Origin of the sequence: Rossellomorea sp. NRS-1567 (assembly GCF_050467885.1) — a bacterium.
Taxonomy (GTDB): domain Bacteria; phylum Bacillota; class Bacilli; order Bacillales; family Bacillaceae_B; genus Rossellomorea; species Rossellomorea aquimaris_C.
The window spans coordinates 286536-344206 of record NZ_JBITPL010000024.1 but is presented as its reverse complement, the minus strand read 5'-3'; the positions used below and the strand labels follow the sequence as shown (position 1 = coordinate 344206).

Annotated in this window: 53 protein-coding genes (2 of these 53 cut by a window edge); 43 read left to right on the top strand and 10 right to left on the bottom strand. The window is 43.4% G+C overall.

Annotated elements, in window-relative coordinates; genetic code table 11:
- The 7 genes from purL to purD all read left to right on the top strand — a co-directional run.
- Window positions 1-666: the final stretch of a phosphoribosylformylglycinamidine synthase subunit PurL gene (gene purL / locus ACIFOD_RS18055; RefSeq protein WP_430315754.1), read on the top strand. It extends 1569 nt beyond the left edge of the window; only the last 666 of its 2235 coding nucleotides appear in the window; its start codon lies beyond the left edge, outside the window; the stop codon is at window positions 664-666.
- Window positions 642-2063 carry an amidophosphoribosyltransferase gene (gene purF, locus ACIFOD_RS18050; protein WP_430315753.1) on the top strand — a complete coding sequence of 474 codons (1422 nt, stop codon included), beginning with the start codon at window positions 642-644 and terminating at the stop codon, window positions 2061-2063. The genes purL and purF overlap by 25 nt, the downstream gene beginning before the upstream one ends.
- An 11-nt stretch (window positions 2064-2074) precedes the next feature.
- Entirely contained in the window at window positions 2075-3103 is a 1029-nt protein-coding gene (gene purM, locus ACIFOD_RS18045) for a phosphoribosylformylglycinamidine cyclo-ligase (RefSeq protein ID WP_430315752.1), read from the top strand.
- 36 nt (window positions 3104-3139) lie between these two features.
- Window positions 3140-3715, top strand: a complete 576-nt coding sequence (gene purN, locus ACIFOD_RS18040; RefSeq protein WP_113968768.1) for a phosphoribosylglycinamide formyltransferase — start codon at window positions 3140-3142, stop codon at window positions 3713-3715.
- Between the two features lie 83 nt (window positions 3716-3798).
- Window positions 3799-3951, top strand: a complete 153-nt coding sequence (locus ACIFOD_RS18035; protein ID WP_430315751.1) for a hypothetical protein — start codon at window positions 3799-3801, stop codon at window positions 3949-3951.
- Between the two features lie 147 nt (window positions 3952-4098).
- Complete coding sequence (purH, locus tag ACIFOD_RS18030) at window positions 4099-5634, top strand: bifunctional phosphoribosylaminoimidazolecarboxamide formyltransferase/IMP cyclohydrolase (protein ID WP_430315750.1); 1536 nt, start codon at window positions 4099-4101, stop codon at window positions 5632-5634.
- A gap of 247 nt (window positions 5635-5881) precedes the next feature.
- Window positions 5882-7156, top strand: a complete 1275-nt coding sequence (purD, locus tag ACIFOD_RS18025; protein WP_430315749.1) for a phosphoribosylamine--glycine ligase — start codon at window positions 5882-5884, stop codon at window positions 7154-7156.
- Here purD and ACIFOD_RS18020 read toward each other — a convergent pair.
- On the bottom strand, window positions 7134-7223 hold the full coding sequence (locus ACIFOD_RS18020) for an EYxxD motif small membrane protein (protein WP_348774862.1): 90 nt from the start codon (window positions 7221-7223) through the stop codon (window positions 7134-7136). The two genes, purD and ACIFOD_RS18020, sit on opposite strands and share 23 nt — an antisense overlap.
- A 193-nt stretch (window positions 7224-7416) precedes the next feature.
- A complete protein-coding gene (locus ACIFOD_RS18015) occupies window positions 7417-7860 on the bottom strand; it encodes a YgaP family membrane protein (RefSeq protein WP_113968490.1) in 444 nt (147 codons plus the stop codon).
- Between the two features lie 125 nt (window positions 7861-7985).
- On the opposite strand from ACIFOD_RS18015, the gene ACIFOD_RS18010 reads away from it, so the two are divergent.
- The 18 genes from ACIFOD_RS18010 to ACIFOD_RS17925 all read left to right on the top strand — a co-directional run bounded on the left by ACIFOD_RS18010 (window position 7986) and on the right by ACIFOD_RS17925 (window position 33562).
- Window positions 7986-9725 carry an adenine deaminase C-terminal domain-containing protein gene (locus ACIFOD_RS18010; RefSeq protein WP_430315748.1) on the top strand — a complete coding sequence of 580 codons (1740 nt, stop codon included), beginning with the start codon at window positions 7986-7988 and terminating at the stop codon, window positions 9723-9725.
- 52 nt (window positions 9726-9777) lie between these two features.
- A complete protein-coding gene (locus ACIFOD_RS18005; protein WP_430315747.1) occupies window positions 9778-10806 on the top strand; it encodes a DUF3048 domain-containing protein in 1029 nt (342 codons plus the stop codon).
- 21 nt (window positions 10807-10827) lie between these two features.
- Window positions 10828-11127 (top strand): YerC/YecD family TrpR-related protein, encoded by a 300-nt coding sequence (locus ACIFOD_RS18000; protein WP_113968493.1) that lies wholly within the window; start codon window positions 10828-10830, stop codon window positions 11125-11127.
- A gap of 160 nt (window positions 11128-11287) precedes the next feature.
- Entirely contained in the window at window positions 11288-11974 is a 687-nt protein-coding gene (locus ACIFOD_RS17995; RefSeq protein WP_397553143.1) for a heptaprenylglyceryl phosphate synthase, read from the top strand.
- Between the two features lie 84 nt (window positions 11975-12058).
- Window positions 12059-14284: a DNA helicase PcrA gene (gene pcrA / locus ACIFOD_RS17990; protein ID WP_397553142.1), complete on the top strand. Its 2226-nt coding sequence runs from the start codon at window positions 12059-12061 to the stop codon at window positions 14282-14284.
- Between the two features lie 79 nt (window positions 14285-14363).
- Window positions 14364-16370: an NAD-dependent DNA ligase LigA gene (ligA, locus tag ACIFOD_RS17985; RefSeq protein WP_430315746.1), complete on the top strand. Its 2007-nt coding sequence runs from the start codon at window positions 14364-14366 to the stop codon at window positions 16368-16370.
- Window positions 16371-16385: 15 nt separating this feature from the next.
- Complete coding sequence (locus ACIFOD_RS17980; RefSeq protein WP_430315745.1) at window positions 16386-17537, top strand: CamS family sex pheromone protein; 1152 nt, start codon at window positions 16386-16388, stop codon at window positions 17535-17537.
- 991 nt (window positions 17538-18528) lie between these two features.
- Window positions 18529-20037 carry a sodium/proline symporter PutP gene (gene putP, locus ACIFOD_RS17975; RefSeq protein ID WP_397553139.1) on the top strand — a complete coding sequence of 503 codons (1509 nt, stop codon included), beginning with the start codon at window positions 18529-18531 and terminating at the stop codon, window positions 20035-20037.
- 262 nt (window positions 20038-20299) lie between these two features.
- A complete protein-coding gene (gene aceB / locus ACIFOD_RS17970; protein ID WP_430315744.1) occupies window positions 20300-21892 on the top strand; it encodes a malate synthase A in 1593 nt (530 codons plus the stop codon).
- 206 nt (window positions 21893-22098) lie between these two features.
- The gene (gene aceA, locus ACIFOD_RS17965) at window positions 22099-23379 is read left to right on the top strand and encodes an isocitrate lyase (protein WP_113968500.1); all 1281 of its coding nucleotides are present in this window, start codon (window positions 22099-22101) and stop codon (window positions 23377-23379) included.
- A gap of 221 nt (window positions 23380-23600) precedes the next feature.
- On the top strand, window positions 23601-24635 hold the full coding sequence (gene argC, locus ACIFOD_RS17960; RefSeq protein ID WP_430315743.1) for an N-acetyl-gamma-glutamyl-phosphate reductase: 1035 nt from the start codon (window positions 23601-23603) through the stop codon (window positions 24633-24635).
- A 14-nt stretch (window positions 24636-24649) separates the two neighbouring features.
- The gene (gene argJ, locus ACIFOD_RS17955; protein ID WP_430315742.1) at window positions 24650-25879 is read left to right on the top strand and encodes a bifunctional ornithine acetyltransferase/N-acetylglutamate synthase; all 1230 of its coding nucleotides are present in this window, start codon (window positions 24650-24652) and stop codon (window positions 25877-25879) included.
- Window positions 25860-26648, top strand: coding sequence for an acetylglutamate kinase (argB, locus tag ACIFOD_RS17950; protein WP_430315741.1), 789 nt, complete (start codon window positions 25860-25862; stop codon window positions 26646-26648). Before argJ ends, argB begins: the two co-directional genes overlap by 20 nt.
- Complete coding sequence (locus tag ACIFOD_RS17945) at window positions 26645-27805, top strand: acetylornithine transaminase (protein ID WP_430315740.1); 1161 nt, start codon at window positions 26645-26647, stop codon at window positions 27803-27805. The genes argB and ACIFOD_RS17945 overlap by 4 nt, the downstream gene beginning before the upstream one ends.
- 72 nt (window positions 27806-27877) lie before the next feature.
- Window positions 27878-28942, top strand: coding sequence for a carbamoyl phosphate synthase small subunit (locus ACIFOD_RS17940; RefSeq protein WP_430315739.1), 1065 nt, complete (start codon window positions 27878-27880; stop codon window positions 28940-28942).
- Complete coding sequence (locus tag ACIFOD_RS17935) at window positions 28935-32012, top strand: carbamoyl phosphate synthase large subunit (RefSeq protein ID WP_430315738.1); 3078 nt, start codon at window positions 28935-28937, stop codon at window positions 32010-32012. The genes ACIFOD_RS17940 and ACIFOD_RS17935 overlap by 8 nt, the downstream gene beginning before the upstream one ends.
- Window positions 32012-32962, top strand: coding sequence for an ornithine carbamoyltransferase (gene argF / locus ACIFOD_RS17930; RefSeq protein WP_430315770.1), 951 nt, complete (start codon window positions 32012-32014; stop codon window positions 32960-32962). Before ACIFOD_RS17935 ends, argF begins: the two co-directional genes overlap by 1 nt.
- Before the next feature lie 150 nt (window positions 32963-33112).
- Window positions 33113-33562: a YueI family protein gene (locus ACIFOD_RS17925; protein ID WP_430315737.1), complete on the top strand. Its 450-nt coding sequence runs from the start codon at window positions 33113-33115 to the stop codon at window positions 33560-33562.
- Here the strand turns inward: ACIFOD_RS17925 and ACIFOD_RS17920 are convergent.
- Window positions 33559-34626 (bottom strand): AbrB family transcriptional regulator, encoded by a 1068-nt coding sequence (locus ACIFOD_RS17920; protein ID WP_430315736.1) that lies wholly within the window; start codon window positions 34624-34626, stop codon window positions 33559-33561. The two genes, ACIFOD_RS17925 and ACIFOD_RS17920, sit on opposite strands and share 4 nt — an antisense overlap.
- A gap of 290 nt (window positions 34627-34916) precedes the next feature.
- Here ACIFOD_RS17920 and gatC point away from each other — a divergent pair, with 290 nt between their 5' ends.
- The 4 genes from gatC to ACIFOD_RS17900 all read left to right on the top strand — a co-directional run bounded on the left by gatC (window position 34917) and on the right by ACIFOD_RS17900 (window position 40075).
- A complete protein-coding gene (gatC, locus tag ACIFOD_RS17915; protein ID WP_113968770.1) occupies window positions 34917-35207 on the top strand; it encodes an Asp-tRNA(Asn)/Glu-tRNA(Gln) amidotransferase subunit GatC in 291 nt (96 codons plus the stop codon).
- A gap of 12 nt (window positions 35208-35219) precedes the next feature.
- Window positions 35220-36680: an Asp-tRNA(Asn)/Glu-tRNA(Gln) amidotransferase subunit GatA gene (gene gatA, locus ACIFOD_RS17910; RefSeq protein WP_430315735.1), complete on the top strand. Its 1461-nt coding sequence runs from the start codon at window positions 35220-35222 to the stop codon at window positions 36678-36680.
- Between the two features lie 12 nt (window positions 36681-36692).
- On the top strand, window positions 36693-38123 hold the full coding sequence (gene gatB / locus ACIFOD_RS17905; RefSeq protein ID WP_397553127.1) for an Asp-tRNA(Asn)/Glu-tRNA(Gln) amidotransferase subunit GatB: 1431 nt from the start codon (window positions 36693-36695) through the stop codon (window positions 38121-38123).
- A 317-nt stretch (window positions 38124-38440) separates the two neighbouring features.
- Window positions 38441-40075 (top strand): M4 family metallopeptidase, encoded by a 1635-nt coding sequence (locus ACIFOD_RS17900; RefSeq protein WP_430315769.1) that lies wholly within the window; start codon window positions 38441-38443, stop codon window positions 40073-40075.
- A gap of 128 nt (window positions 40076-40203) precedes the next feature.
- Here ACIFOD_RS17900 and ACIFOD_RS17895 read toward each other — a convergent pair whose 3' ends face one another.
- A complete protein-coding gene (locus ACIFOD_RS17895; RefSeq protein WP_181778054.1) occupies window positions 40204-40359 on the bottom strand; it encodes a hypothetical protein in 156 nt (51 codons plus the stop codon).
- Between the two features lie 101 nt (window positions 40360-40460).
- On the opposite strand from ACIFOD_RS17895, the gene ACIFOD_RS17890 reads away from it, so the two are divergent.
- From ACIFOD_RS17890 to ACIFOD_RS17865, 6 genes are all read left to right on the top strand, one after another.
- On the top strand, window positions 40461-40889 hold the full coding sequence (locus ACIFOD_RS17890) for a DUF4257 domain-containing protein (protein WP_113968513.1): 429 nt from the start codon (window positions 40461-40463) through the stop codon (window positions 40887-40889).
- On the top strand, window positions 40855-41019 hold the full coding sequence (locus tag ACIFOD_RS17885) for a hypothetical protein (protein WP_181778055.1): 165 nt from the start codon (window positions 40855-40857) through the stop codon (window positions 41017-41019). Before ACIFOD_RS17890 ends, ACIFOD_RS17885 begins: the two co-directional genes overlap by 35 nt.
- A 427-nt stretch (window positions 41020-41446) precedes the next feature.
- Window positions 41447-42013, top strand: a complete 567-nt coding sequence (locus ACIFOD_RS17880) for a thioredoxin family protein (RefSeq protein ID WP_430315734.1) — start codon at window positions 41447-41449, stop codon at window positions 42011-42013.
- A gap of 181 nt (window positions 42014-42194) precedes the next feature.
- The gene (locus ACIFOD_RS17875; RefSeq protein ID WP_324746472.1) at window positions 42195-42575 is read left to right on the top strand and encodes a helix-turn-helix domain-containing protein; all 381 of its coding nucleotides are present in this window, start codon (window positions 42195-42197) and stop codon (window positions 42573-42575) included.
- A 346-nt stretch (window positions 42576-42921) separates the two neighbouring features.
- Window positions 42922-43689 (top strand): class I SAM-dependent methyltransferase, encoded by a 768-nt coding sequence (locus ACIFOD_RS17870; RefSeq protein ID WP_430315733.1) that lies wholly within the window; start codon window positions 42922-42924, stop codon window positions 43687-43689.
- Window positions 43690-43703: 14 nt separating this feature from the next.
- Window positions 43704-44501, top strand: coding sequence for an arylamine N-acetyltransferase (locus ACIFOD_RS17865; RefSeq protein ID WP_430315732.1), 798 nt, complete (start codon window positions 43704-43706; stop codon window positions 44499-44501).
- A gap of 76 nt (window positions 44502-44577) precedes the next feature.
- Here the strand turns inward: ACIFOD_RS17865 and ACIFOD_RS17860 are convergent, their stop codons facing one another.
- Window positions 44578-45033, bottom strand: coding sequence for a DUF2269 family protein (locus ACIFOD_RS17860; protein ID WP_430315731.1), 456 nt, complete (start codon window positions 45031-45033; stop codon window positions 44578-44580).
- Between the two features lie 277 nt (window positions 45034-45310).
- Here ACIFOD_RS17860 and ACIFOD_RS17855 point away from each other — a divergent pair, with 277 nt between their 5' ends.
- The gene (locus ACIFOD_RS17855) at window positions 45311-46225 is read left to right on the top strand and encodes a diacylglycerol kinase (RefSeq protein ID WP_113968518.1); all 915 of its coding nucleotides are present in this window, start codon (window positions 45311-45313) and stop codon (window positions 46223-46225) included.
- Between the two features lie 46 nt (window positions 46226-46271).
- Here ACIFOD_RS17855 and ACIFOD_RS17850 read toward each other — a convergent pair whose 3' ends face one another.
- Entirely contained in the window at window positions 46272-46622 is a 351-nt protein-coding gene (locus ACIFOD_RS17850; protein ID WP_113968519.1) for a hypothetical protein, read from the bottom strand.
- A 239-nt stretch (window positions 46623-46861) separates the two neighbouring features.
- On the opposite strand from ACIFOD_RS17850, the gene ACIFOD_RS17845 reads away from it, so the two are divergent.
- From ACIFOD_RS17845 to ACIFOD_RS17825, 5 genes are all read left to right on the top strand, one after another.
- The gene (locus ACIFOD_RS17845; protein ID WP_397553121.1) at window positions 46862-47167 is read left to right on the top strand and encodes an antibiotic biosynthesis monooxygenase family protein; all 306 of its coding nucleotides are present in this window, start codon (window positions 46862-46864) and stop codon (window positions 47165-47167) included.
- Window positions 47167-47538 (top strand): hypothetical protein, encoded by a 372-nt coding sequence (locus tag ACIFOD_RS17840; RefSeq protein ID WP_430315730.1) that lies wholly within the window; start codon window positions 47167-47169, stop codon window positions 47536-47538. The genes ACIFOD_RS17845 and ACIFOD_RS17840 overlap by 1 nt, the downstream gene beginning before the upstream one ends.
- 135 nt (window positions 47539-47673) lie before the next feature.
- A complete protein-coding gene (rlmD, locus tag ACIFOD_RS17835) occupies window positions 47674-49050 on the top strand; it encodes a 23S rRNA (uracil(1939)-C(5))-methyltransferase RlmD (RefSeq protein ID WP_430315729.1) in 1377 nt (458 codons plus the stop codon).
- A 16-nt stretch (window positions 49051-49066) separates the two neighbouring features.
- Window positions 49067-49297, top strand: coding sequence for an excisionase family DNA-binding protein (locus tag ACIFOD_RS17830; RefSeq protein ID WP_430315728.1), 231 nt, complete (start codon window positions 49067-49069; stop codon window positions 49295-49297).
- Between the two features lie 36 nt (window positions 49298-49333).
- Window positions 49334-49528: a YwbE family protein gene (locus tag ACIFOD_RS17825; protein ID WP_044339059.1), complete on the top strand. Its 195-nt coding sequence runs from the start codon at window positions 49334-49336 to the stop codon at window positions 49526-49528.
- A 171-nt stretch (window positions 49529-49699) separates the two neighbouring features.
- Here ACIFOD_RS17825 and ACIFOD_RS17820 read toward each other — a convergent pair whose 3' ends face one another.
- The 3 genes from ACIFOD_RS17820 to pxpB are packed head-to-tail and all read right to left on the bottom strand — an operon-like array spanning window position 49700 to window position 52648.
- Window positions 49700-50890 carry an NRAMP family divalent metal transporter gene (locus tag ACIFOD_RS17820; RefSeq protein WP_397553118.1) on the bottom strand — a complete coding sequence of 397 codons (1191 nt, stop codon included), beginning with the start codon at window positions 50888-50890 and terminating at the stop codon, window positions 49700-49702.
- A 37-nt stretch (window positions 50891-50927) separates the two neighbouring features.
- Window positions 50928-51932: a biotin-dependent carboxyltransferase family protein gene (locus tag ACIFOD_RS17815; RefSeq protein ID WP_430315727.1), complete on the bottom strand. Its 1005-nt coding sequence runs from the start codon at window positions 51930-51932 to the stop codon at window positions 50928-50930.
- Entirely contained in the window at window positions 51929-52648 is a 720-nt protein-coding gene (gene pxpB, locus ACIFOD_RS17810) for a 5-oxoprolinase subunit PxpB (RefSeq protein ID WP_430315726.1), read from the bottom strand. Before pxpB ends, ACIFOD_RS17815 begins: the two co-directional genes overlap by 4 nt.
- A gap of 482 nt (window positions 52649-53130) precedes the next feature.
- On the opposite strand from pxpB, the gene ACIFOD_RS17805 reads away from it, so the two are divergent.
- Window positions 53131-54324 (top strand): MFS transporter, encoded by a 1194-nt coding sequence (locus ACIFOD_RS17805; RefSeq protein WP_430315725.1) that lies wholly within the window; start codon window positions 53131-53133, stop codon window positions 54322-54324.
- Window positions 54325-54571: 247 nt separating this feature from the next.
- On the top strand, window positions 54572-57316 hold the full coding sequence (locus ACIFOD_RS17800) for a GTP-binding protein (protein ID WP_430315724.1): 2745 nt from the start codon (window positions 54572-54574) through the stop codon (window positions 57314-57316).
- 68 nt (window positions 57317-57384) lie between these two features.
- Here the strand turns inward: ACIFOD_RS17800 and ACIFOD_RS17795 are convergent, their stop codons facing one another.
- Window positions 57385-57671, bottom strand: the 3' end of a protein-coding gene (locus ACIFOD_RS17795) for an STAS domain-containing protein (protein ID WP_430315723.1). Its footprint extends 577 nt past the window's final position; 287 of the gene's 864 nt are visible here — the last part of the coding sequence; its start codon lies off the right edge, out of view; it ends in the stop codon at window positions 57385-57387.

Below are 57671 nucleotides of genomic sequence, written 5' to 3'. Positions count from 1 at the left end.
AGTGAAGCATGTCGTGAGCTGTCCACTCCAGTCATCGGTGGAAATGTGTCCCTATATAACGAATCAATGGGTACTGCCGTTTATCCAACACCAGTCGTTGGAATGGTTGGATTGATCGAGGATGTCGATCATATTACAACTCAAAGCTTCAAGGAAGCCGGAGACTATATCTTTGTCATTGGTGAAACCCATGAAGAGTTTGGTGGAAGTGAGCTTCAAAAGCTGACAGAAGGAAAAATCTTCGGTCAGGCACCGAAAATTGACTTAAAAACGGAGCTTCGCCGTCAAATGCAGCTTTTAGAAGCGATCCAAAAAGGTCTTGTGGCATCGGCTCATGATATCGCTGAAGGTGGTTTCGCCGTCGCTCTTGCAGAATCCACGTTTGGAACAAAAGGATTGGGAGCAAACGTTCAGGTTTCCGGAGAAAACAATGTGGCAGATCTGTTCAGTGAAACGCAATCCCGTTTCGTCGTTTCAGTCAAACCTGAAAACAAAGACGAGTTTGAGAAACTTGTTCCTGATGCCAAAGTAGTAGGAAACGTAGCGGATCATGGAGCAATCAACGTGTCATCAGAAAATGGAGAAGTCATCTTACATGCATCCGTGAAGGAATTAGAGTCAGCTTGGAAAGGAGCGATCCCATGCCTGCTGAAATCAAAGGCTTAAACGAAGAATGTGGAGTATTTGGTATTTGGGGACACCCCAATGCTGCACAAATTACGTATTATGGACTTCATAGTTTACAACATAGAGGGCAAGAAGGCACTGGAATTATCGTTTCGGATGGTGAGAAGTTACGTTGCTTAAAAGGGGAAGGCCTCGTAACGGAAGTGTTTCAAGAAGGAACCATCGAGAAGCTTGAAGGGAATTCAGCCATTGGTCATGTCCGTTATGCTACTGCGGGAGGTGGAGGCTACGAGAATGTTCAGCCTCTCCTTTTCAACTCGCAGAATGGGGGACTGGCTCTTGCTCACAACGGGAATCTCGTCAATGCGAACGCCTTAAAGCACCAGCTTGAAGGGCAAGGGAGTATTTTTCAAACAAGTTCTGATACAGAAGTGCTGGCGCATTTGATCAAAAGAAGCGGTTATTTTCAATTGAAAGACCGCGTTAAAAATGCGCTGACCATGCTAAAAGGGGCATATGCGTTTCTTGTCATGACGGAAACGGAGATGATGGTGGCACTGGATCCGCACGGTCTTCGTCCACTATCACTTGGTAAGCTTGGGGATGCTTACTGTGTTGCGTCTGAAACATGTGCCTTTGATATCGTAGGAGCTGAATTTGTCCGTGATATCGAGCCGGGGGAGCTTGTGATCATCAATGATGAGGGAATGACCTCAGAACGGTTTAGTTTTTCAGGTGGAAATGCGATGTGTACGATGGAATACGTATACTTCTCAAGACCAGACAGCAACATTCAAGGAATCAACGTTCATTCCGCCAGAAAAAGAATGGGAATGGAACTTGCGAAAGAAGCACCGATTGAAGCGGACGTTGTAACGGGTGTACCTGATTCCAGTATTTCAAGTGCGATCGGCTATGCAGAAGCATCAGGAATTCCGTACGAATTGGGTCTTATTAAGAACCGTTATGTAGGCCGCACGTTTATACAGCCTTCTCAATCTCTTCGTGAGCAAGGTGTGAAGATGAAGCTTTCACCAGTCAGAGGAGTGGTAGAAGGGAAACGCGTGGTAATGGTAGACGATTCGATCGTTCGCGGAACAACAAGTAGACGAATCGTCAGCATGTTGAAAGAAGCGGGAGCCAAGGAAGTTCATGTGTGCATCAGTTCGCCGCCAATCAAGAACCCTTGCTTCTACGGCATTGATACATCGACTCATGAAGAGCTGATCGCTTCTTCCAATTCAGTGGAGGAAATGCGCCGGATCATCGGAGCCGACTCTCTGACCTTCTTGAGTACAGATGGTGTGTTAAAAGCGATCGACCGAAATGATTCGTCAGAAAATCGCGGTCAATGCTTGGCTTGCTTTACAGGGAAGTATCCAACCGAAATCTACCCGGATACACTTCATCCACATGAAAAAGAGTTAGTGAAATAGGGGGAATCATGATGGCAAATGCGTATCGTCAAGCAGGAGTAGATATTGAAGCGGGATACGAGTCAGTCGACCGCATCAAAAAGCATGTGAAAAGAACCGCTCGAGAAGGGGTTCTTGGTCAATTAGGCAGTTTTGGCGGAATGTTCGATTTATCTTCTTTGAATTTAAAAGAGCCTGTTCTTGTATCAGGTACAGACGGAGTCGGTACGAAGCTGAAGCTTGCGTTCATGGCAGACAAACACGATACGATCGGGATTGATTGTGTGGCCATGTGTGTGAATGACATTGTCGTTCAAGGTGCGGAACCACTGTATTTCTTAGATTATATAGCGACTGGAAAAGCACTTCCAGAGAAGATAGAAGGTATTGTAAAAGGTATTGCGGACGGATGTGAAATGGCGGGCTGCGCTTTGATCGGAGGCGAAACCGCTGAAATGCCGGGTATGTATTCCGAGGAAGAATATGATATCGCCGGCTTTGCAGTAGGGGCTTGTGAAAAAAAAGAGATCATCACAGGCGAAAAAATTTCTAAAGGAAATGTGTTAGTCGGACTGGGTTCCAGTGGTATACACAGTAATGGGTACTCTTTAGTGCGAAAAGTATTCTTCGAAAATCAGTCGTTCTCTTTGGAAGAATCATTACCGGAAGTCGGGACCACACTAAAAGAAGCGTTACTTACACCAACCAAGATTTACGTGAAACCAGTATTAGCGGCACTGAAACAATTCTCCATCAAGGGAATGTCCCATATTACAGGTGGTGGATTCATTGAAAATATTCCGCGTATGCTGCCGGATCATTTGCAAGCAGACATTACAGAAGGCAGCTGGGATATTCCAAGCATTTTCACTGCCCTTGAACACTATGGAGAAATTCCCCGCAGCGAAATGTACAACATTTTCAACATGGGAATTGGATTTGTGTTAGCGGTTGAAGAAAAGGAAGCAGCAGACATTCTTCAATTTTTCAACGAACAGGGAGAAGAAGCCTTTATCATTGGACGTGTGACCACTGGAAATGGAGTACGTTTCGTTCGTTGAAATGAAGGGTGAGCAAGTCAATAACGGGGGCGAGTCATGAGACAGATTGCCATTTTTGCATCAGGAAGCGGAAGTAATTTTCAAGCATTGGTAGATGCTGTTCAAAGTGGAACACTGAAAGCGAATATCAGACTTCTTGTATGTGACCAACCGGGAGCGTTCGTGATTCACCGCGCCCAATCAGCAGGGATCCCTACTTTCGTTTTTCGGGCTAAAGATTATGAAAGCAAGCAGGCATTTGAACAGGAAATCCTAAATGAGCTGGCTCATTTGGGTGTTGATTTTATTGTATTAGCAGGGTATATGAGATTGATTGGTCCTACCTTACTGGAAAGCTTCGGAGGACGGATCGTGAATATCCACCCTTCTCTTCTCCCATCCTTTCCAGGAAAAGATGCCATCGGGCAAGCCATCGATGGTGGAGTGAAGATCACCGGCGTCACCATCCACTATGTAGACGCCGGCATGGATACAGGCGAAATCATCGCACAGGAAATCGTCCGGGTCACAACAGGCGAAACCAAACAATCACTCCAGGACAAAATCCAACACGTCGAACACCACTTGTATCCAACCACCCTCAACCACCTCTTTCTTACCACAGGCTACTAAAGCCGGGAAAAGGTGGTTGCTTTATCATGGTAGTGTGGTAAAGTGGTGAGGGACGGACCTTGGGTTTGGTTTCATTTAAAGTAATGGGGAGAGCAGTGGGGCGTGGGCATACGGTAAAGGCTGGGTTCGGTGTTCACAATTTGGCACAACAAACGCTGAAAGTGGCACGTGTTTGCTCAAAAGTGGCACAACAAACGCTGAAAGTGGTACAACACTCATCTAAACGGGTGCAATGAGTAAACAAAACAGCCCAGATACACTGTTTCATAAACCACACTCTGCCTTTCCACCCAGAAATTTTATGAAAACCCTCAAATCCATCTCAAATTCAACCAAATAATGAAATAAAATCAGCAATACAGCAGGCAGAGGAGGATCATACTTTGAAAAAGAGAGCATTAATCAGTGTTTCAGATAAGAGCGGAGTAATCGAATTTGCTAAAGAATTAAAGTCACTTGGGTACGAAATCATTTCGACAGGTGGAACAAAGAAGCTTCTTCTGGAAAGTGACGTTGAAGTGATGGGAGTAGAGGAAGTAACAGGTTTCCCGGAAATATTAGAGGGCCGCGTTAAAACACTTCACCCCAATATCCACGGTGGACTCCTCGCAAAACGCGGTGAAGAAAGCCATCGCCAGCAACTTCAGGAACAAGGAATCGAAGGAATCGACCTGGTATGTGTCAACCTTTATCCATTTCAACAAACCATCGCTAAACCGAATGTCGGCGTAGAGGAAGCGATTGAGAATATCGATATCGGCGGTCCAACGATGCTGCGAGCGGCAGCGAAAAATCATCAATATGTAACGGTGGTAGTGGATGCGCTAGACTATGATGAAGTCATTGCGGAGTTGAAGGTTCAAGGAGAATTATCATTAGAAAAACGTCGTAAGCTGGCGGCTAAAGTGTTCCGTCATACGGCTGCTTACGATGCGTTCATTGCTGAGTACATGACAGACATTTCAGGTGAAGAAAACCCAGAGCGTTTTACAAGAACGTACGAGTTAAAACAAACACTGCGCTACGGAGAAAATCCTCATCAGCAGGCTTCTTTCTACCGTGCGCCACTTGGCTCTGAATTCTCTGTAGCCATGGCAAGACAGCTTCATGGAAAAGAGCTTTCCTATAATAATATCAATGATGCGAATGCTGCACTTCAAATCGTGAAAGAGTTTACGGAACCGGCCGCTGTTGCAGTGAAGCATATGAATCCGTGTGGAGTCGGCGTTGGCTCGACCATCAATGAAGCCTTCTCGAAAGCGTATGAAGCGGATTCTACATCCATCTTTGGAGGGATTGTCGCTCTGAACCGCATCGTGGATGAAGAAACAGCCAAGCAGCTTCATGAAATTTTCCTGGAGATCGTCATCGCTCCTGCTTTTAGCGATGAAGCATTTGAGATTCTTTCAAGCAAGAAGAATATCCGCTTATTGACGGTTCCCTTTGAATCCACAAACAACATCGAGCGTAAATTAACGACGGTTGAAGGTGGATTGCTGGTTCAGGCGGATGACACATTTTCCCTTGATGATGCGGATCTGAGAGTGGTAACAAAACGTCAGCCAACAGAAGAAGAGTGGGCAAGCATGAAATTAGGTTGGAAAGTTGTGAAGCACGTGAAATCCAACGCAATCGTTGTAACGGATGCTTATATGACGGTTGGAGTAGGGGCAGGACAAATGAACCGAGTAGGTGCTGCAAACATAGCCCTCGGACAAGCCGGGGAAAAAGCCAAAGGGGCAGCGATGGCATCTGACGCATTCTTCCCAATGGACGACACCGTAGAAGCAGCTGCCAATGCAGGCGTAACAGCCATCATCCAGCCAGGAGGCTCCATCAGGGACGAAGACTCCATCAAAAAAGCCGACCAACACGGCATCACCATGGTCTTCACAGGAATCCGCCACTTCAAACATTAATTTGAGGGACGGACCTCCAATCATAGAAAGAAGTTTTTGTGAAATTAACATATAAACCACGTGGGGGAACGACTTGTTGGGAACTGGGTGATTAGTCAGAGTGGGGGTTGAGGGACGGACCTCAGCCAAGCTCATACCCACTTCCATATCCTCTAACCCCGCCTAACCATAGATCCATTCCACATAAAACCTCTCCCCATCTTCAACTCAGGTAGGAGAGGTTTTCTTAAAAAGGGGGCTTTTCAAGATGAAAGTACTTGTTATCGGTCGCGGTGGTCGCGAGCATGCCATATGTAAGAAGTTAGCGGGAAGTGAAAGTGTGACAGAAGTGTTCTGTGCACCCGGGAATGCAGGTATTGCAAGCGTTGCGACGAATCTTCCATACAGTGAATCCGATGTGAATGATCTCATTGCTTTTGCCAAAAAAGAGCATATCGCTTATACCTTTGTAGGTCCTGAAAACCCATTATTGGATGGTATCGTAAATCGTTTTCAGAAAGAGGATCTGCACATATTTGGACCGACCAAAGAAGCGGCCATCATAGAAGGAAGCAAATCGTTCTCTAAAGAATTAATGAAAAAGTATAATATTCCAACGGCTAAATATGAAGTGTTCACAAGGGTTGAGAAAGCAATCGAATATGTAAGAGAAGTTGGCGCTCCGATTGTCGTGAAGGCGGATGGATTGGCTGCAGGAAAGGGCGTCGTGGTTGCTGAAACAGAAGAAGAAGCAATCAGTGCATTGGAAGAAATGCTCCTTGATGAAAAGTTTGGTGATGCTTCTTCTAAAGTGGTAGTGGAAGAGTGTCTGTTTGGGGAAGAGTTTTCTTTGATGGCCTTTGTACATGGTGAATCCGTTTATCCGATGGTGATTGCACAGGACCATAAGCGTGCTTTCGATGGAGATCAGGGACCGAATACAGGCGGAATGGGGGCGTATTCCCCGGTACCTCATATTTTGGACGATGTCGTGCAAGAATCGATTTCAACTGTTCTGTATCCGACGGCTCAAGCGATGGTAAAGGAGAATCGCTCGTTTACCGGCATTCTTTACGCAGGCCTGATGCTCACAAGTGAAGGTCCAAAGGTCATCGAGTTCAATGCGCGATTTGGCGATCCGGAAACCCAGGTCGTACTGCCGCGTTTGACTTCTGACTTTGGCCTTGTTGTGAAGAACATGATTGAAGGGAAGCCTGTGCAATTAGAATGGTCTCAAGATGCTGTTCTTGGAGTTGTAATAGCGGCTGATGGCTATCCAGGTGATTATGCAAAAGGAATAGCCCTTCCGAATCTTGAAGAGTCAATGGATGAAGAAACCCTCGTATACCATGCTGGAACCGAGCAGAATGCTGAAGCTGCCCTTGTTTCAAATGGTGGGAGAGTGTTACTTGTAGCTTCTTCTGCAGCTTCTGTGGAAAAAGCGCAGGCAAAAGTGTATAAAGAATTAGATAAGGTGGATTGGAATGGGTTGTTCTACAGAAGAGATATCGGGAAGAAAGCTATCGAACACGTCTCTTCCTAGTTCTGCGAACATAAACAAAAGCAATGGCAATAATGCCGCCAATCAGGGAAAACAACACATAAGACATATCCGTTAAATATTCCCAAAACATAAATGAGCAACTCCTTTATTTATAAAAATATTAAACATGAGTGCCAGGTCTAACCCATTTGAGGGACGGACCTTGGCACTCTTGCTATTAGCGGGGGTTAAATCAGGTGAAAATGCCTTTAAATAGGGAGACAGAAGGGAATTTATGCACCCATACACTCATGATGTCCCTAAGAAAGAAGGTCCGTCCCTTTATCACCATTTAATGCTGCCTGGACATCTTTGTTGGTGAGTTCTTCGGGATTGAAGTTGGATTCTTTTTTGGTATTGTCCAGGGGGTCTTGTTTGTGTTCGTTTGTTGGGTGGTGATCTTTGTGATCTGTTGATTTGTCGGATTTCAGCATGTCTTTAAAGTTCATCATATCCTTTGCTTTGAAACCGCCAAATCCACCGCTTCCGCCATTTCCCTCTGCGCTTTTTTCAAATAAGGCTGTAACAGGGCAGTAGCGAAGAATTCCTTCCCCTACTTTCATGGCTCCGATCACAGCCATCACGAGATAAGAGTCCCGCCAAGGGCGTCTCGCAAGCTTTGATGTACTCCAGGCCAAAATTGTGAAACCAACGGTGATGCGGATAAGGGCATTGATAATCCCGATGTTTGATGATACTTTCATTTGTAAACTCCTCCTTAATAGAAAATTCACATAATTGTTGTAAACCGTTAATGCGTTAAATAGTAAAATATGTTAACATAAAATGAAACTTAAACTAATACCATTCCACTAGAGGAGTGTTCACATTGGAACAGCGCTACAGATGGAAGAACAAACAACTAAGAGAACATGTACAAGTACTGAACGGAGAAATATCTCCGAGCATTCTTTTAAAGAATGCAACGTACCTTCACTCGACTCTAAAGAAATGGGTGCAGGGACACATTTGGGTTTACCATGATCGAATTGTTTATACAGGCGATCAGCTCCCGGAAAACCTTGAGAAATGCGAAATAGTGGACTGTGACTCACAGTACCTCGTTCCAGGATATATCGAACCGCATGTACATCCGTTTCAGCTTTATAATCCCCAATCTTTTTCCAAGTATGCATCCCAAACCGGTACAACGACATTCGTAAATGATAACCTGATGATGTTTTTGCAATTGGAAAAAAAGAAAGCGTTTTCTTTATTGGGAGAGTTTAATAAAATGCCCGTCACGATGTATTGGTGGACAAGATTCGATTCTCAAACGGAGATGGAGAATGAAGAGGTAACCTTTTCGAATGGAGAAGTGAAATCATGGCTGGAACATGACTCCGTACTTCAGGGAGGAGAACTGACCGCCTGGCCGAGACTGCTTCAGGGAGATGATCTGATTCTTCACTGGATGCAGGAAGCGAAAAGAATGGGCAAGGTCATTGAAGGACATCTGCCGGGATCCTCTGATAAAACGATTGCCAAGCTCCGTTTGTTAGGAATCGATGGTGATCATGAAGCTATGACGGGTGAGGATGTATACAAGCGCCTTATTCAAGGACTAACCGTCACATTGCGTCATTCATCCATCCGACCGGATTTACCGGTGCTTTTAGACGGGTTAAAAGAAAAAGGCATCGATTCGTATGATTCCTTACTGTTTACAACAGACGGATCCACACCAGGCTTCTATGAACAAGGTGTACTGGATTTCATGATAAAAATGGCGATTGATAAGGGCGTACCACCAATCGAAGCATATAATATGGCTAGCTACAACGTCGCCAATTACTATCACCTCACTCATTTGCATGGGATGATCGCTACAGGCAGAGTGGCAAATATTAACTTCCTCTCGTCAATTGATGACCCAACCCCGAAGTCCGTTCTCTCAAAAGGGGAGTGGGTACAGAGAGACGGAGAGCAAATAGAAGATTCCACAGAAATAAATTGGGCGACAAACGGATTTAAACCATTATCCCTGAATTGGGAAGTGGACTACGATGACCTCCAGTTTTCCATGCCCTTTGGAATTGAAATGGTGAATGATGTCATCACCAAGCCTTATTCCATATCCATCAATCCATCTATGGAGGAGCTGAATCTTGATCATGATCAATCGTTCCTCATGCTTCTGGATCGAAAGGGAGAATGGAGAATCAGCACTATGATCAAAGGATTCTCAACGGGTGTCATGGGCTTTGCTTCTTCCTATTCGAATACAGGGGACATCATCTTAATTGGTAAGAACAAGTCAGATATGATTGCTGCCTTTAAACGAATGAAAGAAATCGGAGGCGGAATTGTTTTGACGGAGAAGGGTGAAGTCCTTCACGAAATACCACTTCCATTAAGCGGCCTGCTCTCTCATAAAGAGATGCCGGACCTTATCGAGGAAGAAAAAATACTTAAAGGTTTGTTAAAAGAAAGAGGATATCGCTTCTCGGATCCCATTTATACACTGCTATTCCTTCAGTCCACTCATCTGCCTTATATACGGATGACACAAAAGGGAATCTATGATGTAATGAAGAAAACGGTACTCTTTCCAACGATAATGCGTTAAAATAGTAAAGTATAGGGAAAAGGATTTCTATAAAATAGGGGTGTCAAAAAACATGCTGAAAAGAGCTTTGATCATTGCTTTAAGCTCGTTTACACTTGTCGCATGTAGTTCAGACGAAGAGATAAAGAAAGAATCTGATAAAGAAGCTGCAACTCCGGTTGAGACAGGCGTAGAAACGGAAGAGAAAAACCAATCACCGTTAACAGGTGAGGTACAAGAGAAAGAATCCACGGCGCGAGCGGTTGCTGTCATGGTGAATAATCACCCGAAGGCGCGTCCCCAATCAGGCCTTTCAAAAGCAGATATTGTGTATGAAGTCCTGGCAGAAGGGGATGTCACTCGATTCCTGGCGATATATCAAAGCCAAAAGCCTGAAGAAATCGGTCCTGTACGAAGTGCCAGAGATTACTATGTAGAGCTTGCCAAAGGATATGATAGTCTATATGTTGCCCATGGATATAGTCCAGAAGCACAGGGAATGCTGACTAGCGGCTTCATTGACAATTTAAACGGCATGAAATATGATGGAACGCTGTTCAAGCGTGCAAGCTTCCGTAAGGCTCCTCATAACTCCTATATCTCCTTTGAGCATATCGAAGAGGGAGCGGAGCAGAACGACTTTGATATGGAACGTCCGCCGGAAGCATTAAACTTTAGTGATAAAGGTCCGGTAAGCGGAGAAGGATCTCAATCTGTCATGATATCATATAACAATAATCCGCTGTTTAACGTAGTGTATGATTTCAACGAAGAAGAGGGCAAATACGAGCGTTACTCAAATGGCGAACAAACCATTGACTACGATTCCGAAGACCCTGTTTTAGTAGAAAATCTCTTTATAGTGGAAGCGTCTCATAAAATAGTCGACGATGCTGGCAGACGAAACATTGATTTTGAATCCGGCGGGAATGCGTACTTGATTCAAGAAGGAAAGCTCCGGGAAGTTCAGTGGAAGAACGTAGATGGCAGAATTCTACCTTTCGAAAATAATAAACCTGTCAGTTTGCGAAAAGGATCTACGTGGATCAATATCATTCCAAGTTCTCCAGGCTTGGCGGGGTCGGTATCATATCAAGAATAGATGGAAAAAGGAGTCTTTTTAATGCAAATAAATAAATTAAGAGGCAAAGAGCTGGATCAGTTATTCAATGCTGTTCTATCTCTACAAGATCTTGAAGAGTGTTATCGTTTCTTCGATGACCTTTGCACAATCAATGAAATTCAATCTCTTGCACAGCGCCTTGAAGTAGCTCGTATGCTGCAGGATGGGAAAACCTATCATAAGATTGAAACCGAAACAGGTGCAAGCACCGCAACCATTTCCCGTGTGAAACGTTGCTTAAACTACGGAAATGATGCCTACGAGCTGGTATTGGATCGGGTGCATCAGGAAGAAAAATAATAGAAGGGACCGCTGTCGTCATGAGAGCGGTCTTTATTTTTTTGTGGCGGGGGTTCAGCGCCCTCAGCTCATACAAAGTTTAACAACTGAACAGTTAATGCGACTCTTTTCCACAAATGATATAATACGTGAGATGGATGTATGAATGGAGGAACAAAGCATGTATGATGTCCAAAAGTGGAGCCATGTATTTAAACTAGATCCGAATAAGACAATCGATGATGGAGATTTAGAATCTGTATGTGAATCAGGAACAGACGCCATTATTGTAGGGGGAACGGACGGTGTAACCCTTGAAAAGGTTCTTGATTTGATGGCACGAGTGAGACGATATACTGTTCCTTGTATTCTGGAGGTATCTAATTTGGAGTCGATCACTCCGGGCTTCGATTTATATTTCATTCCGATGGTGATGAACAGTTCGAACATGAACTGGGTGACAGGTTTGCATCACCAGGCTGTAAAGGAATATGGGGAAATCATGAATTGGGATGAAATCCTTGTAGAAGGATATTGTATATTAAACAAAGACTGTAAGGCGGCACAGGTTACGGAGGCCGATACAGATATTTCAAGTGAAGACGCGGCAGCATATGCCATGATGGCAGAAAGAATGTTCAACCTGCCAATCTTTTACCTGGAGTACAGTGGTACATATGGCGATGTTGAAACGGTGAAAGAGGTCAGAGATTCCCTGGAAAACACAACATTATTCTACGGTGGCGGCATTAGAACCGTCCAGCAGGCGAAGGAAATGGCTGCAGTATCAGATGTTGTCGTAGTAGGAAATGCTGTATATGACAATTTGAAAGAAGCGTTAAAGACGGTAAAAGCAGTTAAAGGATAAGGATTGAACTGGAGGTCCGTCCCTAAATAGGATATAATAGAAATACAAATATAGAACGTACGTTCGTTATGGTGGTGTGAGAGTATGCAATTTTTGACTGATCGATTGTTGAATGGAATGAATCCTGAGCAGGCAGAAGCTGTGAAGGCGACAGAAGGGCCGTTACTGATCATGGCAGGGGCAGGCTCCGGTAAGACAAGAGTATTGACGCATCGAATTGCGTATCTGATGGTGGAAAAAGGAGTCAATCCTTATAATATTTTGGCGATTACCTTTACAAATAAAGCAGCGAGAGAGATGAAGGACCGTATTGAAAACATTCTGGGCGGGGCTTCCGATAACATTTGGATCTCAACCTTCCACAGCATGTGTGTGAGAATCCTTCGCCGTGATATTGATCGCATCGGGATGAACCGTAATTTTACGATTCTTGATTCTACCGATCAGCAGTCGGTGATCAAAGCGATTTTAAAAGAAAAGAATATTGATCCGAAAAAATTTGATCCCCGTTCGCTCTTGGGATCCATCAGCTCTGCGAAGAATGAGCTGACGACTCCCGAAGAATTATCCAAACAGGTAGGGGGATATTACGATCAAGTTGTCTCTGATGTGTACACAGAATATCAGAAGCGTTTACGTAAGAATCAGGCGTTGGATTTTGATGATCTCATCATGACGACGATTCAACTGTTTCAACGTGTACCGGAAGTCCTGGAGTTCTATCAAAGGAAGTTCCAATACATCCACGTCGACGAGTATCAGGATACAAACAGAGCTCAATATATGCTCGTGAAACTGCTGGCTTCCCGCTTTCAGAACTTGTGTGTAGTCGGGGATTCGGATCAATCGATTTATCGCTGGCGCGGTGCGGACATTGCCAATATCCTTTCTTTTGAAAAGGATTATCCAAGAGCAACCGTTATTTTCCTTGAACAAAACTATCGTTCAACGAAGAGAATCCTGCAGGCGGCGAATGAAGTGATCCAAAAGAACTCCAATCGTAAACCGAAGAATCTATGGACAGAAAATCATGACGGCGAAAAGATCTCGTATTTCAGAGCGGATACCGAGCAGACCGAAGCTCAATTTGTGACAGGTAAAATCAAAGAAATGACGGAAAGCGGTAAGAGGAAATATTCCGATTTCGCCATTCTTTATCGAACAAACGCTCAGTCCCGTGTGATGGAGGAAGTTCTTTTAAAATCAAATATTGAATACTCCATCGTCGGCGGCATCAAGTTCTATGACCGGAAAGAGATCAAGGACATTTTGGCTTACCTGAGACTCATCTCGAATCCGGATGATGACATCAGCCTTATGCGTGTCATCAACGTTCCAAAGCGGGGGGTAGGAGCAACCTCAATAGATAAAATTGCCCGTTATGCACAGGATCACGATATTTCCATGTTCAGTGCCTTGGAAGAAGCGGATTTTATCGGCCTAAGTCCGAAAATCACGAAAGCCGTCATTGAATTCAAGGAAATGGTGAAAGGTTATACAGGCATGCAGGAATATCTGTCTGTAACAGAACTTGTAGAAGAAATACTGGAGAAATCCGGTTACATCGATATGTTAAAAGCAGAAAAGTCGATCGAGTCTCAAAGCCGCTTGGAGAACTTGGACGAGTTCCTGTCTGTAACGAAAAGCTTCGAACAGTCCAACGATGACAAGAGTCTTGTCGCATTTTTAACGGATCTGGCATTAGTGGCGGATATCGATAAGCTTGATGAAGATGATCAGCCAAAAGACTCGGTTATTCTGATGACTCTTCATGCTGCAAAAGGTCTTGAGTTCCCTATCGTATTCCTGATGGGAATGGAGGAAGGGGTCTTCCCACACAGTCGTTCCCTTATGGAAGAAGATGAGATGGAAGAAGAACGCCGCCTGGCTTATGTAGGGATCACCCGTGCAGAAGAACAGCTCTATTTAACAAATGCACAAATGAGAACACTCTACGGGCAGACGAAGATGAACCCTGTGTCCCGGTTCATTCAGGAAATTCCAGCTGAACTGTTGGATGACGTGATGGCAGAGAAGAAGAGTGCCTTCACACCTTTCGGGAAATCAGCGGCGAAAGCACCAACGCGTCCTGCCCCGCGTAAGCCCGTTTCACGACCGGTTCAAACGACTACCGGTGGAGAATCAGTTGCATGGCAAGTAGGGGACAAAGCCCAGCATAAGAAATGGGGTACAGGTACGGTTGTCAGTGTGAAAGGATCCGGAGACAGTGTAGAGCTCGATATTGCGTTCCCGAGTCCAATGGGAATCAAGCGTCTTCTTGCCAAATTCGCACCTATAGAAAAAGCGTAACAATCTAAAGTCGGGAGGGAAGTCCACTCCCGGCTTAACTCAATCATTCTGAACACTTTAGCAGGAAAGGGTTGTGGAAATGGATCGACAATCAGCCGAAAACCGTATTAACGAACTACATGAATTATTAAATCAGTATAACTATGAATATCATGTTCTTGATAAGCCATCTGTTTCCGATTCTGAGTATGATCAGCTACTGAGAGAACTCATCGACTTGGAAGGTCAATTTCCTGATTTGAAAACATCCGATTCACCTTCTCAGCGTGTCGGTGGAGCGATATTGGATGCCTTTGAAAAAGTCGAACATCGAACGCCGATGCTCAGCTTGGGGAATGCTTTCAACGAAGAGGATTTGCGTGACTTTGATCGTCGCGTCCGTCAAGCCGTAGGAGATGACTTTTCTTATGTATGTGAGCTGAAAATCGATGGGTTGGCTGTTTCCCTTCGTTATGTAGATGGCGTCTTCGCTCAAGGGGCGACAAGGGGAGACGGATCGATAGGAGAAGATATTACATCAAACCTTAAGACCATCCGTTCCATTCCCTTGAAGATTTCTGAAAAGATTTCCTTTGAAGTTCGTGGGGAAGCCTTTATGCCTAAAGGTTCCTTTGAAGCGTTAAATAAAATCAAAGATGAAAAAGGGGAAGAGCCTTTTGCCAACCCCCGCAATGCAGCTGCAGGTTCCCTCCGTCAGCTCGATCCTAAAATCGCAGCATCACGAAATCTCGATCTCTTCTTATATGCATTAGCGGATATTGGAGATACGGGGATTGACTCTCACAGTGAAGGGTTAGATAAATTAGACAGTCTCGGATTTAAAACGAATCCTGAACGGAAGCAGTGTGCGACAATTGAAGAAGTCATTGATTTTGTCGGCAAATGGACCGATCAACGTCCGAATCTGTCGTATGACATTGACGGGATCGTGATTAAAGTCAATTCACTGGAGCAGCAGGAACAGCTCGGAACGACAGCGAAAAGTCCACGCTGGGCAATTGCCTTCAAGTTCCCTGCTGAAGAAGTGGTAACCGTTCTAAAAGAGATTGAACTGAGTGTTGGCCGTACCGGCGTGGTGACACCAACGGCGATACTTGCGCCTGTACGTGTCGCTGGTACAACCGTTCAACGTGCGTCCCTTCATAATGAAGATCTTATTAGAGAAAAAGATATTAAAATCGGCGATCATGTCGTCATTAAAAAAGCCGGAGACATCATCCCTGAAGTGGTCAACGTATTAGAAGACAAGAGGACGGGTGACGAACAGGAATTTCATATGCCTACTCATTGTCCTGAATGCGAAAGTGAGCTGGTCCGACTTGAAGGGGAAGTAGCCCTTCGCTGTATAAACCCTAAATGTCCAGCACAGATCCGGGAAGGTCTGATTCATTTTGTATCCAGAAATGCCATGAACATCGATGGTTTGGGAGAAAAGGTGATCAGTCAGTTATTCAGGGAGAAATTGATTGAAGATGTGGCAGACTTATACCGATTAGAACGTGATCAACTTCTTCAACTGGAGCGCATGGGTGAAAAATCCGCGGATAACCTATTGGATGCCATTCAAGCCTCAAAAGCCAATTCTCTGGAGAAATTGCTCTTTGGACTTGGAATCCGTCATGTTGGAGCAAAAGCGGCGAAAACATTGGCTCAAGAGTTCGGATCAATGGATAAGTTAATGAACCTGGGCAAAGAAGAGCTGACCAATGTAAACGAAATCGGCGATAAAATGGCTGATGCCATTGTGGCCTATTTTGAAAATGATGAAGTGAAAGAACTGATCCAGGAACTGAAGGATGCCGGTGTGAATCTTGAATACAAAGGACCGAAGCCGGTAGCTGCAAGTGAAGTCGACTCTTATTTTGCAGGGAAAACCATTGTATTAACCGGAAAAATTGAGCGATTAAGCAGAAATGAAGCAAAAGAAAAGATAGAGATGCTCGGTGGAAAAGTCACTGGCAGTGTCAGCAAGAAAACCGATCTTGTCATCGCAGGGGAAGAAGCAGGATCAAAGCTTGCGAAAGCCAATGAGTTGAACATTGAAGTATGGGATGAGGACAAGCTGATGGAAGAACTTAACCGATAAGAGGTGTAACGAGTAATGAAAAAAGGGATTTCGGTCGCTCTCTCCGCACTATTGTTACTAGGGGGCTGTGCTCCGACATTTGAAAAGCAGGATCAGGTCGTTCAGGAAAATCAAGATAGCGAAGCAAAAAAAGCGATCATTCCAAGCTTCCAGATATCCAAGGAATACTATAAGACGATGCTTCCATATGAAACGAGTAAAACCCGAGGAGTCGTCGTCAATGATTTAGGATCAAGATATGATATCAATGAAATCGAAACGGGCTTATTGAGGGTGGCCCAAAATCGTTTCTCAACGGATGAATATTTTTTCAAAGAGGGACAATTCCTCACAAAGAAAACAGTTGATAGCTGGCTTCAACGAAAATATACAAGTGAACAGCTGAAAGAAAAAGGACTTCAAGAATCTGAGAATGTGGGGCTGAATCCTGTCCAGACGGAAGGTGAGAATACACCGATCTACTTAGCCCATGTGATTGAACATAATTACTTGATGAAAAAAGAAGACAACAAGGTTCATCTGGGTGGAGTAGCCATCTCTCTATCATTGAATTCGGTTCAATACGAAACCAATCTCTCATCTGGAACAAGAACAGTCAAAAACATTAGCAATGAAGTCTTAAAGGAACAAGGAGCGAGAATTGCCGACGAAGTCCTCAATCGTCTTCGTCAGAAAAAAGAACTTCAAAACGTTCCGATCATGATCTCACTTTATAAACAGGCTCCAAAAGAACAGGTCGTCCCTGGTCACTTCTTCGCCTACACAACCGTTGAAGCAAACGAAAGCAGCATCCAAAACTGGGAAGGGATTAATGAAGAATTCTACTTATTCCCTTCTCCGGAAGCCCAGGATAATCATCCAAACGATTACAAAGTATTTAATGAGCTGAAAACGGATATCGAAAAATACTTTCCTGTTTACACGGGTCTGACGGGACAAGCACTCTATCAGAACCAGAAACTGTCCAATATGAAATTCGAGGTAGCCCTGTCCTTTCAAGGAAAAGCAGAAACCATCGGATTTGCCCAGCATCTTTCCGACATGGTCAGCAAGCAGACGCCGGACACCTGGGACGTGGAACTCCTCGTGTCATCATCCTATGGACCGGAAGCACTGATCGTGAAGAAGCCTGGCAGTAAAGAAACGTATTTGCACATTTATGAATAGAAGAGGAGAAGGACTAACCTTATTGGTTAGTTCTTTTTTTGTTGAGGGATAGGACTGTAGAGGTGTCACAGAAATTAGTCGAATCATGTAGAACGGTCGGTAAAATGAAAATAAGGTTGGTATATTGAAAGTACGGTCGATAAATCTTTTTAACGGTTGATAAAACTGAATAAAGGTTGATAAATCTTAATAACGGTCGATAAACCTGATCCTCCCATCGCCATGTACTTCACGATATTTACAAAAAACGAAACCGAATGTGACGGATATCCGTAATACATATATAGATTGAAGACAGGAAAGGGGAAAAGGCTGATGGAAATAATCGCATTTGTTTTAGCCGGAGGGGCTTTCTCGATCGTCATGATCCTTCTTGAACAAAACAAGAAATTAGAAAAGAGAGTGAAGAAATTAGAGGACAAAATGTAATCGGTAAAAAGCTTGGGGAATCTCAGGCTTTTTTGTTTGGCTTTTACAGACGAATAACATAAACTGCATACCCGTTTCAAGAACCCATCCAGAAAATTTTCTATTCCCCCTCTTCTCTTCATGTATATGAATGTATCATTTGTTGCAAAATAATGATGCTAACGTTAGTGAAAACAGATAAATGAAACAGATTTGTGAACAAAAAGTAACTTAATTTTATAAATTTTTATGAATAGATATAGCTAAAAAAGCGCTTTCATAAAAATATATGCAAATTATATGAATAATTATTCATATAGGTAAATGTATTTAGAAAATTCTGTGTGTTAACGTTGTGAATGTATGTTAGTATTAATAACGTTGTGAACTTGTTACGGAACGTCGCTTCGCAGAATAAACTTTTTCAAACATTATTGAGTGAATAAGTTTACAACCCGTATGCATGGGGTAAAGAACTGTTGGATTTACAATTTGAGATGTCTTTTAGCATGGTTCGAAAGTTAGATTAAGCACCTAACGAAAAGCAATACAATTTTATTGAAAGGAGAATGCTAACTACACAATGGATATAGCTACTTTAGTCACCTTTATCGTATATTTAGTTGGAATGCTCGCAATCGGTATTATTTCTTACAAATTAACAAGTAATTTATCGGATTACGTTCTTGGAGGACGTAGTTTAGGACCGGGGGTAGCAGCATTAAGTGCTGGTGCTTCAGATATGAGTTCATGGTTATTACTGGGACTTCCTGGCCTTGCTTATGCAATTGGTTTAGGTTCGATCTGGTTAAGTATTGGGTTAGTAATTGGTGCTTATTTAAACTGGAGATTCGTCGCTTCAAGACTACGTGCTTACACGGAGGTTGCAAACGATTCTATTACGGTTCCGGACTTCTTTGAAAATCGTTTTAGAGATGGTTCCCGTCTCCTTCGTGTCATTTCAGCAGTTATCATTTTGGTATTCTTTACCTTCTACACATCTTCAGGTCTTGTAGGCGGAGCGTTATTATTCCAGGAAACGTTTGGGATGTCTTACAATCAATCACTTTGGATTGGTGCCACTGTAATCATTTCTTACACATTCCTTGGAGGATTCTTAGCAGTAAGTTGGACTGACTTCGTACAAGGTATTCTCATGTTCCTTGCGCTAATCATTACACCAATCGTTGCTATTACAGAGCTGGGTGGATGGAATGCTACAGTTGATGCTGTCCGTTCTGTTGACGCGGCAAATCTTGATACAATGAACACGATGACGGGTATTGGAGTCGTTTCACTCCTTGCGTGGGGACTTGGTTACTTCGGTCAGCCGCATATCATCACCCGCTTTATGGCACTTAAATCAACCAAAGATGTACCAAAGGCACGCTGGATTGGTATGAGCTGGATGACATTATCAATGATTGGTGCTGTACTGGTTGGTTTCTCCGGTATCGCCTATTTCGCTGATATGCCGTTGATCACAGGTGATGTTGATAATTCTGAGAAAGTATTCATCTTCTTCACAGACGTCTTATTTAATCCATGGGTATCCGGAATTCTGTTAGCAGCGATTCTTTCTGCTATCATGAGTACAATCGATTCCCAATTACTCGTTTCATCCAGTGCGTTAGCGGAGGATTTCTATAAAGCGATCATCCGTAAGAATGCTTCTGACAACGAACTTGTATGGGTAGGTCGTGCCGGAGTGCTTCTCATCGCATTCATCGCGATCATGCTTGCTATTCAAGGGAACCCTGCGAATGGCGGAGGTACGAAGATTCTCGATCTGGTAAGTTACGCATGGGGTGGATTTGGTGCCGCGTTCGGACCAATCGTCCTGTTGTCTCTATACTGGAAAGGTATGACACGAAACGGTGCATTGGCTGGTATGATCACTGGTGCTGTAACAGTTGTCGTTTGGAAACAGCTGACTGTAGCTGGGGTTATTCCATTCGAACTGTATGAAATTGTTCCAGGATTCTTCCTTGCTATGCTGGCAATCGTGATCTTCAGTAAGGTTGGACCACAACCAAGTGCTGAAGTCCAAGCGGAATTCGACGAAGCTGTTGCCAAAGACATCGTAAAATAATTTGAATATCGATAAGAGGTCCGTCCCTCGTCACTTCACAGTGGCTGAGGGACGGACCTCTTTTTGTTATGTTTTCTTTTTTACATTAGAAGGAAATTTGTGATGCATGTCCTTCTTGATAGTGCTGCGAAATTTGTCGAAAGAAAATTTTCAGAAAGTTGTTCCAAATTTAAATCCTCTGTTATATAATACAAACATGATAAATAATCTGTATTATAACAATAGAGATTTGTTTAATACTGCTAAGGAGTGATGGTGTTCAATGTCTACTAAAATGGTTGGTATCAAGGTAACTGGGGAACTTCAGCCAGGCTTTGATGAGATTTTATCCCAGAAAGCATTGCAGTTTTTAGAACAACTGGAGCGCCGATTCGGAGCAAATCGGAGAGAGCTGTTACACAACAGAAAGAAACAGCAGGAAAGGATCAATGGAGGAGAGCTTCCTCACTTCTTACCTGAAACAGAATCGATTCGACAAAGTGAATGGAAAGTGAGTCCGATTCCTCAAGCTTTACAAGATAGAAGGGTGGAGATCACTGGACCTGTTGACCGTAAAATGGTCATCAACGCATTGAACTCTGGTGCAAAATGTTTTATGGCATGTTTTGAAGATGCCACTTCACCTACATGGACGAACCTCATAGAAGGACAAATCAACCTCAGAGATGCAGTACATCAAACAATAGACTTCACGAATCCGAATGGGAAGCGTTATGAATTAAAAGAAGAACATGCCGTATTAATTGTTCGGCCCAGAGGATTACATCTGGAAGAGAAACATATCGAACTGGATGGGAAATCAATATCAGCAAGCCTTGTCGACTTTGGTTTATTCTTTTTTCATAATGCAACTCATTTAACCTCAACGAACAAAGGCCCTTATTTTTACTTACCTAAATTAGAAAGTCACCTGGAAGCGCGCTTCTGGAATGATGTGTTTATATTTGCACAGGAATATATCGGAATTCCTCAAGAGACGATCAAAGCAACGGTCCTGATTGAAACCATCACAGCGGCATTTGAAATGGATGAAATCCTTTATGAACTAAAGGAGCATTCAGCAGGGTTGAACTGTGGAAGATGGGATTATATTTTCAGCTATATTAAAAAACTCAGGGAGCAAGAGGATGTGATCCTACCTGACCGTTCAACTGTTTCGATGACAGCACCCTTTATGAGATCGTATTCCTTGCTCACGATAAAGACCTGTCACAGAAGGGGAGCTCCTGCAATCGGAGGAATGGCGGCGCAGATCCCTGTTAAAAACGATCCTGTTAAAAACGAAGAAGCGTTTAACAAGGTGAGAGCAGATAAAGAAAGAGAAGCGCGGGATGGTCATGATGGCACTTGGGTAGCTCATCCTGGTCTCGTACCTGTTGCCATGGACGTTTTCAATCAGGAAATGAAAAATGATAATCAAATTGCAGAGAAAACATTAGATGATCTCAACGTGTCAGAGCAGGAGCTTCTTGAAGTTCCTCAAGGGACGATAACAGAAGAAGGTGTCCGCTTAAATATTAACGTCGGAATTCAATATATATCTTCCTGGCTGAGCGGCCAAGGAGCAGCACCGATCCACAACTTAATGGAAGACGTGGCAACGGCTGAAATTTCCCGGGCTCAGCTATGGCAATGGATCCGTCATCCCAAAGGAGTTCTTGACGACGGCCGAAACATCACCATCGATCTATATGAACAACTAAAGCAAGAAGAACTAACCAAACTCAAAAGCCAAATGGGAGAACAACTGTACAAAGAGCGCCGGTTCTCAGAAGCCGTCCAACTATTCGACCAACTCATCCAGAACGACCAATTCACAGACTTCCTTACCATCCCAGGCTACCGAATCCTTTAGAGGGACGGACCTGCAAAAAGCATCAATAAAGCAATATAGGTTGAAGACACAAGCTTAAACACTTTAACGAATTACCGCTGCAGTGATTAGAGGGACGGACCTCACAAACTAACTGCATACCGGTTAAATAGAAATTCATGAAAGAACTTCGATTGATTCTTATAGAAATTCAAAACCAATAAACAAACAAAAGGGAGAGATTATCAATGGTAAAAGCAAATAACGAACGCGTAAACGCACTGCAAGAGAATTGGGAAATGGATCAAAGATGGAAAGGGGTATCCCGCCCTTATTCGGCTGAGGATGTTATTCGTTTAAGAGGATCAATTGATATTGAGCATACCCTTGCCCGACACGGATCTGAAAAGCTGTGGAATCTGCTTCACAAAGAAGACTATATCAATGCCCTTGGTGCCTTGACTGGAAATCAGGCTGTCCAACAAGTGAGAGCCGGTCTGAAAGCGATCTACTTAAGCGGGTGGCAGGTAGCGGCGGATGCCAACCTGGCCGGGCAGATGTATCCCGATCAAAGCTTGTATCCTGCGAACTCTGTACCATCCGTCGTAAAGAGAATCAATCAAGCCTTACAGCGTGCTGATCAGGTTCACTATGTTGAAGGTGATGAATCAATCGATTGGTTTGTCCCGATTGTAGCCGATGCAGAAGCAGGCTTTGGCGGACAGCTTAATGTATTCGAACTCATGAAGGGTATGATCGAAGCAGGGGCTTCAGCCGTCCACTTTGAAGATCAGCTTTCTTCTGAGAAGAAGTGCGGACACTTGGGAGGCAAAGTATTACTGCCGACACAAACGTCCGTGAAGAATTTAATTTCAGCACGTCTGGCAGCGGATGTAATGGGTGTGCCAACATTAATCGTAGCCCGTACGGATGCGAATGCCGCAGATTTAATCACGAGCGATGTGGACCCGTATGATGCGCAGTTCATTACAGGGGAACGCACTCCTGAAGGGTTCTTCCGTACAAGGGCGGGCCTTGATCAGGCGATTGCAAGAGGCTTGGCTTATGCTCCTTATGCAGATCTTGTGTGGTGTGAAACATCGGAACCAAGCCTTGAGGAAGCCCGCCAATTTGCTGAAGCGATTCATGCTGAGTATCCAGGGAAATTATTGGCGTATAACTGCTCACCATCCTTTAACTGGAAGAAGAAACTGGACGATGAAACGATCGCTAAGTTCCAAAAAGAGCTTGGGAAAATGGGCTATAAATTCCAGTTCGTAACGCTTGCAGGATTCCATGCATTGAACCATAGCATGTTCGAGCTTGCGAGAGGATACAAAGAGCGTGGGATGGCTGCATATTCCCAGCTTCAAGAAGCGGAATTTGCCAGCGAGAAGCATGGCTATTCAGCTACAAGACATCAGCGCGAAGTAGGAACAGGTTACTTTGACGAAGTATCGATGGTGATCTCAGGTGGAACATCCTCTACAACAGCCCTTAAAGGGTCGACAGAGGCTGCTCAATTCTAAAAAGTTCAATTAAATAAAAATATAATGAAGGTCCGTCCCTCGGGGGTTGCTATACCCTGAGGGACGGACCTTTTTTGGGCGATCCGCAATCTAGTACTATCGAAGTGAATTTGTGAATAGTTTAACTTTATAGAAATTATTTATAAATATACTATTGATTTTATTAATATACATACATATAATTAGAGCTAATTTAAATTTAATCTGTGTGGTGAATAGGTATGAATGTTGGTATTGTTGGTAGTACGGGTTATGGTGGAGTGGAGCTGTATCGATTGTTGGTAAATCATCCGAATGTAGATAATTGTATTTTGTATTCATCTTCTTTGGAGGGTGCACCTTATGCAGAGCAATATCCACACCTCTTTAACCTGTCACAAGAAGTAGTGAATCCTATCAAAATCGAGGAAATGAGGCAGCTTGATTTCGTCTTTTTGGCCGTTCCATCCGGTGTATCGAAGGAATTATCTCAGAAAATCATTGGTGAAAAGGCGAAAGTGATCGATCTTTCAGGGGACTTGCGTTTGAAGAATCCTCAAGAATACGAAGAGTGGTACAAAGGTGAATCAGCATCTTCAGATATTTTACAGAAAGCGGTGTATGGTCTCACAGAATGCAATCGACAATCCATACAAGAGGCGGAACTGATCGCGAACCCAGGCTGCTTTCCGACAGCCACCCTTCTAGGATTGGCTCCGCTTTTCCATCATGAGCTTGTAGAGCCTCATTCCATCATTATCGATGCCAAAACGGGATTATCGGGAGCGGGGAGAAAAGCGACTCAATCCAGTCACTTTTCTGAGACTCAGGAAAATCTACGAATCTATAAGGTTCATCAACACCAGCACACCCCTGAAATTGAACAGCAATTGAAGGAGTGGAACAGCGAAGCGGGACCCATTACCTTTACGACTCACCTTATTCCCATGACCCGTGGGATTATGGCTACGATGTATACAGAATTAAAAAGCACATACACCACTGAGCAGTTGCACAACATTTACCAAGACTATTACGAGAAGCATCCCTTCATCAGGATCCGTCCTGTGGGGCAGTTCCCAAGTACAAAAGAAGTGTTCGGCACCAATTTCTGCGATATCGCGATAAAAGCAGATCCACGGACGAATCGGGTGACGATTGTTTCTGTGATCGATAACTTGATAAAAGGAGCTGCCGGCCAAGCGGTTCAAAACATGAATCTGATGCTCGGTTTAGACGAAACAACGGGGCTCTATCACTATCCAATTTATCCATAAGAGGGGGAGAATCAATGAAACTAGTAAAAGAAAAGGCTGTTCAACACATTCCTGGAGGAACGATTCTTTCACCTCTCGGGTACAAGGCAGGGGGGATGCACACAGGTCTTCGTTACTCAAAGAAAGACTTTGGGGTCATTTACAGTGAGAAGCCTGCACAAGTCGGAGCGGTATATACGCAAAGTCACTTTCAAGCTGCCCCCCTAAAGGTCACACAAGAAAGCATCTTGAAATCTCACACTCTGCAAGTGGTTGTGGTGAACAGTGCGATCGCAAATGCCTGTACGGGTGAACAAGGATTAAAAGATGCTTATCAAACGAGGGAGTGGACGGCCAAACGATTTCAAATTCCGGAAGAGTACGTAGCCGTTGCCTCGACAGGAGTCATTGGTGAGTTGCTTCCTATGGAGAAGATTGAAAAGGGCTGCAACGAAATCGAGGTTGCTTCGACAGAGCAAAGTGCAGAGTCTTTTCAACAGGCCATCCTAACGACGGATCTTATCGAAAAGACTTCATGCTATAGCGTGAAAATAGATGGAGAGACAGTCACAATCGGAGGATGTGCGAAGGGATCTGGTATGATTCATCCGAATATGGCTACGATGCTTGGCTTCATTACAACGGATGCATCGATTTCATCCACCCTCCTGCAAAATGCACTTAAGACAGCGATCAATCAATCCTTTAATCAAATCACTGTAGATGGCGAAACGTCTACGAATGACATGGTCATTGCAATGGCAAACGGGATGGTAGAGCACGATACTTTACATGAAAGCCATCCTGATTGGCATCACTTTCAAGAGGGGTTCATTCACGTATGTCAAGATCTGGCCAAACAAATTGCCCGGGATGGTGAAGGAGCAACCAAACTCGTGGAAGTGAACGTTAAAGGAGCTCACTCCCATCATGACGCCAATATTTTAGCAAAAAAAATCGTCGGTTCCAATTTAGTCAAAACGGCACTCTTTGGCGGGGATCCAAACTGGGGAAGAATCGTCGGTGCCATGGGACACAGTGAGGTAACGATCGATCCCCATCAATGTGACATTTATATTGGAGAAACCCTCGTGTTTTCAAATGGTACTCCCCGGCCATTCAATGAAGAGAGTGTAAGTCAGTATATGCAAGCGGAACATGTGATCATATCTGTCGGGTTGCATGGTGGAGATGGAAAAGGAAAAGCCTGGGGGTGCGATCTTACGTATGATTACGTCAAAATCAATGCAAGTTATCGAACATAAGTCAGTGATTGCAATCAAACTGGGAGGAAGTGTCCTTTCTAAGCTCTCATCCCTTTTCTATGAAAGTATAAAAGATCTTCAGCAGCACTACCATGTAGTACTTGTTCACGGGGGAGGTCCTGAGATTACGGCTATGCTGAATAAACTGGCCATCGAATCCACCTTCATCAATGGACAGCGAAAAACCACAAAGAAGGTATTTGGTGTCGTTGAACAAGTGTTAAAGGGCAAAGTGAATAGCGAGTTAACACATCAACTCAATCTGGCAGGGATAAACGCAATCGGATTAAGCGGGTACGATGCCCATTTGTTAAAGGCCAGCATCATGGATGAAGGATCTCTGGGTTATGTTGGCAAAGTGGAAGAGGTTAACCTTACTCTGTTAAACAATCTGCTTTCGCTGAACTACGTGCCTGTTATCGCTCCCCTTGCCATTACAGCCAAGGGGGAAAAGCTAAATGTGAATGCAGACCTGGCTGCATCTGCCATAGCAGAAGCCCTGGAAGTAGAGAAGCTGGTCTTTGTCACAGACGTTCCCGGAATTTTAATAGAAGGGGAAATTGTTTCACGTGTAACAAAGGAAGAAATCCTTCATTATATAGAAACCGGAATCATCCACGGCGGAATGATCCCAAAGGTGCAGGCAGCCCTATCGGTTCTGCAGCTTAATATTAAAGAAGTCATGATCGTCGGGTGTCAGGACACGATCATTCAAGACGGTGAAATGCTGGGTACACATATAACAGAAGGAGGAGTCGAGGCGGTATGAGTCATGTATTTCCTACTTATAATCGGTTGGATATTGAATTGGTTTCAGGAAACGGCACGGTTGTTCAAGATCAAAACGGGCAATCCTATTTGGATTTCATTTCAGGTATAGCGGTTTGTAATTTAGGTCACTCTCCTCATGTTGTTAAAGAGGCTCTGGAAAAGCAGTTGGATAAACTTTGGCATGTATCCAACCTATTTCCGATTACTCTGCAGGAGGAGGCAGCTTCACTTCTTGCTTCCGCCAGCGGATTGGATTCAGTCTTCTTCTGTAATAGTGGAGCTGAAGCGAACGAAGCAGCGATTAAGTTAGCCAAAAAGCACACGGGGAAAACGAAAATCCTGACCTTCAAGCAATCGTTTCATGGCCGGACCTTTGCGACCATGAGTGCAACGGGGCAGGAGAAGGTTCATAGCGGCTTCGGTCCATTGGTTCCAACCTTTGACTATCTTCCTTATAACGACGAACAGGCTCTTTCGAACGTGAAAGAAAAAGATGTTGCGGCCATCATGGTAGAAGTGGTTCAAGGGGAAGGCGGGGTGAACCCTGGTACTCTTTCTTTTTTACAAGCAGTTGAAATGAAGTGCAAGGAGATGGGTGCTTTACTCATTGTCGATGAAGTTCAAACAGGGATCGGGCGTACGGGAGCTCCATTTGCTTATCAGCATTATTCCCTGAAACCGGATATCGTCACGACGGCTAAAGGACTAGGAAGCGGTTTTCCCGTAGGTGCGATGATGGGAAAAAAAGATCTTGTTTCCTCCTTTTCGCCAGGAACTCACGGATCCACATTCGGAGGCAATCCATTAGCGATGGCAGCAGCGAAAGCGACTCTTGAAACGATTGTTGATGAAGTGTTCCTGCAAGAAGTACAAAGGAAATCTGAGTACTTTATGCAGAAGCTGAAGAATCAACTACAGGAATGCCGGAGCGTAAATGAGGTAAAAGGGATCGGCTTTATAATCGGCATCCAATTTGATATGGAAGTAAAAGAAATCATCGATGAGCTACGGATCAATGGATTATTGACGCTTCCGGCAGGTACTCATGTCATCCGTCTATTACCACCTTTAACGGTCACTTATGACGAGCTCGATCAGGCACTTCACATACTGGGAGACACGCTAAAACAACATCAATCACCCCGTGTCTACTAATCTATTTTTTTAGGAATAAATGTATAAAAATACCTTAACGTAAATAAAAATTCAATTGTAGGAGGCGATCTCATGACTGGTTACTTATGTTTAGAAAACGGAAAGACCTTTATAGGTGAAGTCACAATGGATGAAGAAGATCCCGTTCAGGGTGAGATTGTATTTTTTACGGGGATGACGGGATACCAGGAAGTACTGACTGACCCTTCCTATAAAGATCAAATCGTTGTTTTCACCTATCCGCTCATCGGTCAATATGGCGTGAACGAAGATGACTTCGAGAGCTCACAGCCTCAGGTAAAAGGGGTGATCATGCTCCAATCACCAGAGTTGTATTCTCATTACCATGCCACTTCTTCCCTTAAAGACTATCTCGTGGAGTGGAAGATTCCCTTCATGACAGGTGTGGATACGAGGCAGGTAGTGAAGGCGATCCGAGATGTTGGAACTCAAAATGCGTGTATATCTTATACAGAAGTGCTTCCTTCAAAAGAAAAGCTTACAGGTCAAATCGAAAAGGTAGCCCTTTCTCAGATCCGCGAGATGGGTAGTGGAAACAAGCACATAGCCGTCGTCGATTTCGGTGTGAAGAAATCGATTGTATCCAGTCTGATAAAGATGGATTGTATTGTTACCGTCATTCCCTATCATCAGCTTGAGCTTCTGGATCAGATGAACGTGGACGGATTGGTGTTGTCGAACGGTCCGGGAGATCCGAAAGAAATGAGGAGTCTTTTACCCAAGCTGAAGGGAAAAATCATGGAGCTTCCGACCCTTGGAATTTGTTTAGGGCATCAATTAATCGCTCTGGCACTCGGAGGGAATACCGAACGATTATTATTCGGTCATAGAGGAGCGAATCATCCTGTCATAGACAACCAAACCGGAGAGGTGTTTATCACATCACAAAATCACAATTATGTCGTGAATAGGGCCAGTTTAACAGGAACCGGGTTGGAACCGCGTTTTATGAACGTCAATGACGGTTCCCTTGAAGGACTTCAACATATAAGCAAGCCTATCCTTTCAGTTCAATTTCACCCTGAAGCGCGTCCGGGTCCGGAAGATGCTTCGTGGATATTCCAACAATTCTATCAAACGATTAAACAACCAGGGAGAGAGAAGATGTATGCCTAAAGATTCCAGTATTCAAAAAATCCTCATAATCGGATCAGGTCCCATCATCATCGGGCAAGCAGCAGAGTTTGATTATTCAGGTACACAAGGCTGCCTTGCCCTGAAGGATGAAGGGTATGAAGTAATACTCGTGAATCATAATCCGGCGACGATCATGACGGATACGACCTACGCTGACAAAGTGTACTGCGAGCCCTTAACGGTCAAAACATTAACTGCGATTATCGCTAGTGAACGCCCCGACGGAATCGTCGCAAATCTTGGAGGTCAAACCGCTCTGAATCTTGCAGTGGAGCTGGATGAAAGAGGAGTTCTCGCGGAGTATGAAGTGACACTGCTTGGTACCTCTGTGGATTCGATTCAAAAAGGGGAAGACAGAGAGAAATTTCGAACCTTGATGAACACATTGGGACATCCAACGGCAGAAAGTGATATCGTACACGATCTTCAAGGGGCTATCCTTTTTTCTGAAAAGATTTCCTTCCCGATCATTGTGCGCCCGGCTTATACATTGGGGGGAAGAGGTGGCGGTATCGCTTCAACCAGGGAGGAATATAGTAAACTCGTTCAAACCGGATTAAAGGCGAGTCCGATTCATCAAGTACTGGTGGAAAAAAGTATCGCCGGGTTCAAAGAGATTGAGTATGAAGTCATGAGAGATTCGAAAGGAAATTGTATATCCGTCTGTAATATGGAAAATTTCGACCCTGTTGGTGTCCATACGGGTGACTCCATCGTCGTCGCTCCGTCTCAAACTCTGACAGATCAAGAGTTTCATATGCTGCGTACAGCGGCGTTTAATATTATCAGTGCGCTGGAAGTGGTGGGAGGATGCAATATACAATTTGCTTTAGACCCTGACAGTAACCAATACTATGTGATTGAAGTGAACCCAAGGGTGAGCAGGTCTTCTGCTTTGGCATCGAAGGCAACAGGCTATCCCATCGCCAAAATAGCGGTTAAGCTTGCTGTTGGCTATACGTTGAACGAAATTATCAATCCGCTGACGAGAACTACTTTTGCAAGCTTTGAACCGGCTCTTGATTACGTTGTGGTGAAGTTTCCAAGATGGCCATTCGATAAATTTCCAGAGGCGAATCGGGTGCTCGGAACGAAGATGAAAGCAACGGGTGAAGTGATGGCGATTGAGCGTTCGTTAGAGGCTGCTTTTTATAAAGCTCTTCAGTCGTTGGATCTGTCCTTAGAAAACATATATAACGAACTGGCCGGCTTATCTCATGAAGAGCTGGAAAAAAGGATTGGAATACCAACGGATCTTCGCTTTTTTGAACTGCTGGAATTGTTGAAACGAGGCCATTCGATTTACACACTTCATGAAAAGACAGGAATCGATAAGCTGTTCTTGTCTATCATGAATAACTTAGTTTTCATGGAAAATAAGCTGAGAACATCCGACTTCACTTCTGATCTTTTGAAAGAAGCAAAGCAATTCCGGTTTGAGGATAAAACCATTGCCGGATTAATGGGGAAACCGGAAGCGTCAATAGAAAAAATGAGAATGGAGGAAGGAATTGTGCCCGCCTTTAAAATGGTGGATACATGTGCAGGTGAATTCGAAGCGATCACCAATTATGCCTACTCTACTTATTATGGAGACAATGAGATTGAACCGTTACAAGGAGGGAAGAAGGTCCTGATTGTTGGAGCGGGACCGATTCGAATCGGTCAGGGGGTCGAGTTTGACTATAGTGCGGTTAAGGCGATTCACCGATTGAAAGAGCATGGATACACCACCATCATGGTGAACAATAACCCAGAAACCGTGAGCACGGATTATGAGACGGCAGATCGATTGTACTTTGAACCTATTACGAAAGAATCGATCCTTTCCATTATCCAGCACGAGAACGTCGATACCGTACTCGTTCAATTCGGCGGACAAACGGCATTAAACCTGGCTTCTATTTTAGAGAAGAAAGGCACCCAATTATTTGGGACGTCTTCAGATATCATTGACCGTGTAGAGGATCGTGAACGTTTTTATCAACTGCTGGATGAACTGGAGATACCTCGTGTGAAGGGGGATATCTGTCACAGTAAAGAGGAAGCATTACAAGTAGCACAACATTTAACCTTTCCTCTTCTCTGCCGTCCATCCTATGTGATTGGAGGAAAAGGGATGGTGAAGGTAACGACACAACCCGAAATGCAGAAGTTTATACAGGAAGCGGATGAAGAGTACTTTCCTATTTTAATAGATGAATTTAAAGAAGGTCAGGAAATTGAAGTTGACCTGGTGGGGGATGGAGACAGAGTGTATGTTCCCGGAGTAATGGAGCATATTGAACGGGCAGGCGTCCATTCAGGGGACAGCATGTCTATTTTTCCTTCTGAATCCCTGTCAGTTGAAATCAAGAGAACGATTGAAGGTTACGCCCGGAAGATTGTGTCTTCCCTTCATTACAAAGGGATCATGAACATTCAATTTTTGCTGCAGGGTGAAGAGGTATTCATGTTGGAAGTGAACCCAAGAGCAAGCAGGACGGTTCCGGTGGTCAGCAAGGTTCTTGGTTACTCATTAATCGATATGGCCACAGACCTTATGTGCGATGAGACATTGAAGATAGACGCCTTTAGCCCTCCTTCAGAAATAGACGTTGTTGGAGTGAAGTATCCTGTATTCTCATCACATGCCCTGCCGGAGATCGATCAAACACTCGGAGCCAATATGAAGTCAACGGGAGAAGGATTATGTCTGGGTAAAACGGTTGAAGAAGCCCTGTTTAAAGTATTTGAAGGCTTGCATGAGGATGTAGAGACCGGTGGAACGGTTTATATCGATAGTGACCAGAAAGAATTAAAACAATACCAGACTTCTACGGAAACTTCGTTTAGTGACTGGATTGAAACAAGCAATGCCACGGTGTATTTCAGTCATGAAGAAACGGATGAAATGAAGAAGAGAAGAATTGCTGCATTAGAAGCAGGGGTCACCGTTTTAACAGAAGCAGAGACCTTGTATGCCTTCATTCGAAGTATGAAGGCATGTAAGGTGAACCCCATTCCATTGGCACCATCAAAATCCATACAGGGAGTGAGCAGAGTATGATGAATTCAAGTGTTGCGACGTCACCGGTAAAGGTTTCTTTAAAAGGGAGAGATCTTGTCACGTGGTTGGATTACACAACGGAAGAAGTATATGAGCTCTTATCACTGGCACAGTACTTGAAGAAAAATCCTTACTCAAAGGTGTTGGAAGGGAAAACCCTTGGTATGATCTTTGAGAAGTCATCCACAAGAACCCGTGTTTCATTTGAAGCGGGAATGCTCCAGATGGGAGGTCATGCCATCTACCTGAATGCCCGTGATATACAGCTGGGTAGAGGAGAGTCGCTCGCAGATACGGCACGGGTCCTTTCTTCTTATGTGGATGGAATCATGATCCGTACGTTTGAAACTCAGAAAGTTACAGAACTGGCCCAGTACGCGAGTGTGCCAGTGATCAACGGACTTTGCGATACTTACCACCCTTGTCAGGCATTGGCGGATGTACTCACGATTTTGGAACTTGCGGGAACGCTAAAAGGATTGAAGGTTGTGTATATAGGGGACGGGAATAATGTGGCACACTCCTTTATGATTCTATGTGCGAAGCTTGGAATGGATGTCGTCGTTTCTTGTCCTGAAGGATATGAACCCGATAAAGAAATTGTCGGGAAGACGGTGGAGCTTGCCGGGATGAACGGGGGAAGCTTTACTCTTTCTTACGATCCTGTTGAAGCGGTTAAGAACGCGGATATCGTATATACCGATGTATGGGCAAGTATGGGGCAGGAGGAAGAAGCAGTTAAGCGTCTTAAAGACTTCAAACCATATCAAGTGAATGAACAGCTGCTTCAACATGCTGCACCACAAGTGAAATTTCTCCATTGTCTCCCGGCACATCGTGAAGAAGAGGTGACAGCCGCTGTCATTGACGGACCATGTTCTGCCGTATTTCAGCAAGCGGAGAATCGATTACATGTACAGAAGGCTATACTGCAATCTCTATTCGTATAAAGCCAAAAGGTCCGCTTCTGTTTGGAAGCGGACCTTTTAGTTGCCTGAAAGCATTTCCATAAGAGAAAATAGTACTGAACCAAACGAACACATGTAAACATATAGTGTAGGAGAAACTGTAATTAGACCGTTTTGGAGGTGCTTGTGGTTTTGAGTAAACCAACGATTGATGATTACCTGGATAATGGAATATATGGCCAGAAGCAAACGAAGCCTGATGAGAGAAGAAAGTTTCTCGGGAGCTTGCGGGAACGAATCGTCATTGCCCTGACCCAGAGTCAGGTAAGGGAAAAAGGAGTGTATAAGGAAGTTCAGGAGAGTCTGAAGAAGCATCCTGAGGCGAAGCTTTTATTAAATGGTAATATGAGCTACTCCTTCTTATCTAAATACATCAAGCTCGCTGATACCTATCATGTCTCGTTTTCAATGGTGACAAATAAGGAGATCGAAACCGATATTGGTCTCGTCCTCGCTTATGATCATGCCATTGATAAAGAGGAAATCTATGTGAAGAAAAAAAATGAAAAGAACTCTGAAGCCGAAACGAAACAAAAGCCAAAGAAAAGCCTCTTTTCATCGATTAAAAAGAAGCTTTTTTAATACTGTGTGCCTTTTTTGAAAAATGAGAGTTTGAACAGCCCTTTCAAAATCGCTGGGATGATAAATAGAATAAACAATATCCGAAATAAGTGATATCCGGTAATGATGGAAAGATCCGCGTTGACGGCTTGTCCCACTAAGGCCATTTCAGCCATTCCCCCCGGAGCCAAGCTAATAAAGGCAGTAAGAAATGTAATGTCATGCCAGCGACTTAATACAAAGCTAAGGCCCGCGCAGCATAATAGCAGGCAGACGGAAGTAAACAAAGACCAAAGGATGAACTTGGACAACTCTTTAGATGAAGAGAAATTCATCATGAAACTAAAGTAGATTCCGAGGGATAATTGAGCAAGAATGATGAACGGATCGGGCATTGGGGATACAGAAAACCCAGCCACCATGAAGCCGCCAATGACTAAAATCGGTCCCAGCATTGCAGGGGTGGGTAAATGGGTTCTTTTAGCCACAATCCCTGATAGAATGGCAATGATGAAGAATAAGATGAAGACCCATTGGAATGAGGGTACTTCGAATGGTAGTGAAGCATTCCCGGAACTGGATCCACCACCTCCTGTTAAAAGGGGGCTGAACACCAGAAACGGTACAATGAAGATGACCGATAATAAACGGATCACCTGCAGGACTGTCACAACCGTTAAGTCTATATTCTTCATTTCTTCTCCAAGGGCCACCATCTGCGAAAGTCCTCCCGGTATACTTCCTGTAATGGTTGAGGAAAGACCGATTCCCGTCATTTTAGACGTAATATAAGCAAGTACCATACTGAAGACAATGATGGCAATCGTCATCGTCAGCATGGAAGGAAGCTGAGTGAAGATTTCAATCATGGTTTCCTGACTAAAGGTTTGGCCAATGGCATAGCCTACTATGATTAATCCAAGATCTCTGAAATAAGAGGGCCATGCTAAATCGAGCTTCGTCCATTTATTGATGAAGAAGACTGAAGTCATAGAACCGAGAAGCCAGGACAGGGGGAGGTGTAGAAGTGTAAATACCCCGCCGCCCGCAATTCCAACGACAAAGGCTAATAAAATAGGATGCATTCTAAAAATCCTCTCATTTTAAGTACTCTATTTAAAGGTAATCAATTGGAGGAGAGGAAGCAAATGGAATGCGTTAACTATAATTTCACCGCGTGATCCCCCACCCAAGGTCCATCCCTCACAAAATGGCACATCCTATCCCCGGTTCGTGGTAGAATGAATGGAGGTATGGACAAGAATCAGCCATGCTCTTAACCATCGTTATCTCTTATCATAGTTGCTTTAATGAAGCGAATTTTGGTATTATCAATAGTATTGTGAGTGTTCGAACATATACGGAGGTGAAGAAGATGACTAGAATTTCTGAAGAGCAAGTAAAGCATGTTGCCCACCTTGCACGACTAGCCATCACAGAGGATGAAGCGAAAAAGTTTACAACTCAATTAGATGCGATTATCGGGTTTGCCGAGCAGCTGAATGAATTGGATACTTCAAATGTGGAAGCAACGAGTCATGTGTTGGATATGAAGAACGTTATGCGTGAAGATAAGCCTGTTGAAGGACTGCCACGTGAAGAAGTACTAAAGAACGCACCAGACAAACAAGATGGACAAGTACGCGTTCCATCGATCTTGGACTAAGGAGGGGACCTCATGTCATTATTTGACCATAAATTATCAGAGCTTCATGAGCTTTTACATAAGAAAGAAGTATCTGTCACAGATCTTGTAGACGAATCATACAAACGTATTGATGCCGTTGAAGATAAAGTAAAAGCATTTTTAACATTAGACGAAGAAAATGCCCGCAGTAAAGCGAAAGAAATGGATGCAAAGCTTGGTACAGACGAAAGCAAAGGTCTGCTATTCGGAATGCCGATCGGGATTAAAGATAATATCGTAACAAAAGGACTTCGTACAACTTGTGCCAGTAAAATCCTTGAAAACTTCAATCCGATTTATGATGCTACGGTTATCAATAAATTACATAGTGCCGATACGATTACGATCGGAAAACTGAATATGGATGAGTTCGCGATGGGTTCATCTACTGAGAACTCCGGTTTCCAGAAAACGAGCAATCCATGGAATCTTGAAACGGTTCCCGGTGGATCTTCAGGTGGTTCAGCAGCATCCGTTGCAGCTGGAGAAGTACCTTTCTCACTGGGGTCGGATACAGGTGGATCGATTCGCCAGCCAGCAGCATTCACGGGTACTGTCGGTTTAAAACCAACGTACGGACGTGTATCCCGTTTCGGTCTTGTAGCATTCGCTTCTTCACTGGATCAAATCGGGCCGATCACTCGTAACGTAGAAGATAATGCCTATTTACTGCAAGCGATCGCTGGTCTTGATCCGAATGATTCTACTTCAGCGAATGTTGAGGTTCCGAACTACGCGGCAGCTCTGACAGGCGATGTGAAAGGCTTGAAGATTGCTGTGCCGAAAGAATATTTAGGTGAAGGTGTCGGCGAAGAAGCCCGTCAATCAGTGCTTGCTTCATTGAAAGTGTTGGAAGGCAAGGGAGCTACATGGGAAGAAGTTTCTCTTCCTCACTCTAAATTTGGTGTTTCAACGTACTACTTATTAGCGTCTTCTGAAGCTTCTGCAAACCTTGCCCGTTTCGATGGTGTTCGTTACGGTTACCGCACTCCAAACGCAGAGAACCTTCTTGATCTTTACAAGAAAACCCGTGCAGAAGGATTTGGGGATGAAGTGAAGCGTCGTATTATGCTTGGAACATTTGCATTGAGTTCTGGATACTATGATGCTTACTACAAAAAAGCACAGCAGGCCCGTACACTGATCAAGAAAGATTTTGAAGATGTATTTGCGAAATATGATGTCATTATTGGACCAACAACACCAACTCCAGCTTTCAAAATTGGAGAAAAAATCGATGATCCATTAACGATGTATGCAAACGATATTTTAACGATTCCAGTAAACCTAGCAGGTGTACCGGGAATCTCTGTACCTTGTGGATTCTCTTCAACTGGATTGCCACTTGGATTGCAAATCATCGGAAAGCATTTTGATGAAAGCACGATATATCGCGTAGCTCATGCGTTCGAGCAAGCTACAGACTTCCATACAAAAAGACCACAACTGTAAGGGGTGAAATCAATGAACTTTGAACCAGTAATCGGACTAGAAGTCCACGTAGAATTAAAAACGGACAGTAAGATGTTCTCTCCGGCACCGAACCATTTCGGAGCAGAGCCGAACACGAATACAAACGTCATCGACCTTGGATATCCCGGCGTACTTCCGGTGGTGAACAAGCGTGCCATTGAGTTCGGAATGAAAGCCGCAATCGCATTGAATTGTGAAATCGCAACGGATACGAAGTTTGACCGTAAAAACTATTTCTATCCGGATAACCCGAAAGCTTATCAAATTTCTCAATTTGACAAGCCAATCGGTGAAAACGGCTGGATCGAAATTGAAGTGAACGGTGAGAAGAAACGCATCGGAATCACTCGCCTTCACCTGGAAGAAGATGCTGGAAAGCTGACGCACTCAGGCGACGGTTATTCCCTTGTCGACTATAACCGCCAAGGTACTCCTCTTATTGAGATTGTATCTGAGCCGGACATCCGCACACCGGAAGAAGCTTATGCGTATCTTGAGAAACTGAAATCCATCATTCAATACACAGGGGTTTCCGATTGTAAGATGGAAGAAGGGTCGCTTCGTTGTGACGCCAACATTTCCCTCCGTCCAATCGGCCGGGAAAAGTTCGGAACGAAAGCCGAGCTTAAAAACCTGAACTCCTTTAACTTTGTTAAAAAAGGATTGGAGTATGAAATCGTCCGTCAGGAAAAGGTTCTTTTATCCGGAGGAATGATTCAACAGGAAACGCTTCGTTTCGATGAATCAACAGGTAAAACGATCCTCATGCGTGTCAAAGAAGGATCGGATGACTACCGTTACTTCCCTGAACCTGATTTATTACATCTCCACATCGATCAAGAGTGGATGGACCGCATCCGTGCAGAGATTCCTGAGCTTCCGGATGAGCGTAAAAAGCGCTATGTAGAAGATTTGGGCTTACCTGCGTATGATGCCATGGTTCTGACATTGACGAAAGAAATGTCTGATTTCTTCCAGGAAACCGTTGAGGCAGGAGCGGATGCGAAGCTTGCGTCCAACTGGTTGATGGGTGAAGTTTCAGCTTACTTAAATGCCGGTCAAAAAGAGCTTGAAGACGTTAAGCTGACCCCTCAAGGATTAGCTGGCATGATTGCGTTAATCGAAAAAGGAACGATTTCTTCCAAGATTGCGAAGAAAGTGTTCAAAGAACTAGTGGAAAACGGTGGAGATCCAGAACAAATCGTGAAAGATAAGGGTCTTGTTCAAATCTCTGACGAAGGTGCCTTACTCAAGATTGTGACGGAGACGCTCGATGCCAATCCACAATCCATTGAAGATTACAAGAATGGGAAAGACCGCGCCATCGGCTTCCTCGTTGGTCAAATCATGAAAGCAACAAAAGGACAGGCCAACCCGCCGCTTGTCAACAAACTGCTGCTTCAAGAAATTCAAAAACGTTAATAAAATATGCGTAGCCCCTGGAAACCTTATATTTCCAGGGGCTATTTTTGTACGGAAGAGGGACGGACCTTGAAATAAATTCAAGGTCCGTCCCTCTTTTTAGTTCAAGTTTTCCTAAAAAGCATGATTTCCCTGCGTTTTGTGTAGGTATTTTAACCCGATGTTGAAAAAAGAAGAATGTAGGTCTATTAACTCATTCGTTGTGGATAGTGCTTGTACTATAGTTTAACTAATGTTTTAAATAGTTAGAAAATTCTAATAAAGAGGTGTTGTAATTGAAGAAAAAAGTCGTAGCATTAGGGTTAACAGCAGGGTTAATGATGAGCCCGGTATTTTCTCCGGAAGCATTGGGTGCTCCAAATGTGAGTGAAAAGGTAAACTTCAATGAGAAGACGGGAACTCCTCAGTTTATATCGGGGAAATTAACCAAGGCATCCACCAATGCCCCGGAAACAATCGTGTTTGATTATTTAATGGAAAAACAAAAGGCCTTCAAGTTCAAAGGTGACTCCAAGCTTTCCTTCAAAGTGACAGAAAAACGTAAGGATGATTTAGGATTTACATATCTCCGTATCCAGCAGGTGTATAAAGGAACGCCTGTATACGGAGCAGTTCTAACAGCGCATGTGAATAAGGAGGGTGTCCTGACTGCATTATCGGGAGCACCAGCTACAAACCTGGATCAAAAACAAAATCTGAAACAAACCAAAAAATTATCTAAAAAAGAAGCAGTTTCGGCAGGGGAAAAAGACCTGGTAGCCCTTGTAGGCAGCCAACCTGACTATGAATATGCACCGAAATCCGATTCAGTGATCTATATGAAAGATGGGGAAGCCCATTACGCTTATCTCGTAAACTATAATTTCCTTGCTCCGGAACCAGGGAACTGGAATTATTTCGTTGATGCTGTGACAGGTGAGATTCTGGGGAAAGTAAATGAGCTTCATGAAGCGAAAGGTGTAGGCGGTGGCAAGCCTGGCGGCGGTGGAGGTCCCGGAAGTGGTGGAACCGATGCAGTTGGATCAGGAACAGGGGTACTGGGAGACACGAAATCGTTAAATACCTACCTCTCATCGTCTACGTATTATTTACAAGACCGTACAAGAGGTGGAGGAGTCTTCACCTATGACGCAGGGAGTCGTACTCGTCTGCCAGGTTCCCTATGGGCAGACAGCGACAATCTATTCAATGCAAGCTATGATGCAGCTGCTGTAGATGCTCACTATTACGCAGGTCAAACTTACGATTATTACGCCGATACACATAACCGAAACAGTTATGATGGGAATGGCGCAGCCCTCAATTCAACGGTTCATTATGGCCGAAACTACAATAATGCATTCTGGAATGGACAGCAAATGGTATATGGTGATGGAGACGGCTCAACATTTGTTGCTCTTTCAGGAGGATTGGACGTTGTAGCACATGAGCTTACACATGCCGTAACGGATACAACAGCTGATCTGATTTACCAAAATGAGTCAGGGGCTATCAACGAATCTATGTCTGATATCTTTGGAACATTGGTAGAATACGATACAAATAATAATCCTGATTGGGAGATCGGGGAAGACATCTACACGCCTAATCAAGGTGGGGACGCTCTTCGCTCCATGTCTGATCCGGCAAAATACGGTGATCCGGATCACTATTCTGTAAGATACACAGGGACGCAGGACAATGGTGGGGTTCATATCAATAGTGGAATAGGAAATAAAGCGGCCTATCTGCTAAGTCAGGGTGGAACTCACTATGGTGTGAAGGTGACGGGAATCGGTACGGATAAAACCGGGGCGATCTATTACCGTGCATTAACTCAATACTTGACACCATCTTCAAACTTTAGCCAGCTTCGTTCAGCAGCAGTTCAAGCGGCTACAGATCTATATGGTGCAGGAAGTGCCGAGGTGGCGAGTGTGAACGCGGCGTACAATGCAGTAGGTGTCAATTAAATAGACTGATTGAATAGAAGGGCTGTTAGGGCTCTTCTTTTCTTTGATTAGAAAGTTCCTGAACCTTATCAAGGCACGAGGGACGTATATGCACGGTGGATATTTTTTCGGCACTTTCTCATTAAATGTTATATTTGCTTCCTTTTTGCTTTCTCCAGGATCTGTTTAGCCAAGCGGTAATAGGTATCCGCTTCGACTTTTGATTCAGCTCTCTTTAAATGCATCATGTAGTTTTGGAATCGAAGTTTGTCGACTGACGAGACTTTCATCACGATTTTTCTCATTTTGGCACTCCTTTAGTGGACAAAATTGCGTCCAATTATCTATTCTGAATTTTCTGTAAATAATGTATAATAATAGTAAATGATTCCAGAGGGTGGATAGAATGTCCTTATTCGAAGTGATCTTGTTGCCAATGTTAATGGGTGGTATTGGAGGCTTAGGACATATTCTGGTTTTCAAAAATGGTCATTTCACTTTTCCGCGAAAATTTATCGATGACCAAGGTGAGAAGCACTATCTTTTTGGCTCAACAAAGGATATTATCATAGGCATTCTAGCAGGGTATCTGTCAGTATTACCGGTTGTTGAAACGGTCCCGATCTGGTATGTCATCTATATTAGTTTATTATCAGGAATCGGGGGAAGTTCCGTCATCACACGAAAAATCGAACAAAATTTAGCAAACACCAAAGCGTCTTATATCCAAGAGCTATCTCATTATCAGCTCGAACCGACCTCTAAGGGAGGATCTCCAAACCATAATGAGGTGAAACCTGTTGGCGAAGTGGAGGAAAAAAAGAATCAAGGTTGAACTGCCACCAGAAGACTATGAAAAAGCAAATCAGTATATAAAAAGACTGAAGGAGGCAGATAGCCTAGTCGAGCTGAACTACTACTATAATAAAGTGGCAAAAATAATTGAGAAATCACAAGATGTCTAAGATGAGTCAATTGAAGAGTAGTCCTATACCTATCTACTTTAACCAAAAAAAGTGAGGATGAAACTGACAATTGAGTCAGCTTTTTTTCTGTTAAGGAAAGATGTATGAAAGATATTTCTCTTCGCATACTTATCTATTTCCATCCTCCCCCTCTGGAAAGAAAGCCTGAGGAGTAGCAGTGTGCTATTCCTTTTTTTGTTGCAGAGTGTTAATAGAAGGAGTTCATAAGAACCTGTAAACCTGTCCATTACGGTGCTTTTCTTATATTATATTCCTACAGGCATAATCGTACAATTGAAATTTTGAATAGAATAAAAAGTATATTTTCCTTGTGGAATACGACAAACATGAATATGCTATAAAGAGAAAATAAGAGAAATGTTGTTCGTGCTTCACTGGAATGTGTGGCGCTGAGGGAGGAAGAAACATGAACTTAGAACAATGGTTCAGTAAAGGGATGACACCTGAAGATTACTTGGAATATATGAGTGTACATAAAGAAAATACCGAAGCGATCAAGAAAAACTTTACGATTCCACAGGAAGACATAGAGGTATTGAATATACTTGGAGAACACTCTTTACGAGTGATTGCCATCACGGAGGATTGGTGTGGAGATGCCATGCTGAATATCCCCATTTTGTTAAAAGTGGCAAAATCCGCTGACATGGACGTTCGCATGATTTTACGGGACGAAAACCTTGAACTGATGGATCAATACTTAACGAATGGCACATCGAGAGCGATTCCCATTTTTATTTTCATCGATCGTGATGGGAATGAGAAGCTTGTATGGGGTCCAAGAGCTCCGATGGTGAAGAAAATCGTGGATGACGAACGTGCGAAGCTGCCGCCGAAGGATCATGAGCTTTTCCCGGAAAAGCAGAAGGAAATGATTCAACGCTTAACTTCTCAATATACTAAAGATCAAGAAGTATGGCAGGAAGTGTATGAAAGCCTGAAAACGAGTCTTGTCCAGAATGTGCTGATGTAAAACGAAACGAATAGTAGAAGACATCCGGTCGGTTCCTGGAGTCTTCTTTTTTTAGGGTACGATGCCTTCACACTCACTCAAAATTGAATGGTAAAAAGTACCCGTCGACATGGGATTTTTTGCCGGTTCACGAATGACGGAATTCGCGTTAATATGGTAGAGGATGAGGAGCTGAAGCATCATGATTCACCAAAAGACAAATACAATTGTAATAGAAGCGCTAAATAAATTTCCCCATAAAATTCACATAAAATTGGGAGAAATCCTGCGTGAAAGAGGGTTGACACAAGGCGATCTTCATCGCTTAACAGGGTTGAGAGTGGCTACGATTAATGAGCTAGTGAATTTCAAGAAGAAATCCTTAACGGTGGCTCATCTTGTTTCCATTATGATCGCCCTTAGAATTACAGACATTCGTGATCTCATCGAAGTAGAATTTGATCAAGAAGTTCAAGACTACTTCAATGAAGAAAATCAACGAATGAAAAATGGGTTCACTCCAGACCTGACAAAAACCGCTGAACAAAACGTAAAGCGAATCGCAGCTGGAGCAAACAACTAAACATCATTACATCTCAAACGGTCATTTCTGATGACCGTTTTTTTTAGGTTAGGGACGGATCTCGGTTTCTTATTCGTTTTCCCTTCTCAAATGATAGAAATATAATAATATAACTCAAGGTTTATAACCGGGCAAAACAGGATAATCCCTTAAAGTAAGAGTTTATTTAGAAGATTTTTAATTATTACGATACAAAAATCGTCAAGGTCCGTCCCTGGCAGGAGTTTTGGGACAGGGTACAGAATGTAGTAGGTATGGTGTTGTTGGCAGGGTTTTGTGATGGAGTTGACATGAAATCGTAATGCTCATTTGAGGGAAATTCAATTATGATAGGGGAAGAGAGTATATGGAAGTTAATTTTGGTCATGTGACCTCTCGTTATGCTGCGTCTGGTGAGGATATTCCGCATCAATTTTTTGATACATTAAAGGTGAGGGGAATTGTGTGGGAAGGAAGGAAAGTAGCTGAAATTGGGTCGGGTACCGGTGCTTTGACACGAAAGCTGCACAAGCGTGGAGCAGAAGTGATCGGGATCGAGCCGTCCATTGAGCTTAGGAAAGCTGCCAAGGCATTAGAGAGTAAGCAATACTTGGACATCCCATATCTTACAGGTACAGCTGAATCTACGAATCTGCCAGATCAGTACTATGATATCACGATGATTCACAGAAGCTGGCATTTATTCGACCGTCCAAAGGCGATCAGCGAAATGAAACGGATATTGAAGGAAAAAGGGACGTTCATTGTGAGTGATTCAAGCTTCGTTCCAAACCATGAAGTGGCAAAGGATACGATGACGTTTTTAAATGAATATATAGATATGACTCCCTCGGGATCAGGGAATCAATTGAATGGAATTCCTGTGGAATGGCTGTTAGAATGGCAGGAAGCTGACTTTAACTTGAAAGACTTTTACACATTTTATTACGCAGTCGATTTTACGTTACAGTCCTGGTGTGAGCGGGTAGGCTCCTTATCTTGGTTCACTCAATTAGAGGATAGTGAGAAAGAGGGACTACTCCAATCATTACATACGTTCCTGTCCGGGCGTTACGATCCTATTCGTGAGTTTACTCTTCAGCACCAGTTTACAGTCTGCCTGATGAAAAAGTAGAAAGAGTGATCGGATTGGAAGCAGTAAAAAAATATGTAAACTATTTAAATATGGATAAAGAGCCGCCTACATTGAACTATTTGCAACGACTTATCCAGCAGCACTTGATCAGGATCCCATATGAGACCTTTAGTAAATTCTATTACTTTTCTCAAGGTGAATCCTTTGTTCCTTCCTTGCACACTTTCGCAGAGAATCTCCACTCTAAAGGGTGGGGAGGCACCTGTTTTACATTAAACATCAACTTTGGAAGACTGCTGAAAAAGTTAGGCTTCCATTGTCAGTTTGTCAGAGTGCAACCGGGTCATCTTGGATTAATGATTACCATCGATAATCGTAAGCTCTATGTGGATGTTGGATATGGATCCCCGATCATGAAGCCTGTGGAGCTTGAAGCGAGGCAAAAGCATCTTCTTCACGGTTTCGGGGAAGAAATCATTTTTACCCAGAAAGACATTCGTGAATTTGAAGTGAATCGACGTTCAAATGGCAAATCCTTTGTCAAAAAAACCATAGAGTGGATCCCGTTAGAGGAAGAAGAATTAGAGTCCGATATAGAAGCATCTTACTTGGATTCTGATGACAACATTACAATGAGAAGAATCACCGCAGTCCGCTTCCAGGGCAATCAGTGCTACTTTCTTCGCAATCAGACCTTGAAAGTGATGACCTACCGAAACATCCGTGAATATCAAATGAAAGATTTTGATAAGTGGAAAGATATCGTCGGGGAAGTCTACCACTTTGATGCAACATCCCTGCAGGAGTCCATCCAGTTTTTACAACAACGGAATATCAAGCTGTTCCCATAGACCGTCTGGAATATCGTGTTGATATTCTGGATGGTTTTTTGTATATACGTGAAATCATTCATTCGCACTACTTTATTTAAGGCTTCATGATCATAAAAATAAAAAGTAGTACCCCTAGAGAGGATGCAAGATAAAAGTAACGGTCCATGGTCACCAGATGTCGTTGGATTTCTTCAGGAGGTGCCCCTGTAAGATGTTCATTTTCCGGTAAGGATATCCATTCGTTGATTTTTTTAGAGACGGGCGTGATGAAGCCGATGACAATGATTTGAATGAAAACATAAAGTAGGACAGACCCCAGAATCCACAGCTGTGCAAGGCTGCCATAGTCCCCTGTATAAAAAAGGATGAACCCCGTTAACACGGCAATGCTTCCGCCAATCTTAGGGAAGTACTCCAATCGTTTATTCAATTCCGTCGTAACTTTTAATTGTTCAATGGTTTTGTCCGGCCTGGTTAAAACATGAGCAAAGAAAGTAGGCCCGACCCCTATAATGGCAGACAACACATGTAAAAGAATCAACCATTCCATCTGAGCACCTCCATGATGAGTAATCTATAAACATTACGAATGAGAGTGCCGATTTATGTATTTTTTATTACAACAATAGGGGGGAAGTGCTTTGCAAATTTCATTTTTCATTAGATTTTTCCAGCGAAAAGAGTTATGATATTGACCGGTAGACGCTTTATAATAAATAACCTGCGGAATAAAAATTGCATGAATAAAAATAATAAGTATATGATGTTAAAAGATGGAATATAAAAGGACGAGTCTTAGGAATTAATACAGATTAGGATGATGGGGTATGAAACGAGCAAGAATTATTTATAATCCTACTTCTGGTCGAGAGCTATTCAAAAAGCACCTTGCAGAAGTATTAATCAAATTAGAACAAGCAGGATATGAAACCTCCGTTCACGCAACCATTTGCGAAGGAGATGCCACTGAAGCGGCACGAATTGCTGTAGAACGTAAATACGATATCGTTGTCGCTGCCGGTGGAGACGGCACGTTAAATGAGGTAGTCAACGGATTAGCCGAACAGGATTACCGACCTAAGCTTGGAATCGTTCCAATGGGGACAACGAATGACTTCGCACGGGCTCTTCACATTCCAAAGGATATTGGATCAGCCATTGATGTCATCACAAAGGGTGAAACCATTCCTGTCGATATCGGGCGCATGAATGAACGCTACTTCATTAACATCGCCGGTGGAGGAAGAATAACCGAATTGACCTATGAAGTGCCGAGCAAGCTTAAGACGATGATGGGGCAGCTGGCCTACTATTTGAAAGGGATTGAAATGCTTCCATCCATCAAGCCGACGGACGTATCCATCGAGTATGATGGAAAACTGTTTGAAGGGGAAGCAATGCTGTTCCTAATCGGTTTAACCAACTCAGTTGGCGGCTTTGAAAGGTTGGCTCCGGATGCGTCAATCAATGATGGCTTATTCTCGCTTTTAATTTTAAAGAAGACAAATTTGGCCGAGTTTATCCGCATTGCGACATTGGCCGTTCGAGGTGAGCATGTAAATGATCCCAACGTCATTTACACACAGGCCAATCGAATCAAGATCAAAGCTAAAGAAAAGGTGCAGCTGAATGTAGATGGTGAGCTGGGAGGAGTCCTTCCTGCAGAATTTGAAAACCTTTACCGCCATTTGCAGGTATTTGTCCCTCTTGATAAAATCCGCCCGGAAGATAAAGCTGAATGATGAAAAGGAATGCCATTTGGGGTAATGGCATTCCTTTTTTTTATTCTCAATTTACTAACAAAAACACACTAAATGACAATGGGAAACCAATCAGAAAGCCCCATCCGATCTGTTGCTTATGCCGGAACGGAACTTTTCTCACAATCCATGACAAAATGTGGGCGATGATCACAAATGCAAAGACCCATATCAATTGTCCGACCACAAACACAAATAGATAAGCTAGTATGGATTCCTTATTTAATAAAAGGGAAATCCCGAATCCAAAGGTCAAGGTTAAAAATGTGACTGCAATGAATATGTAGGGTAGCCACCATCTTCTTGACTTGAGAGCAAATAACACCCCAAGAAAAACATTCCCTACCAGGATAAGGTTGACTAAGAAGTCCGGGTTCATGTTTATCTACCTTCTTTTCTAGAATTGTTGCACATACCATTTTACCCTTTCTTCAACGCATAAAACGAGGTAAGTTTTAACAACCCGACTAGGAAATGTATAGTCATGAACCCCCTTATGGCTTGAGAGTGTCATATAGTGAACATTTGTTAAATTTTGTATTCCCTCTCACTTAGTGACTATGTTACAACGGATTAAAAATATGTCGGACATATAGTGCCACTGGAAGGGTGAATTCAATGTATATCGTACATTCAACATTTGTAGTTCCTGATGAGAAGGCGGATGAAGTGATTTCAATCTACCATTCCCGTTCAGGTTTAGTAGACGAAGCGGAAGGGTTTCAACGATTCCTCCTCTTACAAAATGAGATAAAGCCGGGAGAAATCACGGTTCATATGGAATGGGATTCGAAGGAGCACTTCATGACGTGGGTGCAAAGTGAGGACTATAAACGGATTCACGAACTGGAGAAGAAGTATCCGGATCAGGAGCTCGCATCCATTATTCCATCGATTGATCGCTTTAAGGTGGTGGCGTACTGATGGAAAATAAGTATAAGAGTGTCATAGATGAAGCAGTTGACAGATTGTACGAACGATACCCTGAATTAGCAGTAAAGTACGGTGAGGTCGGACGAAAGAAATGCTACGAAGACAATGTTCACCACTTTAACTATCTGGAATCGGCATCTGAAGTCGCGCAATCAAACGTTTTTTCTGACTATCCCCTTTGGTTGAACAGTGTGCTGGTGAGCAGAGGTATGAAATCAGATCACCTTATTGATAATTTCAAATGTATCATCGAATCTCTTGAAATGAGCGGTCTTGAAAAAGGTGAAGACTTCAAGCATTACCTGAATCAAGCAATCAAGTCCATTCAAAAGGCAGATCGTGAAAACATGCCGGCAAACTAAACGTAAAAGCATCGATCCACAGAGGTCGATGCCTTTTTTATAGAGAGGGACGGACCTCCATTCATTTCATTCTCCAACTCCATTTATGGTACAATCAGTAGAGTCTTAAAAAGGAATTCGTAAAGGAAGATATACGTGAGTAAAAAAGCACCAGTTCAAAAAAATGATTATATAGATGAAGCGGTATTTGAAGACTTAACCCATGATGGGAATGGCGTGATGAAGGTTGATGGCTATCCGTTATTCGTTCCAAATGCCCTACCAGGTGAGGAAGGGAAGGTTAAAGTCGTGAAACCGGGTAAAGGCTATGGATTTGGTCGACTGACAGAGCGAACCAAGGAAAGTCCGTTTCGCCAGGAGCCTCCATGTCCGATCTACAAAGAATGCGGTGGCTGCCAAATCCAGCACATGACCTATGAAGGACAACTGCAGGCAAAAGAAAAAAATGTCAGCGATGTCATGCAGCGTATCGGAAAGCTTCATGACGTCTGTGTTCACCCGGTTTTGGGAATGAAAGAACCATGGCGCTACCGCAATAAAGCCCAAGTACCTGTAGGGGAAAAAGACGGGCGCTTTGTTGCCGGCTTCTATCAAAAACGAAGCCATGAAATCATCGATATGGACAAATGTATCATCCAGTATGAAAAAAATGATGAAGTGATTCAGCATGTGAAGGATATATGCGAGAAACTGGAGGTCCGTCCCTATGATGAGAAGAATCATAAAGGGACCCTGCGTCATATTATGACCCGGACGGCTTATACGACGGGTGAAGTGATGGTCGTATTGGTCACTCGTACACCGGAGCTTCCCCATAAGAATACAATCATCGATGCTCTTGTCGAGAATATTGAAGGATTAAAATCGATTGTTCATAACGTGAATCCTAAAAAAACAAATGTGATCATGGGAGATTCCACACGCGTCCTGTGGGGGGAAGAAGTGATCCATGACTATATCGGGGACGTGAAGTTTGCGATCTCGGCAAGATCCTTCTACCAGGTGAATCCTGAACAAACGAAGGTGCTTTATGATAAAGCATTGGAATATGCTGATTTACAAGGAGAAGAAACGGTCATTGATGCGTATTGCGGGATTGGGACGATATCCTTATTCCTTGCCCAAAAGGCAAAGAAGGTGTATGGAGTTGAAATCGTCCCACAGGCGATAGAAGATGCGAAGAAGAATGCAGAGTTGAATGATATGACTAATGTAGAGTTTGAAGCAGGACCTGCAGAAGTCGTCATTCCCACCTGGTATAAAGATGGAATAAGAGCCGATGTCCTGGTAGTGGATCCTCCACGGAAGGGCTGCGATGAAGAGCTTCTGAATACCATCCTGTCCATGAAGCCGAAGCGCGTTGTCTATGTATCCTGTAACCCTGCGACACTTGCCCGTGACCTAAGAATTTTAGAGGATGGCGGGTACAAGACAACCGAGGTCCAGCCTGTTGATATGTTTCCGCAAACAATGCACTGTGAAGCCGTTGCGAAGATTGAGTTAGTAGAATAAGCGAGGAAGAAAGCCGATGTATCTTACAATTAAAGAAACAGCCGAATATCTGTCACTGCCGGAATCGTATATTGAGTGCCTCATTCAGCAAAATAAAATACGGGCGGTCCACGACGGAGATCAATATTTATTATACCGGGACCAATTCAATCAGCATCTGGAGCAAATGGAAAAAATGAAGCGTCAGCTTGCTGAATACCTAAGTGAACCGATTCCGGAAGATATCGATGTGAAGGATGAAGACTAGCCTTTCGGAAATCACCTAATGAAACGAGGATATACAATGAGCGGACAACAACGTTCCAATATCAAACAAGGTCTTGAAGTGGATATCGTCCTGAAAAAAGACCAAAGAACAAACAAACTGACACGTGGGATTGTAAAAGATATTTTAACCAATTCACCGAATCATCCCCACGGCATTAAAGTCCGGTTAGAAGATGGACAAGTTGGGCGAGTGAAGAATATTATTCAGTAGTGTAAGGAGAGAGGCCTTTGGTGGGCCTCTTTTTTTATCTTTGGGTAGTTTTTATTTTGGTGCCAGGCACAAAAGTGTAGATCGGTGCCTGGCACCAAACTAGTCTCCGCCATCGAAACCCATAAACAAAAAGACCTCGATCCATAACGGATCGAGGTCCTTCTTTTACACTTAACTAAACAATTGAGGAATGCCTTTGATTAACGCGTATACACCCATGTAGGACATGGCCACGACAATCAACGCACCGAAAATGGTCATCCAGATCGGGTGCTTGTAATCACCGACGATTTTGGTTTTATGAGCGGCGATAAGCATAACTCCCAATGCTATTGGCAAAATCAATCCATTAAGTGCACCAACGAGGATTAAAATCGCGACAGGCTTACCTACAATGACGAATACTAGTGTTGAAACGGTAATGAATCCAACGATTAGCCACTTATGATATTTCTCGAGAAGTGGGCTGAACGTTCGAATGAAGGACACCGATGTATAGGCAGCGCCCACAACGGATGAAACAGCAGCGGACCACATGACGATCCCGAACATCTTGTACCCTATATCACCGGCAGCCAGTTGGAATACGGAGGCTGGCGGGTTGGAAGGGTCCAATTGCAGACCTTGTGAGACAATCCCTAAAGCCGCAAGGAAAAGGAAGATTCGCATGATGGACGCGATACCGATTGCGGATACTGAGCTTTTCGTAATCTCAGGAAGTGCTTGTTTCCCTGTTATTCCGGCTTCCAATAGCCTGTGACCACCGGCGAATGTGATATATCCACCAACGGTTCCGCCTACGAGGGTAATGATAGCCAGAAAATCAATGGTGTCTGGTGCAAATGTTTTCGTAACGGCTTCTCCTACAGGAGGATTTGCTGTAAACATCACGTACACCGTAAGCATAATCATGAGTAACCCGAGGATCTGGGCGAACTTGTCCATTAATCTACCGGCTTCTTTCACCAGGAAGATTCCTACTGCGACAATTCCACTGAATAATGCGCCCATTTCAGGCGAAATACCAAACAGGACATTCGTACCTAATCCAGCTCCGGCGATATTTCCAATGTTAAAGGCCAATCCGCCCAGCACTATTAGGATGGCAAGGAAGTAACCTAATCCCGGCAAGACATCGTTGGCAATATCCTGAGCCCTTTTTTCAGAAATGGCAATGATGCGCCATATATTAAGCTGGGCACCAATATCAATGAGGATTGAAACAAGGATGACGAAACCAAAGCTTGCCGCCAGGGTTTGAGTAAATACGGTCGTTTGAGTCAGGAAGCCTGGTCCGATGGCGGATGTGGCCATTAAGAACGCAGCCCCTAACAATACGCTGAAATTTGATTTTTTCTTCAAGAAGTTCGCTCCTTTGCTGTCATGTCATGGGTTGAAACTACGAGTTGAATTTCAAGGCAACACCTTGTTTTAAATGCCTTAATTGTCGTTCACGATCTATGTAGAGTTCCTGGGCTTTTTCATGAGAAATCATCGTAAAGGTCAACTCTTCTCCAGGCTTTGCCTGAGCAATCAAAGGAAGATCCACTGACGCAATCTGACCGATTCTTGGGTAGCCTCCCGTCGTTTGCCGATCCGCTAACAGAACAATTGGCTTCCCATTCGAAGGAACCTGAATCGTCCCAAAGGCAACCGCCTCTGAAATCATATCAAAATCCTTCTCGAGATGGAGGGACGGACCTTCCAAACGGTAGCCCATGCGATCTGATTGAGCAGACACTTTAAAGGGTTCATTGAAAAAGTGTTCCCGGCTTTCTGCTGAAAATGAATCGTACTCGGTCCCTGTCATCACTCGAATCGTTTTCTTCTGTTGATAAGCCGAGATGAATTCAGAAGAAATCGACCAATCAATTTCCGTGAAATCATTGTTCTCTAAATAGGGAAGTAAATAGTCGATCATATTTTCAGATTCCTTCGAAAGCGTTCCGGCTTTCAGGTTGTCACCTTCTTTTAAAGAACGACCATTCAATCCTCCAATCCCTGCTCTTACGTAAGTTGACTTGCTGTTCATCACCGTTGCTACATTGAATCCACCTGCAATTGCAAGGTAACTGCGGCAGCCGCTCTTGCATGCCCCGAATTTAAGAATGCTTCCAGCTTTGATCAATAGTGATCTCCTTAAAGGAACCGGCTTCCCGTCAATGGTTGGGGATAAGTCCCCTCCACAAATCGATATAAGGCAGGTTTCCTTGAACTCAAGCATTGGACCCATAAGTGTCATTTCAAGAGTGGCATCGTTTTCATCATTCCCTACCAGCAGGTTAGAGATTTTATGGGCAAGTGGATCCATACTTCCACTCACGATGACGCCATATTTTTGATAGCCATACCTTCCAAGGTCCTGAATCGTTGAAAGGAGGCCCGGTTTCATTACATTAATCATTGTTCCTCCTCCAATGCTTTATATTCTTCAAATGAAATGGGAGTGAAACGAATTCGATCACCTGCTTTTAGTAAGCTTGGTGAGTCGTCGTTATTTGGTTTGAATAATTTTAAGGGGGTTCGACCAATCAGCTGCCACCCTCCTGGTGTTTCGATCGGGTATACGCCTGTTTGCTCTCCGGCAATTCCAACTGAGCCAGCCGGGATCTTGAGGCGGGGTGATTCCCTTCTCGGTGTCGCAATATCCGGGGACATGCCTCCGATATAAGGGAATCCCGGGGCGAATCCAATCATGTATACGAGGTAGTCACCATTGGAATGTTTCGCGATGACTTCTTCGGTAGGCATGTGATTGTGGTTCGCGACTTCTTCAAGGTCTGGTCCGAATTCTCCACCGTAGCAGACGGGAATGTCGACGATTCGGGAATCTGATTGTTCTAAGGTTGTAAGTTGGGAAAGCATATGTTCAATTTCTGAACAGACAATTGTGTACGGTAATGTACTCTGAAAAGGTTTGTAAGATTCTATGATTTTGATTGGGTCGTAATAAAGTGTGACGGTTGTAAATGCCGGTATGTATTCAACAAGCCAGTCGATTGACCGGGTTTCAAAAAAGGTGGTGACGGCTTTAACCTTTTCGTGTGTTTCTTGCTGAATTGAATTTCCTAATTGTATAACGACGGCATGATCGCCCAATGGTCGTAACGTATAATTCAAAGAACTACCTCCATTCGTAATTGTATGATTATAAAAAATAGAAAATAATTATGTATGTTTAGGCGTGCAAATAAGATTATTCAGAAATTTACGCCATGTTGTTATTATAGTATAATTCTTTGTCTTTTCAATAAAAGGTTGGGAATTAGATGGTTCTTCCAAGAATTATGGTGTGTGTGGGTCTGGTTAATCTGCATTTGTTTTTTGCTCATTCGAGTGAAACGTTCGTTTCACTCGCCTTTCAGCGGGCGCTGAAAGGTGAGCCAAAAAACAGTCAGTATTACTTTCTCTATATTCACTTGAATTCAATCATAAAAAATCACGCGTTTCATGGTGCAATATTTGTAAAAAACTAGCATGTTTTCGCCGGTTTTAAATCGTATCGCATTTGTGTTTTATGTGCTATTATTTAGTAATTCGAAATATTATCCTCCTGAATGTATTGTGAGGATTATTGATAGATGGTGAAAGGAGGTTTTCTTATGGATAAGGTAAAGGATCCTTTATGGACGAGGTCTTTTATTATGCTGATGGTAGGAAACTTGTTTGTGTTTATGTCGTTTCAAATGCTGATACCGACGCTTCCGCCTTATATAAAGTCAATCGGGGCTTCAGGGTTGGAAATTGGTTTAGTGACGACGTTATTTTCGATAGGTGCAGTGTTAAGCAGGCCTTTCATTGGGTTTATGTTGGAGTATAGGGACAGGAAACCTCTCGTTCTGATAGGCGGGATCTCGTTATTATTGATTACGGTGATTTACCCATTGTCCAGTGTGGTATTCATCTTTCTTTTGTTCAGGTTTGTACACGGATTGGCGTGGGGTTGGTCCACAACGGTGAATGGGACGGCAGCCGTGGATGTGGTGCCGAAATCTCGCTTAGGTGAAGGGATGGGGTATTACGGATTGTCGATTACGATAGGAATGATTATAGCTCCGAGTCTCGGGATTTATTTATTCCAGGTAACGACGTTCACGAACCTGATCATTACTTCCAGTGCACTTGGTGTCATCGCGGTTGTCTTGTTAGGTGTCGTTCATTACCGTACACCTCAAGTCGTCAAAGAAACGAATAAGGAAGACTTGAAATTTTCATACCTGGGTTCATTAGTTGAAAAATCCAGCTGGTTTCCAGCGTTCATTACGATTATGGTGACCTTTGGGTACGGGTCGATCGTTACCTTTATCGTCATCTTTGGGGAAGAACGTGGAATCCAGCATATCTTCTTGTTCTATTTATGTAATGCGATCATGGCATCCCTATCAAGACCGATTGCAGGGAAATGGTTTGATGAACGCGGACCTAAGGGGCTTGTTCTCTTTTGTATCGTGATTACCTTTATCGGTATGTGGGTATTATCCTTTGCCCATTCTGATTTCCTCATCATCGTATCAGGTATTTTGTTTGGAGTTGGATTTGGATCTCTTATTCCAACACTCCAATCCTGGACTTTGTCATTAACTCCTGACAATAGAAGGGGAGTAGCCAATGGAATGTTTTTCTCTTCCATTGATCTTGGAATCGGCTTAAGCGGCTTAGTATTCGGGGTGCTTGCACAATATGTTGAGACGGGTGTTTTATTCCAAATTTCAAGCTTATTCCTGCTTATTGCTTTAGTTGTAGCTATACTGGAAGGGCGCAAACAAAAAAAGTTTGTTCACCAGACATCCGCCTAGTTTGATGGCTGAACAATGGTGGTAAGTAAAAAGGACTATCTGTTTTTGAAGGCACAAGCAGCCTTTAGTAACGGATAGTCCTTTTTTCTGTAATGGAAGTGATCCCTATGAATCACGGCAGAAAGTATCAATCGGAAATTGAAAAGGAAATGAAATTTTATCCCAAGGAAATTCTGTTAGAATGATAGAAATAGACTAGTCTGTGAGGTTCCTTGAACAGGGGGATCCACATATAACGGAGGACATTATGACAGAAGAAAAATTACTAATGGAAAAGTCATTCTATGGAACTTTTTTAGTAGACTATGACACGAACCGTCATCCAATTGAAGTGCTTGGTCAAGCTTTTGTAGAAGAGCAGCAAAATGAGCCGTATGATTTAACGTTCATTCGCTATGCTCAGGGTGAGGTCTATTTTCATAGCAAGGACTATGAAGCGGCTATTTTCAAATGGGAAAGCATCCAGAACGAATTAGAACCCTGGGCAAAGAAAAATATCGCGGATTCTTACTATGAGATTGGGTTGTTATCGTCAGCGGAGGATGTCTATACAGCTATTCAAACGGAAAGCACGATTTTAACGCTGGAAGTATCCCTGCAGCTATTCTCTCTTTATATCGAACGAAATAAGATTCAGTCAGCTTATCGTACCATCGACAAAGCCTTGGCGATTGATCCGGATTATCCCAACGTAACTGAACTCGCACGGGCTTTTTATGAAGAACAAGAGGACTGGAATAAAGCCGTGGAACTGGCGGTTCAGGAATCGATCCGTACCCAGGATCCTGCCTGGTTCATGATTCTGAGGGAATATGGGGATCAAGGTTACACAACATCCTTTGCACCTACCTATTTCTACGACTTACTGATTGCGGTCTATGAAAAGGATCGTAAACAATTTAAGGATCTCGTGTCTGCTCTGTGGACAAGTTACAGAAGCAATTCAGTCGCACATATTGAATGGATGCTGACGGTCAATACAATCTTTGAATATGTAGAAATACTCCCGAACGAATCATGGGAGGACATCTTATCCCAATTCCAGGAAGCATACGTAGGATTCCTGGAAGGCAACTACTTAGTGAAAGATCTGGAAGGCTTTATGCCAAGCATGCTGAGCAATTGGCTGAAAGTGAGCAGGGATCATCAACCACTTTTCCCTGCAGCGGCCGTTTTAGCCTGGAACGATGTCTTTTCGTACAGCATTGAACAGATGGTGACGGATGAGGCGGAAATGATCCTGCTGGAAGGAGACTCCTATCAAGCCCGCTTTGAAGACATTATTCTGTTCTTAAATAAAATTATGGATTGGTCAGAACGAAATGATGCTTCTGTAGGTTATAAAACAAAATGGATTGCGGAGCAGTTAATGGATCTGAGTGAACACCACTTATTAATCGCAGGGAGTGGCTCAAGCGGAAAATCTTCCTTCGTTCAATCCGTTTTAGGTGAGAGCGTCGGTGAAGCTGAAGACTCCACCATCATTTATAGCTATCATGATCAGCAGGTAGAAGTGAAGGAGATTCACGATCATGGTGTTCACAAAGTCGAGAGCATAGCTGATTTTGAAGAGCTGATGCAAAGGGAAGCATTCGTAGAATACAAGCTTCCGTCTGAGTTTCTTAAGAAAAATAGAAGTGCTATCATTGACGTTCAAACCGGCAAAAGGCATCTGGATGATCTAACGGCCTTTTATCCTGTAGCGGATGGATTACTGTATGTCTTGAATGCCGATGCCCCGTTTAATGCAGAGGACAGACAAACCTTAAGAAAATTAGCGGAAATCGGACAGCCTGTGAACGTACATTTCTTATTAAATAAGATGGACAAAGTATCTCATTCCGACCGTACAGAAGAGATCATTGAATCAGCCCGAAACAAAGCCCGGGAATGGTTCCCGGACGCAGAGGTATTGCCATATTCATCCCTGGAAGCCGTTCATCTGCAGCGACAGGATGTTCAGTCCTTCCTAAAGAAACAGTATATGATGAATGGAAACGTGCTCAAAGCGGAACGTGGAGCCAAATTATTTTACCTGGTCAGAAAAACACTAAGAGATCTATACTCAAAACGTAAGAATCGTGAAAATGAGTTGAAAGATACAATCGAGAAGAATGAAGATATCCTGACTCGTTTGAACGGCTTTGAAAACTACTTGGGTGACATGCAGAGCGATAAGGTATCAGTCATTAAGGATTCTTTCCATAAAAAGAAAGAAGCGATGAAGAAGGAAATCTCTGAGAAAATCCCCCGTATCCTTAGCGGCTGCTCTGACCTGATCAGTGAAGAAAGTGATTTCAAACAGATCCATACAGAGTTAAATGAAGCGATGAATACGCGGATTCAAGGGTATATCCAAGATGATCTCATGCCCCGTTATGTCAAATCCCTTGAGGAATGGCTTGGCTTTTCAAAGCAGGAGCTTCAAGACAGCCAGGACTATTTAAATGAGATGAGTGAAACCTTCAACGAGTTATTCGGAAAGGATAAAGTCGTTTTACAATGTGATTTCCAAGTAATGGACGACTGGCGCCGGGATGTAAACCGAATGGGAACGAGAGCCCAGATTGATAAAGAGAATATTCTATTGCGCTTTAAACCGGCTCAGTTCCTATTGAAGAGTGCCGGAAAGCTGTTAGGTGTATTACCTCAGAATAAGTCGTTACTCTACAATCAATACAAGCGCTACTTAGAGAACGAAGATTATCAGGATATCACGGCATCTGTCGTCAATAAATTTTTCCTTCAGTTTGATTTGTTCGAAAAATCATTGCAGCAGGATGTTCACTCTTTCTTCGCAGAGCCATTTAAACAACTGGACGTCACGATTAAAGATACAGAAACGGATATTGCAAGCGACAAAGAAACGTTAAAGAAAATGAAAGCAAATCCGGAGCGATATTTCGACCCAATCACTTTATTCGAAGTGAAACTGCTTCAACATGAATATATGGTGAAAGCGAGTTATAAAGCTTCACATCATTATTCTTAACAAAAAAGACTGATTCTGAAGGGGTAGTGCCCCGCGAGAATCAGTCTTTTTATTTTGCGTCCATCTTCCTATACCTGCAAAAATGCGCTATTTTCCTGAATTACATCGGCAATGATTCGCTCGAGTGAATTTTCAGTATGGATATTGGAGAAATCCAATCCTAAATGGATGGCTGTCTGGGCAACTTCAGGACGAATCCCGGTGATGACGCTCTTCACTCCAAGCAGATTTAAGGCATCGATGAGGTGAAAGATTTGCTGAGCGACCATGGTATCAACCAATACCACACCTGATAAGTCGATGATCAGCATGGATAAATGGGCATCGGCACTTTGTTGAAGGGTTGCATCTAATA

Coding starts and splice junctions, on each gene's coding strand:
- ACIFOD_RS17860 (WP_430315731.1), bottom strand. CDS start 45,033: ATGGAATGGTTGATTCTTTTACATGTGTTGTCTGCCATTATAGGGGTC.
- ACIFOD_RS17815 (WP_430315727.1), bottom strand. CDS start 51,932: ATGATTAATGTAATGAAACCGGGCCTCCTTTCAACGATTCAGGACCTT.
- argB (WP_430315741.1), top strand. CDS start 25,860: ATGCAAGTTATCGAACATAAGTCAGTGATTGCAATCAAACTGGGAGGA.
- pcrA (WP_397553142.1), top strand. CDS start 12,059: ATGCAATTTTTGACTGATCGATTGTTGAATGGAATGAATCCTGAGCAG.
- ACIFOD_RS17875 (WP_324746472.1), top strand. CDS start 42,195: ATGATTCACCAAAAGACAAATACAATTGTAATAGAAGCGCTAAATAAA.
- ACIFOD_RS17890 (WP_113968513.1), top strand. CDS start 40,461: ATGTCCTTATTCGAAGTGATCTTGTTGCCAATGTTAATGGGTGGTATT.
- purM (WP_430315752.1), top strand. CDS start 2,075: ATGGCAAATGCGTATCGTCAAGCAGGAGTAGATATTGAAGCGGGATAC.
- ACIFOD_RS17980 (WP_430315745.1), top strand. CDS start 16,386: ATGAAAAAAGGGATTTCGGTCGCTCTCTCCGCACTATTGTTACTAGGG.
- gatC (WP_113968770.1), top strand. CDS start 34,917: ATGACTAGAATTTCTGAAGAGCAAGTAAAGCATGTTGCCCACCTTGCA.
- ACIFOD_RS17825 (WP_044339059.1), top strand. CDS start 49,334: ATGAGCGGACAACAACGTTCCAATATCAAACAAGGTCTTGAAGTGGAT.
- ACIFOD_RS17850 (WP_113968519.1), bottom strand. CDS start 46,622: ATGAACCCGGACTTCTTAGTCAACCTTATCCTGGTAGGGAATGTTTTT.
- ACIFOD_RS17935 (WP_430315738.1), top strand. CDS start 28,935: ATGCCTAAAGATTCCAGTATTCAAAAAATCCTCATAATCGGATCAGGT.
- ACIFOD_RS17945 (WP_430315740.1), top strand. CDS start 26,645: ATGAGTCATGTATTTCCTACTTATAATCGGTTGGATATTGAATTGGTT.
- ACIFOD_RS17830 (WP_430315728.1), top strand. CDS start 49,067: ATGTATCTTACAATTAAAGAAACAGCCGAATATCTGTCACTGCCGGAA.
- argC (WP_430315743.1), top strand. CDS start 23,601: ATGAATGTTGGTATTGTTGGTAGTACGGGTTATGGTGGAGTGGAGCTG.
- argJ (WP_430315742.1), top strand. CDS start 24,650: ATGAAACTAGTAAAAGAAAAGGCTGTTCAACACATTCCTGGAGGAACG.
- argF (WP_430315770.1), top strand. CDS start 32,012: ATGAATTCAAGTGTTGCGACGTCACCGGTAAAGGTTTCTTTAAAAGGG.
- ACIFOD_RS18015 (WP_113968490.1), bottom strand. CDS start 7,860: ATGAAAGTATCATCAAACATCGGGATTATCAATGCCCTTATCCGCATC.
- gatA (WP_430315735.1), top strand. CDS start 35,220: ATGTCATTATTTGACCATAAATTATCAGAGCTTCATGAGCTTTTACAT.
- purN (WP_113968768.1), top strand. CDS start 3,140: ATGAGACAGATTGCCATTTTTGCATCAGGAAGCGGAAGTAATTTTCAA.
- purF (WP_430315753.1), top strand. CDS start 642: ATGCCTGCTGAAATCAAAGGCTTAAACGAAGAATGTGGAGTATTTGGT.
- ACIFOD_RS17895 (WP_181778054.1), bottom strand. CDS start 40,359: ATGAGAAAAATCGTGATGAAAGTCTCGTCAGTCGACAAACTTCGATTC.
- ACIFOD_RS17870 (WP_430315733.1), top strand. CDS start 42,922: ATGGAAGTTAATTTTGGTCATGTGACCTCTCGTTATGCTGCGTCTGGT.
- ACIFOD_RS17845 (WP_397553121.1), top strand. CDS start 46,862: ATGTATATCGTACATTCAACATTTGTAGTTCCTGATGAGAAGGCGGAT.
- ACIFOD_RS18005 (WP_430315747.1), top strand. CDS start 9,778: ATGCTGAAAAGAGCTTTGATCATTGCTTTAAGCTCGTTTACACTTGTC.
- aceB (WP_430315744.1), top strand. CDS start 20,300: ATGTCTACTAAAATGGTTGGTATCAAGGTAACTGGGGAACTTCAGCCA.
- ACIFOD_RS17940 (WP_430315739.1), top strand. CDS start 27,878: ATGACTGGTTACTTATGTTTAGAAAACGGAAAGACCTTTATAGGTGAA.
- ACIFOD_RS17995 (WP_397553143.1), top strand. CDS start 11,288: ATGTATGATGTCCAAAAGTGGAGCCATGTATTTAAACTAGATCCGAAT.
- purD (WP_430315749.1), top strand. CDS start 5,882: ATGAAAGTACTTGTTATCGGTCGCGGTGGTCGCGAGCATGCCATATGT.
- ACIFOD_RS17920 (WP_430315736.1), bottom strand. CDS start 34,626: ATGCATCCTATTTTATTAGCCTTTGTCGTTGGAATTGCGGGCGGCGGG.
- gatB (WP_397553127.1), top strand. CDS start 36,693: ATGAACTTTGAACCAGTAATCGGACTAGAAGTCCACGTAGAATTAAAA.
- ACIFOD_RS17840 (WP_430315730.1), top strand. CDS start 47,167: ATGGAAAATAAGTATAAGAGTGTCATAGATGAAGCAGTTGACAGATTG.
- ACIFOD_RS17900 (WP_430315769.1), top strand. CDS start 38,441: ATGATGAGCCCGGTATTTTCTCCGGAAGCATTGGGTGCTCCAAATGTG.
- ACIFOD_RS17880 (WP_430315734.1), top strand. CDS start 41,447: ATGAACTTAGAACAATGGTTCAGTAAAGGGATGACACCTGAAGATTAC.
- ACIFOD_RS18035 (WP_430315751.1), top strand. CDS start 3,799: ATGGGGAGAGCAGTGGGGCGTGGGCATACGGTAAAGGCTGGGTTCGGT.
- ACIFOD_RS17805 (WP_430315725.1), top strand. CDS start 53,131: ATGGATAAGGTAAAGGATCCTTTATGGACGAGGTCTTTTATTATGCTG.
- putP (WP_397553139.1), top strand. CDS start 18,529: ATGGATATAGCTACTTTAGTCACCTTTATCGTATATTTAGTTGGAATG.
- ACIFOD_RS17855 (WP_113968518.1), top strand. CDS start 45,311: ATGAAACGAGCAAGAATTATTTATAATCCTACTTCTGGTCGAGAGCTA.
- ACIFOD_RS18020 (WP_348774862.1), bottom strand. CDS start 7,223: ATGTCTTATGTGTTGTTTTCCCTGATTGGCGGCATTATTGCCATTGCT.
- aceA (WP_113968500.1), top strand. CDS start 22,099: ATGGTAAAAGCAAATAACGAACGCGTAAACGCACTGCAAGAGAATTGG.
- ligA (WP_430315746.1), top strand. CDS start 14,364: ATGGATCGACAATCAGCCGAAAACCGTATTAACGAACTACATGAATTA.
- ACIFOD_RS18000 (WP_113968493.1), top strand. CDS start 10,828: ATGCAAATAAATAAATTAAGAGGCAAAGAGCTGGATCAGTTATTCAAT.
- ACIFOD_RS17800 (WP_430315724.1), top strand. CDS start 54,572: ATGACAGAAGAAAAATTACTAATGGAAAAGTCATTCTATGGAACTTTT.